This window comes from Flavobacterium aquatile LMG 4008 = ATCC 11947 (assembly GCF_000757385.1).
Taxonomy (GTDB): Bacteria; Bacteroidota; Bacteroidia; order Flavobacteriales; family Flavobacteriaceae; genus Flavobacterium; species Flavobacterium aquatile.
On sequence record NZ_JRHH01000001.1, the window covers coordinates 173,015 to 230,685 of the forward strand.

A 57,671-nucleotide genomic window follows, 5' to 3' on the forward strand; every position below is an offset into this window, starting at 1 on the left:
GCAGTCGGGTTTATTGCACTTTTCGGAATGGCCATAGAGACAGCCATGTTAATGACAATCTATTTAAATGAATCTATGAACAAAATGGTCGAAAAGCATGGCAATAGTTCACAAACAATTACAGAAGACATATTAAAAAAATACATTATTGATGGCTCAGCAAAAAGATTGAGACCAAAATTAATGACGGTTTCTGTTTCTTTATTTGGTCTTATTCCGATACTTTGGGCAACAGGCACAGGTGCGGATGTGATGTTGCCTATAACAGTTCCTCTTATCGGAGGGACAATTACTTCTACAATTTATGTATTATTAGTAACTCCTATTGTTTTTGAAATGGTGAAACTTCACGAATTAAAAACTAAAGGCAAAATAGAACTTATAGATGTTAAAGAATAAATATAATATCGTTATAAGCTTTTTGATTTTAAGCTTTACAACTGCTAATGCACAAATACTTTCGTTAGAAAATATTTTAAGTACAATCAAAACCGATAATCCACAGCTAAAAATGTACGATGCTGATATCAAAAGTATGGATGCCGCTGCAAAAGGTGCTAAAAGCTGGATGGCACCACAAGTAGAAACAGGTTTTTTTATGGCGCCATATAATACTAAAATGTGGAAAGCAGATGATATGAGCCTAGGTATGGGCAGTTATATGATTGGAGTTTCACAAATGATTCCCAATGCAAAAAAACAAAATGCCGAATACAAGTATATGAGTGCCATGTCGTCTGTTGAAAAAGAAAACAAAAATTACACTTTAAATCAGCTTTATGCCTTAGCCAAAACAAATTACTATCAATGGCTTATACTAAATAAAAAAGCCAAGGTGGCCAATGATAATTTACTACTATTAAACTACATGATAAAAAGCATGGAAATAAGGTATCAGTACAATATGGATAAACTCTCAACCTATTATAAAGCAAAATCTCAATACAATGAATTGGAAAGTATGATTATAATGCTTCAGAATGATATCTCACAAAAAAGAATTATGCTCAACACACTAATGTCAAGAGATAAAAATACCGTGTTTGAAATTGAAGAAACATTCGAACTAAAAGAATACAACACACAATTATTAGACACTACTTTAATTTCTAAAAACAGAAGCGATATAAATGCTATAACAAGAGCCATAGAAATAAATCAACTGAGAGTCGAAGCTGAAAAGTCAAAACTATTGCCCGAGTTTGGAATAAAATATGATCACATGTTTGCTTTTGGACAGCAACCACAACAATTCTCACTGATGGGTATGATAACTATTCCTATGCCTTGGTCAACCAAAATGAACAAAGCCAACATTAGTAGTTTTCAAATTAAAAACGAAAGTCTTAATTGGCAAAAACAAATGATTTTAAATGAAACAGTTGGCATGATTTCAGGTATGAATACAGAACTTTCAAACCTCAAAAAACAATACACTATCTCCGAAAAGAGCATTATTCCATCATTGCGTAAAAATTATGACACCGCAGTATTAGCTTGGCAAAATAACACGGGGGATTTATTTGTTGTCTTAGATGCTTGGGAAGCTTTGAATATGGCTCAAATGGATGCACTAGACAAATTGTTGTCCATACTAAACACTCAGGTAGAAATCGAAAAACAATTGGAAATTAAGTAATTATGAATAAGTACATCAAATATGGTTTGATTTTAAGCGCAATAGCCATAATCGGCTCTATCATCTATTTCATTATAGTAAAACCCAAAGAGCATGTAGAAGGCTCTCATCAACCTGTTGTCTATACTTGCTCAATGCATCCGCAAATCATTAGAGATAAACCGGGAAACTGCCCTATTTGCGGAATGACTTTAGTAAAAAAAGTAACCGACAATCATGCTAATGAAGACCATAATCTCGAAAATGTCATTAAGCCTACAGATAACTTTATAGTAGGTAAATTTCAAACCACAACAGCAATAGACTCAACATTGAGCAGTGAAATCAATCTTCCGGGTATTATCGCTTATGACCCAAATTCAGCCATAAATATTGCAGCCAAAATAAGTGGCCGAATAGAAAAAATGTATGTGAATTTCAAATACCAACGTATTAATAAAGGACAAAAATTATTTGATTTATACAGTCCTGAACTTTTAACTGAACAGGAAAACTTTATTTATATACTTTCAAATGATAGCGAAAACCATTCAATCATTGAGGCATCTAAACAAAAACTATTGCTTTATGGCATGACTCAAAATCAAATAAGCACTTTAGCTAATTCCAAAAAGGCTAATCCTAAAATAGCTATTTACAGCCCTTCAAATGGAATAGTGATGGGAACAGAAACAATGGTTACTCCATCAAATTCCGCGATGCAAAACATGAACAACAGTACAGAAAGACTGGAATTAAAAGAAGGAAACTATGTGAAAAAGGGAGAGGTTGTTTTTAGATTAGTAAATACAGCTAAAGTTTGGGGAATATTCAATATTACACAAGAAAGCAGTAGTCTTATTAAAGTAAATCAAGCCATTAAAATAACGTCTGAACTCAATGGTGAACAATCGATAGAAACCAAAATTAATTTTATTGAAACTCAATTTAATGTTGCCGACAGAACCAATAGAATTAGGGTTTATTTAAACAATAACACACTCAATCTGCCAATAGGATTGAGATTGCAGGGTATCATAAAAACGACATCAATAAGCGGTATTTGGGTGCAAAAAAATGCATTGGTAAGTACTGGAAATAAAAAAATCGCTTTTATCAAATTTCAGAATGGTTTTAAGGCAACACCGGTAAAAACAGGATTTGAAATGAAAGAGTATATTCAAATCATTACTGGTATTTCAGTAAAAGATACCATTGCAAAAAATGCACAATATTTAATCGATAGCGAAAGCTTTATTAAAACGGAGTAAATATGAAAAAATCAAATAAAATAGGCATCCTTTTATTATTTGTGTTGATACTTATGGCTTGCAATTCTAAAGAAAAACACGACCATTCAGTGACTGATAAAAAAGAGCATTCTCAACATGATAAAAATAAAGAAACAACTTTTTATACATGTTCTATGGATCCCCAGGTGAAAGAAGACAAACCGGGAAAGTGTCCTATTTGCCATATGGAGTTAACACCTGTAAAACGTGATGAAAATGAAGCAAACCAAATAAGCTTAAGTAAACAACAAATACAACTTGGCAATATTACAACCCAAGTTATCGAGCAAACACAAAATAATGTAGAACAAAATTATACTGGTGTTTTAACATTCAATCAAGAAAAATCCAAAACTTTTTCATCAAAAGCAATGGGTAGAATTGAAAAACTATATTTCAAATCTACCGGTGATTATATAACTTTAAACCAACCAATATATCAATTATATAGTGAAGATATTGCAATAGCAAAACAAGACTATTATACAGCATTTAAACAACTTGAAATGCCTGGTGATTTTGGTAAAAACGCAAAAAACATGTTGAATTCGGCCAAACAAAAACTCCTCTTCTATGGTCTGTCGAATAGTCAAATTGAGCATATTAAAAGTAATAAAGATGTTTCACCCTATACCACATTTTACAATACTGTTAGTGGTACAATTTCAGAAATAAGTGCTGTTGAAGGTAGTTATATCATGGAAGGTGCTCCAATTATCAAGATAACTGATTTAAGTAAACTCTGGCTTGAAACACAAGTTAATATCAACTACTTCAAAAGCCTCAAAATCGGCCAAATTGCTACAATAACATTTGCCGATTTCCCCGAGAAATCAATAAGTGCCACAGTATCATTTATAAATCCGGAAATAAATCCGGAAACCCGTTTACTTTTGATTCGATTTGAAATACCAAATCAAACTCAAATCTTAAAACCCGGTATGCAGGCTATCGCAAAGTTGAGGATTACCGGAGGTAAAGGAATCTATATTCCAACCGATGCGGTAATTAGAGAAGAAAGCGCATCATACATTTGGATAGAAAAGAAGCCTGGTGTTTATGAAAATCTAATGGTAGAAACAGGAATCGAAACCAACGGACTTATAGAAATAAAAACAAAAATTCCTAATGGTCAAAAAGTTGTGATAACAGGAGCCTATGCTATCAATAGTGAATATAAATTCCGTAAAGGCAGCGACCCGATGGAAGGCATGAAAATGTAATTTAAAATAGTAAGGATGAACAATTTAAATCAAATAATACAACAATACAAAAAAGACAACGAAAGTGTTTATAATACCTGGTTTGTTGACAATGATCAAAGACTAAAAGCATTCCGAACTATAAGGCGGGGTGTTTTACAGGTTATTGAAGATATAAAAAACAAATCATTCCCAAACGATTTCAAGAACAGTAGTTTAGAGTTTGTATTGAATTGCATTGCAGAGCAAAAGCAAGTTTTTGTTGGTGTTTCACATCCTTTTTATTGGAAACCCAAGTTGCGTATTCCTGATATTTACGAAAATCAAAACAACAAAATCGCTTTTGGTCAGTTCCTCGAAAATTGCATTAATGCTAAAACTGAAGAACAAGTTGTAAAAGAGATTGTAAAATTAGACACGCTAAAAATAAAAGGTCTTGGTCCGGCTGTTGCCAGTATTTTATACTTCATACATCCTACTTGGTTTCCACCGTTCAATACTGCTATTCTCAACGGATTTAATTTTTTATACAAAGACAAAAAGAAGCTAGGGAGTTGGACAGAATACCTAAAAATTAGAGAAACACTTCTCGAAACTAACAGCTCACATAAATCCGAATTATCTAATGATTTGGGAGCAATTTCAGGATTGTGTTTTGAAATTGGAACACAAAAAATGTTGATTGGTAATGATGAATACTTGAGTGAAGAGGAGCGCAATAAGTTTGAAAAAAACATAGTGAAACGACAAAAGGAAATTCAAGAAGAAAAGCAAGAAGAGAACTTACATAGCGAAATGCAATACCATTTATTAAAAATCGGAGCTTCGTTAGGTTTTGATGTTACGCCTGCTAGTAATGACAAAAGCAAAGCTTTCAACGGGCAAAGTTTTTCTTTTATCTCTATGAATAAATTTCCTGAATTGCCTTGCGATAAAGACACACAAAACACTATTAAACTTATTGATGTGCTATGGTTTGAAAAAGGAACAAACAACATTATTGGCGCATTTGAAGTAGAAAAAAGCACCAGCATTTATTCGGGTATTTTACGTCTTTCCGACCTTTATTTTAGTATTTCTGACGGCGATGAAGTATTCTATATTATTATCCCCGACAGTCGTGAAAAAGATGTGATTCAACAACTAAATAGACCTGTCATAAAAAATTCAAAAATGATTATCAAATATATACTGTTTTCAGAATTGAGAACCAATTGTGACGCTATTTGCAAATTTGGTTCAGATCATTCTATTATGGATAAAATAGCAAAAACAATTTAAGACTTCAAGGATGAAACTACACATTAAAAATATGGTATGCAACAGATGCAAAATAGTAGTGAAGTCTGAGCTAGAAAAACTCGGGCTTCACATTATTACTGTTAATTTAGGAAATGTAGAGATTCTTGAGGAAAGTATCGAAAATCAAAAAGAAAAATTAGAAAAAAGTTTCCAATTACTTGGTTTTGAATTACTAGATAATAAAATTAGTAAAACTGTGGAACGAATTAAAAATCTAATTATTGATTTGGTGCATAATCAAAACACAGTATTGAAAATCAATTTATCTCAATATTTATCACAAGATTTATTACAGGATTACAATACAATTAGCAATCTATTTTCAGATGTGGAAGGAACAACTATTGAGCATTATTATATTTCTCAAAAGATTGAAAAAGTAAAAGAACTGTTAATTTACGATGAACTTTCATTAAGTCAAATTGCTGATAAAATGCAGTATAGTGATGTGGCACATTTAAGCAATCAATTTAAAAAAGTAACGGGTTTTACGCCAACTGCATTCAAAAGATCTAAAAATAATAACCGTATTCAAATAGAAGATATATAAATTATACAAATCATAACTAAAGTTTTACAATGATTTAAGTAAAGTAATAATTGAACTTTGTTGTGTAGAAATTAATCTACAATTAATTAATTATTACAATGAAAAATGTTCAAGTGAGTATCGAAGCGTGTTTAGCCTGTATGGTTGAATGTGAAAAATGTATTGATGGTTGTGTTACAGCAAAACATCATTTAGAATGTGTTAAATTGTGTCAAGATTGTGCCGACATTTGTGCATTATGTGCCCGATTGTGTGCTAGAGGTTCCCAATTTGCAGATGCACTATGTGCTTTATGTGTAAAATGTTGTGAAGCGTGTGCTACAGAGTGCAGCAAACACGATATGGAGTGTTGCAAAAAATGTGCAGAAGCATGCAAAAAATGTGCAGAAGCCTGCAAAATGTAAAAAATAATCAATTCAATACAAAATGCTAATCAAATAGTATTTTGTATTGAATTAAAAAATGAAAAAATGAAAAAAATAATCTTTTCAGCCATAGTAATAGTATTTGTATTGGTTTCTTGTAACCAAAAAAACAAGGAAGCAACAACTGGTGATTCTCACAACATGGGCAACGACAATACCATGATGGATAATGATACAACAATGATAGACAACAAAACTAAAGAGATGGAAAATCACGAAAAAATGTATGCATGTCCAATGCATCCGGAAGTGCAAGGCAAACTGAATGACAAGTGTTCCAAATGCGGGATGGATTTAACAGAACCTGTTCCTGAAAAAGCGGAAGAAAGCAAATAATAATATTTAAACAAGCTGAACTAATTTTGTTAGGAATTGAGCAGGATTAGTTTACATTATTTGTTGAAATTAAAGATGATACATACTTACAACATTACCGGAATGACTTGCGATGGTTGTCGCGCTAAAGTCGAAAAAACATTGAATACTATTGAGGGTATTGAGGCAAAAGTTTCATTAAATCCACCAGTAGCAACAATAACTATGGAAAAGCACATTCCAACAGAAAAGCTACAGGAAGCATTGACAGCAGTCGGAAAATACACCATAGAAATGAGCAACGGTAAAACCAAGGAGCATAGTAAAACAAATGAAGCTTCGGGAAAATCATGTTGCTCAATGCATTCCAATAATCATAATAAAGAAACTGTTGTCCCAACCAATGCACAAGGAAAGTATTATTGCCCAATGCATTGCGAAGGCGAAAAAGTATACGACAAAGCAGGCGACTGTCCTGTGTGTGGAATGGATTTAGTCAAAGCACCAGATTTAACGGTGATTAAAACGTTATATACGTGTCCCATGCATCCCGAAGTAATTCAAGAAGGTCCGGGTTCATGTCCTATTTGCGGAATGGATTTAGTTCCAATGGAACCAAGTGAAAGCGAAGACCAAAAGACCTATAAGGATTTGGTTAAGAAAATGAAAATTGCGGTTGCATTTACAGTTCCCATTTTCGCTATTGCAATGATAGAAATGGCACACAACAATCCTTTACTACAACTAATGGATGCTTCAAAATGGAATTGGGTACAATTAATATTATCGCTTCCTGTAGTGTTTTATGCCTGTTGGATATTTTTTGTCCGAGCTTGGAAATCCATAATTACGTGGAACTTAAATATGTTTACCCTAATCGGAATTGGTACAGGAGTAGCTTTTCTTTTCAGTTTGGTCGGAATGTTTTTTCCTGATATTTTCCCAAGCGAATTCAAAACAGAACACGGAACAGTATTACTATACTTCGAAGCAACAACTGTTATTCTAACTTTGGTTTTGCTAGGGCAATTGTTAGAAGCCAGAGCGCACAGTCAAACAAGCGGAGCGATAAAAGAATTATTAAAATTGGCTCCAACAGAAGCTACTTTGGTAATTGATGGTGGCGATAAAGTAATTTCAATCCACGATATCAAGAAAGGCGATTTGTTAAGGGTAAAACCTGGAGACAAGATTCCAGTTGATGGTAAAATAACCGATGGCGAAAGCAGTATTGATGAAGCCATGATTACAGGCGAACCAATTCCGGTAGATAAAAAGAAAGACGATAATGTAATTGCCGGAACAATAAACGGTAATAAATCATTTGTTATGATAGCTGAAAAAGTAGGTTCAGAAACTTTACTTTCTCAAATCGTGCAAATGGTCAACGATGCTTCACGATCTAGAGCACCAATTCAAAAATTAGCCGATAGTATTGCCAAATATTTTGTGCCTATTGTGGTGATTATTTCGGTAATTACCTTTTTCATTTGGGCTAAGTTTGGTCCTGAACCTGCATTAGTGTACGGATTTATAAATGCCATCGCAGTATTAATTATTGCGTGTCCTTGTGCATTAGGTTTGGCAACGCCAATGTCGGTAATGGTTGGTGTTGGAAAAGGCGCACAATCCGGAGTTTTGATAAAAAATGCTGAAGCTCTTGAAAATATGAATAAGGTTAATGTTTTAATTACGGATAAAACAGGAACCATCACCGAAGGAAAACCATCTGTCGAAAAAATTTACGCTGCCAATAACAACGATACTGATTTACTAAAAAGTATAGCTTCACTAAACCAATACAGTGAGCATCCATTGGCGCAAGCTGTTGTGAATTATGCGAAAACAAAATCTATTTCTTTAATCGAAGTAAAAGATTTTGAAGCTGTTGCCGGAAAAGGAGTTACAGGAACAGTAACCAACAAAAAAGTGGCATTAGGCAATAAAAAATTAATGGAACAAGTCAAAGCAACAGTTTCTGATGATTTAGAAAACAGAATTAGTGCAGAACAAAAGTTAGGAAAAACAGTTTCATATATAGCTTTTGATGGTATTGCTGTTGGGTTTGTGTCCATTTTCGATGCCATTAAAGAATCAAGTGCGGCAGCCATTAAAGAATTAATGCGTCAAGGTGTCGAAGTAATTATGCTCACTGGAGACAATGAAAACACCGCCAAAGCAGTTGCAGATGAATTAGGGTTAGCGTCATATAAAGCAGGATGCTTACCAGAAGACAAACTAAAAGAAATTAAAAAATTACAAGCCGAAGGCAAAATTGTGGCCATGGCTGGCGATGGTATAAATGATGCTCCAGCATTAGCACAAGCCGATATTGGAATTGCTATGGGAACCGGAACGGACGTAGCCATTGAAAGTGCCAAAATCACTTTAGTAAAAGGAGATTTACAAGGCATCGTAAAAGCCAAAAATTTAAGCCATGCTGTGATGAAAAACATCAAGCAAAATTTATTTTTTGCCTTTTTCTATAACGTATTAGGTGTACCAATCGCAGCTGGAGTTTTATATCCAGTTTTTGGAATTTTATTATCTCCTATGATCGCCGCTTTAGCAATGTCATTTAGCTCTGTATCTGTAATTGTAAATGCATTGAGATTACGAAATTTAAAACTTTAAATAATAACAAAAACAACAAAATGAAATTAATTAATAATGTAGATAAATTAGGCACTCTGGGGCTTTTTTTCACAGCACTGTTTTCGCCTTGCTGTTTTCCTCTTTTTGCATTTGCAGCATCAGCTCTTGGACTTGGAAGCTTTGAATTATTTGGAGGATGGACGATGTGGATTTTTCAAGCGATGGTTTTAATTTCCATTGTTGGCTTAATCATTTCCTATCGTAAACATCGTTGCCTGTATCCTTTATTAATAGCAATCCCGAGTGGAATAACAATATTATTTGCCTATTATTTTAGCAAATCAGAAAATGCAGTTTATTTAATTTATGCTGGTATGCTTGGGCTTTTTATAGCTACGATAGTAAATTATTATCGAAACAAATTACACGGAAATTGTGATACTTGCACTATCTACAATGGAAAATCAGTAGAATTAAAATCTACATTAACATGTCCAAATTGTGGGTATAGTAAAGACGAAATAATGCCAACCGATGCTTGTCAGTTTTTTTATGAGTGTGAAAAATGCAAAACAGTTTTAAGACCTAAACAAGGCGATTGTTGCGTTTATTGTAGTTACGGAACTGTAAAGTGTCCACCAATACAAGCCGGAGATAATTGCTGTTAGAAATCACAAAATCAATATAACATAAAGTATAAAAATACAGTAACCAATAATTCAAAACAATGAAAAAAATATTCCTATTTCCCCTAATTATTTTACAATCAGTATTTATTTCTGCACAAAACAAAGTCCAGATAAGAATTACTTCTGCCAGTCCGGCAGCTTCATTTGAGCAAGAAGTAGGTAGTGCAAAAATCAAAATAACGTACAGCAGACCGTTGGTCAGAGGGCGTAAAATATTTGGTGAGTTAGTACCTTTTGATAAGCTTTGGCGAACTGGCGCAAGTGATTGTACCGTCATAACCACTTCCGAAGATATTTCTTTTGGTAACAATGTATTAAAAGCAGGAAGCTATTCAATATTCTCAATTCCTTCAATAAATGACTGGACTATAATTGTTAACTCAGATACTACCTTGCATGGAGAAACGGGCTATGATGAAAAAAAAGATATAATGCGTTTCAAAGTCCCTTTAGAAAAAAGCCACAATTTTTATGAAACTTTTACTATTGACTTAAATGACATCAATAGCAAAAGCGAAGCATTTCTAAAAATACTTTGGGAAAACACAATGGTTAAAATACCGGTAAAGAGCATAGAAGATGATACTATATTAGCATTGATAGAGCAACATATCATTAAAGGGAAAACGCAAGACGACACCCTATTATTTCAGGCAGCTAATTATTATTTTAGTACAAATAGAGATTATAAACAAGCAATAATATGGCTCTTAGAAGCGGAAAAATTAAATCCTAAAAATTTCTATTACCCAAATTTGAGGCAAAAAATAGCATCCGAATTAAAAGATTATTCTAATGCAATTGCAGCAGCAAAAATAGCAATTACATTGGCCGATAAGGAAAAAATGAAAAGTACAATCGAGATACTAAATAAAAGAATAGCCGATTGGGAAATAATATCAAAAAATTAAAGTCATGAAAATCAAATTGTCAATTATAGTTTTTCTTTTTTTTATAAATCATTTTGTTACAGCACAAAATAATGCACCTCAAACATTTTATACATGTGTGATGCATCCCGAAATTCATTCACCCAAACCCGGAAAATGCCCAAAATGTGGGATGGCATTAGTGAAAGAAAAAGCTAAACCAATTAAAAAAGCAGTTGTAAAAAAACCAGTCGCTACAAAAAAAGTAATTTCTGAAACAAAAAAAGAAGCTTCAAAACCAATAAAAGAAACTCCAAAAATTGTTGAAGTTCCAAAAGATATTCCTATTTCTGAAAGCAAACCTATAGTTAAGACAATAGCTAAAACAGTGAGATACGATTTATACGTTCGTGATACTATTGTAAATATAGGAAACAAACCTACAAGAGCAATAGCAGTAAACGGTCAAATTCCGATGCCTACGCTAACGTTTACCGAAGGCGATACTGCCGAAATTTATGTGCACAACGAACTAAAAGAAAGCACTTCATTGCATTGGCACGGCTTATTTTTACCTAATAAGGAAGATGGTGTACCTTATCTAACTCAGATGCCAATTGAACCAGGTACAACACATAAATATACCTTTCCAATTATACAACATGGAACCCATTGGTACCACAGTCATTCTGGTTTGCAAGAACAAATCGGAATGTACGGTTCAATGATTTTAAACAAAAAACCAGAAGACGAAACCTTTAGAAAAGGTATTGACGATTTGCCAACCATTCCGGTAATTTTAAGCGAATGGACCGATTTAAATCCAAATAACGTACACAGAATGCTTCACAATGCAACCGATTGGTTCGCCATACAAAAAGGAACTACCCAAAGTTATGCAGAAGCAATTAAGCAAGGTCATTTCAAAACAAAAATAACAAACGAATGGAAACGAATGAATGCCATGGATGTAAGCGATGTGTACTATGATAAGTTTTTAATCAATGGTAAAAGTAATAGTCAATTATCCCAATTCAAAGGTGGCGATAAAGTACGATTACGCATTTCAAATGGTGGTGCATCAACTTATTTTTGGATGACCTATGCAGGTGGCAAAATTACGGTTGTTGCCAATGACGGTAACGATGTTGAACCTGTAGAAGTAGATAGATTATTAATTGCAGTTTCTGAAACCTACGATGTTATCGTTACTATTCCTGCTGATAATACAGCGTTTGAATTCCTTGTAACACCAGAAGACAGAACAAAATCGGCATCACTTTACATTGGCGATGGCGTTAAGCAATTGATTTCACCATTACCAAAATTAAAATATTTTGACGGAATGAAAATGATGAACGGAATGATGAAAATGAATGGCGATTTGGATGATATGGGAATGCAGATGTCTTACAATCAAATGGACATGAACGTAGTAATGTACCCAGAAATCACTGGAAAAGCAGCGTCAAAAAAAGATGATAAAATGGGAAACATGAAGATGAATGAAAGCGACTATAACAGTAACGAACTTTCAGATATTACCACTTTAAATTATGCCATGTTAAAGTCGCCTACAAAAACTACACTGCCAAAAGATGCACCAATAAAAGAATTACGTTTTGAATTATCAGGAAATATGAACCGCTATGTGTGGAGTTTAGACAATAAAGTAGTTTCTGAAACAGATAAAATTTTGATTAAAAAAGGTGAGAATGTTAGAATTACATTATACAATGGTTCTATGATGCGCCATCCAATGCACCTGCACGGTCATGACTTTCGAATTTTAAACGGTCAAGGAGACTACGCACCATTAAAGAACATCATCGACATCATGCCAATGGAAACTGATGTTATCGAATTCAATGCGAATGTAGAAGGCGATTGGTTCTTTCATTGTCATATTTTGTACCACATGATGGCTGGTATGGGACGAGTTTTTACGTATGAAAATCAAGCACCAAACCCATTAATTCCTAATCCTAAACTAGCACAAAGAAAACTATTTGGCGAAGACCGAAAGTTTCATTTCATGGCAGAAAATGATTTTGCTACTAACGGAAACGACGGAATGGCAATGTTCAGCAACACACGTTGGAGCATCGGCACAGAATGGAGATTGGGTTACAACGATCATCACGGCTATGAAACAGAAACTCATATTGGTCGATACATTGGAAAAATGCAATGGTTAATGCCGTTCATTGGCTTTGATTGGCGTTACCGCGAAATGGAAAAAGGCGAAATGGAAAGAAACCTATTCAACCAATCCAATACCAAAGATAACCGTTCCGTATTTAGCGCAGGTCTTGAATACACTTTACCAATGCTAATAAAAGCACAAGCTGAGGTATTTACTGATGGTAATTTTAGATTTCAATTAGAACGAATGGATATTCCTGTTTCCAAAAGAGTCCGAATGGATTTAATGTGGAATACAGATAAAGAATACATGGCAGGATTACGATACATCATCAAAAGAAATTTTAGTGCCAGGACTCATTATGACAGTGATATGGGATTTGGTGTAGGTGTAAATTTGAATTATTAAAAGACCATCGCAATCGTAAAATAACACAAACTTTTAATACTCTTAATTTATTTATAAATAAAAAATCCTATTTTTACACTCGTGAAACTCTTAAACTACATATTATCAATCTATCTAGTGGTACTATCATGTTTGCCTTGTGCAGATATGGAAGTAAGTAGCGCAGCACATAAAGCTGTTGAGATTTCAGATAATCATGATGAAAAATCTCATAATCACGATAAAGAAAATGATTTATGTTCGCCTTTTTGCAACTGCAATTGTTGTGGCTCACAAATAGTAAGTTATTTTAAGATTACTACTTTTAGTTTTACACCAATTACAAAGAGTATAAAAACTCAATTACCGTCGTATACCTCTATATTTACTTCCAATTTCTTCGGAAGTATATGGCAACCGCCTCAAATAGTATAATGATGCCCGAGTAGTTTCGGGTTAGAAACTTGTGAGCCTATCACAAATAATAGCAAAACTATTTTTGCTAATTTCTAATTCATTATACAATTTCAATGTTAGACAAAATCATACAATTCAGTATCAAGAACAAGTTTATAATACTATTATTTACTTTAGTTCTAATAGCGTTTGGTAGCTATTCTATAAAACAGTTACCACTCGATGCGTTACCCGATGTAACCAACAACCAAGTACAAATAATTACTACTGCTCCAACTTTAGCCAGTCAAGAAGTCGAGCAATTAATTACTTATCCTTTAGAACAATCTTTTAAAACAATCCCAAAAGTTATCGAGTTACGAAGTATTTCTCGTTTCGGACTTTCAGTAGTCACCGTTGTTTTCAAAGACGATGTAGATATTTATTGGGCTAGAGAACAAATATTTCAACGCCTTAGTCAAGCCAAAGAAAATATTCCTGCTTATGCTGGTTCTCCAGAGTTAGCACCAATATCAACTGGATTAGGCGAGATTTATCAGTATGATGTCTATGCCAAAAAAGGATATGAAGACAAATACGATGCTGTAAAATTACGAACCATTCAAGATTGGATTATTATTCCACAATTACAAGGTATTGAAGGCGTTGCCGAAGTTAGTACTTGGGGTGGAAAACTAAAACAATATGAAATCGCAGTTAATCCAAATACATTAAATAGTTTGGGCGTAACCATTACAGAAATTTTTGAAGCGTTAGAGAAAAACAATCAAAATACAGGTGGAGCTTATATCGAAAAAGACCAATACGCTTACTTTATTCGCGGTGTTGGGATGGCAACTGGCATTAAAGATTTAGAAAATGTAGTAGTCAAAAACAGAAATGGTGCACCAGTTTTAGTTCGCGATGTAGCTAATGTACGTGAGGGAATTGCATTAAGATATGGTGCTTCGACCAAAGACGGTAAAGGCGAAATTGTTTGCGGTTTGGCTTTAATGTTAAAAGGCGAAAACTCAAGTGCCGTTGTAGAAAGAGTGAAAGAAAAAATGGCGCAAATCAATAAAACCTTACCCGAAGGAGTGGTTGCCGAAGCATTCATTGACAGAGGTAAATTAGTGGATAACGCAATAGGAACTGTTACTAAAAACCTTTTGGAAGGTGCATTAATAGTAATATTTGTACTGATATTATTTCTAGGTAATCTTCGAGCTGGATTAATTGTTGCATCAGTAATTCCGCTTTCAATGCTTTTTGCAGTAATCTTAATGAACCATTTTGGCGTAAGCGGAAACTTAATGAGTTTAGGAGCAATCGACTTCGGAATTATAGTCGATGGAGCAGTAATTATTGTAGAAGCAACGATGCACCATTTACAAAAACTCAAACGACAAAAGAATTTAACCCAAGCAGAAATGGATACTGAAGTATATAAATCGGCTTCAAAAATTCGTAATAGTGCAGCATTCGGGGAAATCATAATCTTAATTGTTTACTTGCCAATCCTTGCATTAGTAGGAACAGAAGGAAAAATGTTCAAACCAATGGCAATGACAGTAGGTTTTGCAGTTATTGGAGCGTTTATACTTTCATTAACTTATGTACCAATGATGAGTGCAATGTTCTTATCAAAAAACACCGAACACAAAACTAATTTTAGTGATAAAATGATGGCGTGGTTTGAAAAAATCTACACACCATTTTTAGACCGAGCATTACGATTTAAAAAAGCGGTTCTAGCCATTTCGTTAGCAATGTTTGTCTTTGCCATTATCGTTTTTCAGAATATGGGTGGCGAATTTATTCCAACTATCGAAGAAGGAGATTTAGCCATTAATGCTACTATTATGACAGGAAGTTCGCTATCCCAAATGGTAGAAACCACAACCAAATACGAAAAAATCTTAAAAGCAAAATTCCCGGAAATCAAAACAATTGTTACAAAAATTGGAAGTGGAGAAATCCCAACCGATCCAATGCCAATAGAGAGTGGCGATTTGATTATTGTTTTAAAAGATAAAGACGAATGGACATCTGCTGACAATTGGGAGGATTTAGCCAACTTAATGAAAGAAGAAATGGAAGCCATTCCTGGTGCAAACATCGAAATTTCGCAACCCATTCAAATGCGTTTCAACGAATTAATGACAGGAAGCCGAAGCGATATTGCCATTAAAATTTTTGGCGATGATTTAGAAGTTTTAGATACAAAAGCCAAAGAATTAATTTCTAAAGTAAATACTATTGAAGGTATTGGTGATTTAAAAGCCGATAAAGTAACAGGACTTCCTCAAATCACAGTCAAATACGATTATAATAAAATTGCTTTGTATGGTTTAAATATTGCCGACATCAATCAAATTATACGTTCTTCATTTGCAGGCGAAAGCGCAGGTAAAATTTACGAAGAAAGCAAACGTTTTGATGTAGTCGTGCGTTTAAATAAAGACAATCGTACTGACATTACTGATGTTAGTAATTTGTTTATTCCATTACCAAATGGGCAACAAGTACCACTTGCGCAAGTAGCATCAATCAATTATGAACAAGGTCCGGTTCAAGTTTCTCGTGAAAATGGTAAACGTAGAATTACAATAGGTTTAAATGTTCGTGGTCGTGATGTAAAAAGCGTTGTAGAAGAAATCCAACAAAAATTAGAAACCAGTTTTAAACTTCCTGCTGGGTATTATGTTACGTATGGCGGACAATTTGAAAATTTAGTCGAAGCCAATAAGCGTCTTTCGGTAGCTCTACCAATCGCTTTAGGATTAATTATGGTGTTGTTATTTTTTACTTTCAATAGTATGAAACAAGCCGCATTAATTTTCACAGCCATTCCATTATCGGCAATCGGTGGTGTTTTTGCACTTTGGTTACGAGGAATGCCTTTTAGCATTTCGGCAGGTATTGGATTTATTGCTTTGTTTGGAATAGCTGTATTAAACGGAATTGTATTAATATCCTATTTCAATCAACTCAAATCCGAAGGAATAACTGACCCATTACAACGGGTTTTAATAGGTACAAAAACCAGACTTAGACCAGTATTAATGACTGCTGCGGTTGCTTCATTAGGATTTTTGCCAATGGCATTATCAACTAGTGGTGGTGCCGAAGTACAAAAACCATTAGCAACAGTAGTTATTGGCGGATTAGTTTCGGCAACATTACTAACCTTAATCGTTTTACCAATACTTTATTTATTATTTGAAAAGGGAATTAAAAGAAGAAAAAAAATGTCAAATCCAATTGTAACAATACTCGTTTTGTTAATTAGTAGCTTTTCGTTTGCTCAAAACAGCCAAACAATTACTTTAGAAAAAGCCATTGAAAAAGCAAAAGCAAATAGCATCGACTTAAAAATCGCGGATAAGGAAATTGAAAAACAAACTGTTCTCAAGAAAACGGCGTTTCAAGTAGATCCTTTACAAGTGCAGTACCAAGGCGGACAATTCAATAGTGTTGATTACGACCACAATGTTTCCATTCAACAGTATTTTCCAATTGGTAAAATCACAAAAGCCAACCGTCAGTTGCAAGAAGAATTGGCAAAATTAGCTGAAAAACGAAAAGCATTAACGGAGTATGAAATTGAAAAAGCAGTGTCATTAGCCTATTATCAATATTTATATGGAGTTTCTATTCAAAAACTAAATAATGAGTTATTTGAAATTTATTCCAAATTCCTAAAAAATGCAGAGCTTCGTTTTCAAACTGGAGAAAGTGGGAATATCGAAGTAATAAGTGCCAAAGCCAAATCAAAAGAAATAGAAACCCAAAAAGCACAGTTAGAATATGATTTGGTAATCTATCAAAAGCAATTGCAATACTTCATTCAAACAGATGAAAACATAGTTCCTGATACCAATACACCATTGCAATATGCTAAACCAACAACGAGTAAAGATGACAAAATACAAGGATTAGTAAGCGATTATTACACACAGCAAATTTCAGTGTATCAAAAGGAAGCCAATACGTTCAAAGCAATGCGAACTCCTAAATTAGGTTTGGGTTATTTTGGTCAAACCATCGATACCAAATCCTATTTTCAGGGTTTTACTGCCGGATTGCAAATTCCTTTATTTGGTGGTGCAAATACAGCAAAAGCCAAAGCATCAGAAATTAGTATTTCGCAATCGCAATTAGAATTAGATAAAAGCAAATTGACTTTGAAATTACAGAAAGAAGAACTACAAAATGAGTTCGAAAAACAGAAAAAAGCACTTTTATATTACCAAAACGAAGGATTGCAATATGCCGAACAAATTATTACAACGGCTCAAAAAAGCTATGCCAATGGTGATATGAGTTACTGGTCATACATTAGTTTTTTAAACCAAGCCATTGACATCAAAAAGCAAAATGCCGAAGCCGTTAATACTTACAATCAAAGTGCTATTCAATTGCAATTTCCATCTTTCAACAACAATTAATATTCCATTATATGAAAAATATATTTTTAAAACCAAATTGTAATCGAAGTTCATACTTCAACCTCTTTATTCTATTTTCTATTCTCTTTACTCTAAATTCTTGTGGAGAAAAGAAAACCGAAGAAACCCACGAAGAAGAAAAATCAGAAACCGAAGTTGCCTTGACAGAAGCGCAATTTAAAACTATTGGTATCGAAACAGGCAGTATCGAAATGAAAAACCTAAATACGGTAATCAAAGCCAATGGTTATACAGCAGTTCCACCACAAAACATGGCTAATATTTCAACCTTAATTGGTGGTGTAGTAAAAGATATTTATGTGTTAGAAGGAACTTACGTTGCAAAAGGTAAAACATTGGCAACTATTCAAAACCTTGAAGTTACCGAAATGCAGGAAGATTACAATTCAGCTATTGCCAACATTGAATACTTGCAATTGGAATATAATCGTCAAAAAACATTGAGCGATGAAAATGTAAATCCTCGCAAAACATTTCAAGAAGTAAAATCAAAATTAGCAGTAGAAAAAGCTAAAGCACAAGCCGCAAAAAACAAGCTACAAGCGTTAAATGTTAGTTTAAGCGGAAACACTTCGTTAATTCCAATTGTTTCGCCAATAAGCGGTTATGTGGGTAAAATCAGTATAACAAAAGGAGCATTTGCAGAAACAGGCGTAACACTTTTTGAAGTAGTTGATAACAGCCAAATGCACTTGGATTTAAATGTGTTTGAAAAAGATTTGGGAAAAATTTCCGTAGGTCAAGAAGTCGATTTTGTATTAACCAATCAGTCCAATAAATCCATTAAAGGAAAAATATTTGGCATCAATAAATCATTTTCAAACGAAAGCAAAACAGTTGCGGTTCATGCCAAAATCAATCCAAGCGATGCCAAAGATTTAATTTCCGGAATGTATGTCGCTGCCAATATCAATATCACCAATCAAACAGTTCAAGCACTACCAAAAGATGCAATTGTTAGAAATGGCGATAAATATTACATTTACATTCAAGAAGAACACCAAGAACAAGCTCCAAAAGTAAAAGAAGAAGAGCATCAACATAAAAAAGGAGAAGAACATTCAGACCACGCTGAAGGCGAAGAAGAAGGACACAATGAAGTGCACTTCAAAGCAATCGAAGTGGTTCCTGGAACTACTGATTTAGGTTACACCGAAATAAAATTAGTCGAAGAAATTCCTGCCGATGCGAAAATTGTTATAAAAGGTGCTTTTTACTTACTAGCAACTTCAAAAGGTGGCGGAGAACACGAACATTAAAAATAAATTATTAATCATTAAATAAATTCAAATGAAAAATTCAATTTTAAAATCAATCTTTTTTTTAACACTATTATTTTTTACAAGCAATACTGCTTCTGCTCAAAAAACCAATCAAAAAGCTGTAATCAAAACTTTTTTACATTGTGATCATTGTAAAGAATGTGAAACTTGTGGCTTGAAATTCAAAACCGAAATGCTCAAAATAAAAGGTGTAAAAATGTATGAGTTAGATGATAAAGCGATGACGTTTACAATTTATTACAACCCAAAGAAAACTACACTGCAAGCTATTAAGGAAGGCATAGCCAAGTTGGGTTATGATGCTGACGAAGTAAAGGCTACTGCCGAAGGAATTGCTTCTTTGGATGGGTGTTGTAAAGCATAGCAATTATGAATTTAAAAATCAATTAGATACACGCTAATTCCTTATCGTATGAAAATTAAAACAAAAATTGAAAAAGTAAAAATTGATTATAAAGGAAAAAAAGTTACAGCTGATAAACTAACCATTACGTCAGAGATTCCAATAGATATCGATACAGCTTGGAGCAAAGTTCAGACGAGTGCATTATTGAATTTTGTCACGAAAGGAAAGGTCAGATTCAAACCTACAGGAGGAGAATTTCCTAAAATATGGAAAGAAGGAAATACGGTTACAACAAAAATGCTTGTCTATGGTTGTATTCCATTTGGTGGACTCCATTCACTCTATTTTGAAAAAATAGATGATAAGAATAAAATTTTAAAGACACAAGAATGGGACGATGCTGCGAAAGTATGGAACCATAAAATAACATTAAAAAAAATCACCGACTTTACAATAATGTATGAGGATGAAATAGTTATTTATGGTGGTATACTCACCGGTTTAATTACATGGTGGGCAAAATCATTTTATAGACACAGACAAAATAGATGGCAATTAGTAGCCAAAGAGCTTGTAATAGGTTAGATGGGTGAGAATGATTAATGATTTTATTTACACAACAAAAATAAAAAACAAAATACTATGGAACATCAACATAAATACGATGCTAAAGGCAATCAGCTTTGTTGCACTCTCGAAGAAAAAATAAATAAAAAAACCGAAAATCATTCTAATGATGACGGACACGATCACGAGCATTCCAGCGAAGAAAAATCTACGTTTCAAATGTTTTTGCCAGCAATCATAAGTTTTATTTTATTATTGGTTGCCATTGGTTTTGATAATTATTTTAAACAATTGTGGTTTACAGGTTATGTTAGAATAGGATGGTATATTTTAGCATACATTCCAGTAGGATTGCCAGTAGTCAAAGAAGCATTTGAAAGCATTCGCAAAGGCGATATATTTTCAGAATTTCTTTTAATGAGTATTGCAACTATTGGCGCGTTTGCCATTGGCGAGTTTCCAGAAGGAGTTGCTGTAATGTTGTTTTATGCCATTGGCGAAATATTCCAAACATTGGCGGTTCAAAGAGCAAAAGCAAACATAAAAACCTTACTCGACCAGCGACCTGACGAAGTAACTATTCTCGAAAACAATGTTGCCAAAACAATCAAAGCATCAACTGCTAAAATTGGAGATATTATTCAACTAAAAGCAGGAGAAAAATTAGGATTAGATGGCGAATTACTTTCAGATACTGCTTCTTTTAATACAGCAGCATTAACAGGAGAAAGTAAGCCAGACACCAAAGCAAAAGGAGAAACTGTTTTAGCAGGAATGATAAACTTAAATTCGGTTTGTCAAGTAAAAGTAACGGTTGCTTATACAGATAGTAAACTGTCAAAAATTCTCGAAATGGTGCAAGATGCTACAGCCAAAAAAGCACCAACAGAATTATTTATCAGAAAGTTTGCCAAAATATATACACCAATTGTAGTTGTTTTAGCCATTGCAATATGTGTTGTACCGATGTTATTTGTAGAAAATTACCAGTTTAGAGATTGGTTGTATCGAGCTTTAGTTTTCTTGGTTATTTCGTGTCCTTGTGCATTAGTTATAAGTATTCCTTTAGGTTATTTTGGAGGAATTGGAGCAGCTTCTAAAAACGGAATCCTTTTCAAAGGAAGTAATTTTCTTGATGTAATGTCCTCTATTCAAAACGTGGTAATGGACAAAACAGGAACAATGACCGAAGGCGTCTTCAAAGTGCAGGAAGTTGTTTTTAATACTGATTTTAACAAAGAGGATTTGTTACAATTGGTAAATGCTTTAGAAAGTCAAAGCACACATCCAGTGGCAACAGCTATTCATCAGTTTGTTGGAAAAATTGATAGTACAATTGAACTAAAAAATGTAGAAGAAATTTCAGGACATGGTTTAAAAGCTGAAGTTGACGGAAAAGAATTGTTAGTTGGTAATTTCAAACTAATGGATAAATTCTCGATTGCTTATGATATTGATCCAAAAAGTATTGTTTACACGTTAATTGCAGTTGCTTATGATAAAAAATTCGCTGGTTATCTTACAATTGCAGATAGTATAAAAGAAGACGCACAAACCACAATCGACAGACTAAAAGCATTAGGTATAAAAACCATAATGTTAAGTGGAGATAAAGACAATGTAGTTCAATTTGTAGCACAAAAACTCGGAATTACTAATGCTTATGGTGATTTATTACCCGAGGATAAAGTAAATAAAGTAAAAGAAATAATTGCAAAAAATGAAACAGTTGCTTTTGTTGGTGATGGTGTAAACGATGCGCCTGTAGTTGCTTTAAGTAACGTTGGAATAGCAATGGGTGGTTTAGGAAGCGATGCCACCATAGAAACTGCCGATGTAGTAATTCAAGACGATATGCCTTCAAAAATCCCAATGGCAATAAATATTGGTAAACAAACAAAGAAAATTGTTTGGCAAAATATCATTCTAGCATTTACTGTTAAAGCAATTGTCCTAATTTTAGGTGCAGGTGGTTTGGCCACAATGTGGGAAGCAGTTTTTGCTGATGTTGGAGTTGCTTTATTGGCTATTTTGAACGCGGTTCGAATCCAGAAAATGAAATTTTGAATTTGTTTTATACATGTAAGAAATATAAAATATATAGTTTCCAATTGACTTTGCAAAATTAGAAAAGTCGTAAAAATGAATCAGCTGTTGGTTTGATATTTTGACTGACATGTATCGCATTTATATTTTAGTTAAAGCAAACTGCTTAAATTTGTTAGAAATTGAATGTTTTGGTTCGAAAATAGGTCAATAGCGTTCACTAAAAAAATATAAGTGATTATATTATACTTACTATTTACATTAGGCGCAGCATTTTTTCTTTTTGTTATTTACTCAATAATCGAAGAAAAATATGGTGTGCTTTTTCATAAACCATTTTTTGTTCATTTCTATCCAACTGTAAAAACATTGGACGCTAATCAGTCATACATTTTAAACAAAAAGTTCCACTACTATAATTCGCTTTCCGATAAAAAGAAAAAATATTTCGAACATCGAGTAGCCACTTTCATTGAGAAATATGAATTTATAGGGAAAGAAGATTTTATAATAACCGACGAAGTTAAAGTTCTAATTGCATCTACATCTATAATGTTAAGCTTCGGATTAAGAAATTATTTGTTCACTAATTTTGATAAAATAGTTATTTATCCATCACAATATTACTCCAACATTAACGAGGCCTTTCATAAAGGAGAATTCAATCCAAGAATGAAAGCCGTAGTTTTTTCATGGGAAGATTTCATCGCTGGATATGAAACTACCAGTGACAACCTAAATCTCGGAATTCATGAATTTGCTCACGTTTTGCATATTCACGGATTAAAAAGTCAAGATACAAGCGCCATTATTTTTTCTAGAATGTACAATCAAATTCAAAAAGAAATAAATTTCCCAGCTAATAGAGATAAATTAATCAATTCCAATTATTTCAGAATTTATGCCTATACCAATCAATTCGAATTTTTAGCTGTTATTTTGGAACATTATTTTGAATCACCCAACTCATTTAAGCAAGAGTTTCCTAAACTTTATAGTAATGTGAGTAAAATGCTCAATCATAAACATTAGATTTTTTTTCAATATTTCCCTGAAGACAAAGACTATAATATGAGTTTCTCAATTCTTGAAGTCACTAAAATCTCTAAAATTGTCGCAAGCAAATTTAATTATTAGAAAATGCTTTATGTAAAAACTTAAAGACAAAAGCTATTTTATAAGCCCCAAGCTCAGTAATTGAGTAAAACGGTTGTTAGCGATTGTGGTTTGTTTACAATTATTACTATCATTATGATTGGAAAAGTAGGTAATAATCATTTTATGTTAGCAAGTAATTTACAAGACAGAAATTATTTTACTTAGATTTTATGTGAAATAATATTATTTTTCAATGCAAATATTATATTTTTATAACATGAAAGAAAACAAAAAAAAATAAAAAATGAAAAATATTTTGAAGCTAATATTTTTACTACTTACAAATTACGCAATTGGACAGACAAGTGTGAGTGGTGGAATTTTTAGTAATACCACATGGGGTTTAAGTGGAAGTCCATATATTGTAACTGACGATATAGCAGTGTTTCCAGGATATTCACTAAATATTGAACCTGGTGTAATTGTAAAATTCAATCCTTCTACAAAATTAATTTTAAGAGGTTCATTAATTTGTAACGGTACCTTAACAAATAAAATAATTTTCACATCCGCCGCAACTAATCCAAATGCTGGTAGTTGGAACGGAATCGAAATAGAAAACCTGCAAGGTGGTAAAATTATCGGTTCCCATATGATAGGTGAATATGCAGATAATTTTATAAAAATCTTGGATAGTTCTAATGGAGAAGTATTGAATTTAAATCATGTAGAAATAAAAAATTGTAATTATGCTTTCTTTGGTAGAGATGGGCATTCAAATCATACAGTAGTTTTAAATAATTTAAATGTTCATCATAATGATTACGGCTATATCTATGCACAAAATGTTACTTTAACAAACAGTATTTTTTCTGATGGAGAAAAAGGAATACATTGTTGGGAAATTGTTCCTAATATGCTCATATCTAATTGTGAATTTTTTAATTTTAGTGTATGGCCATTTAATACAGAAGGGCAAATTGATAATTGTTACATTCATGATAATGCGGTCGGGATTAGAATGTTGCCAGCATTAGAAGTAACAAACTCTATTATCCAATCCAATATTATTGGAGTTGAGTTAAATTATCCATTTCCAATTTCTGGTAGCACTATTCACGACAATACAATTTGCAACAACACCCAATATAATTTTAAACATTTCTATAGTTACCCTATTAATGTCTCTAATAATTGCTGGTGTTCAAGTAATACAAATGATATATCTCAAACTATTTACGACGGCTACGATAACGTTTCATTAGGGATTGTAACATTTACGCCTATTACTAGTAATTGTTCATTAAATATTCCTGAATATATATATGAACAAAATTTCTACCCTAATCCAGCTCATGATCAGATTGTTTTTAATGATGAATCTGAAAAAAACTATACTCTTTATGCTATGAATGGCATTATTGTAACGCAAGGAATTGCCAAAAAAGTATTAGATGTTTCTCATATTCAAAGTGGAGTGTATATTTTAAAAATTTCTAAATTAAATCAATCACAATATAGTTTTAATAAGTTAATAAAAAATTGAGATAGTAACTAACTTGAAACTGAGTAATTTTATTATTAAACTTTTTTTATGCTTGACGGTTAACATTTTGTAGCTGGCAGAAGTGGCGAATTAAGGAAGCCTAAACTTTTGCTTAATGACTATTATCCAAGTACAAAACCAATTGTAAATAAAGCCCAAGCCCGCCATTTTTGCAAACTGCTGTTGCCAGCAGGTTTAATTTATTTTTGTTATTTTCAATGTTGATGGAATATAAGTTTTCAAATCTTTAGTTTCATAACTAATTTCAATAGTTCCACCTGTAGCTTCTCCATCTTCATCAGTTAAACCTCTGATTCCAATCAAATAATTTCCATTTTTAGTTATGCTAATTTCATTTTCATTTCTACCAGAAATATATGAGTAATTTTTAATTTTAGATTTTATTTCAGAATCTAATTTTTTAGATTCACTTTCTGTTAATTTTTCATAACCGTTTCCTAAATCAATTAAGTCATTATTTTTTATTTGTAATTTTTGATGTTGAACACAACCACCTGTTCCGCAAGTTTCCCAATAAAGTGAAATTATATTGTCTTTAAAACTTGTTATTTCTTTCAAATATTCTTCGTCATTTGCTCTCGCCGTTTCTTCTTTTGTTAAAACATATGTCATATTTTCAGAAATTTTATTTATTATTTCGTCAGAATACTTGGCAAATTCTTTTGAATAATCACTTTTTTTCAAAGTGTCAGATATTTGCGTAATTGTCATTTTTTCCTCAACAATTGAATCTTTTTTAGTTTCTGTTGCAATTTCAGCTTTTTTCTCGTTTTCAGTATTTTTACAAGACAAAATTGACATTGCTAGTAAGCTACAAATAATAATTTTTTTCATTTTAAATTAAGTTTTCTGGTTTATGTTTCGTTTTCTATTTCTACGGTTTTTTCAAAACTTGCTTATAACGTTCTGGCGCTTGGCGAGGTTGCGAATTTCGGAACTGATTATTTTCAGTTAAAGATAAAAATTCTTGCGAAATGTAAACGTGAATTTACTACAAAATTCGCAATTGAGAGAAACGCCTGTTAGTAGATGTTTTTATTTAGTAACAATAACTTTGACCATTTTATTACCATATGTAGTTTGAATTCTTACTATGTAAATGCCTGAATGTTCTATTGATGTAGAGAATTCTAATTGTAATGGCATTATTTCATTTATTTTTTGTCCTAATAGTGTAAATATTTCTACTTTTTCAACTAAGGAATTAGACTTAATTGTGAAATTTCCATTGCTAGGATTTGGATATAGATAAGTGTCATTGCTATTAAAGTCGGAAATAGCTAATGGTAAGCACTCTGTAGTTGAAGTTAGGTTCGCTAACGTAATAAGGTAAGTTGTTGTATCAGGTATTGATTGCGGCGTAAGTAATGGCGTTTGGGTAATAGCTATTGTAGGAACTGATAAGGTTATGTTTTCGTTAGTCATAGTTATGTTTGCATCGAATCCGTTGCATGCTGAGTTTCCCGAACTGTCAGTACTAAAAATTGTGGGTTGATCATTATCTATATTAATCCAATTTTGATCGAATCCATTAACTGCAAAATACCATTCGTTTGCATTTTTTTCGTAAAGCTCACTGGCTGATGTACTATTTCTGTATCCCTTTGCCCAGATAAGATTCCCATTGGCTGTAATTTTGAGAACATAGTTTAAACGTACATTGTCAGTGTAATAAGTCTGGTCAATTATGGATACAACTATTTCACCCGAAGCCAATTCTTTAATGCCTCCAATGTAATCGCATGCTATTTTTTTGGCCCAAACTAAATTTCCGTTAGTATCAATTCTAAGAAGTAATCTTCCAAAGTTATTAGCATATTCTAAAATACAGCTAACTAATAAGTCGCCATTGCTAAGGATTTTGGTATTTGGAGCATTAACACTATCAGCTAAAAAAGTTGATGTACTTTGAAATTGTATTTCTCTTGCCCATAATAATATATCATTCTGATTGAATTTACATATTTGATTCCAAATTAAAGCAAAATAGTTTCCGGTACTTTCTTCTTTACTCATTGAGTAAACCGTCCCTCCTAATCCTTGCAGGATAGTGCCGTTCAATAAATTTCCATCCAAATCGAAATTCATTATGACCGGGACCGGGAATTGAGTTGGTGGTCCTTTCCGACCGCCAATTTTTATAGTGTTAGCATTTTTGAGAAAGGCATCGAACGGAGTAATAAAATCGTTGTTAGCAACTGACCCAATTTCTTTTGACCAAATTGTCTGTCCCTGATCATTTAATTTATGGAGTACAAATCTAGGGCAATACCATTTTACTGAAGATGGCGAAGGTGATAGCTGAGCATAGAAGCAACCAGCTCTTGCAAAAAGAACTGAGCTTCCATCAGGGAAAGTAAGTACCCTTTTATTATTTAAATATCCTCCAAAACTTTTTTTCCAAATAGGAGCAAAATTAGCATCAGTCTTAATAAGTACAGTACTATCGTCGCGTCCATTAGAAGAGTCGTAACTGTATTGTAATAAGTGTCCACCATCATATGTATCTATGATTGGAGCAAAATCGGCATTACTAACAAAGTCATTGAAAACATTGTATTTTCTGGTGACTTGAGCAGATGAAATCAAACTCAAAAAAAGTACTGTTAAATGGAAAAAAATACTAGTGTTTTTCATAAGTTCTATTTGTTATATATACTTCCTTATTGCTATGAATATCTGCTAACGTTCCGGTGCTTGGCGCAGTAGCGGCTGCGTGAACGATTATTTTCTGTTAAAGATAAAAATTCTTGCGAAATGTAAACGAGAATTTACTACAAAATTCGCAATTGCGAGAAACGGCTGTTATGTGAAGTTATTATTCTAATCTTATCAAGTCAAAATACATAAATCTATGCTTTTCTTCTTCGTCAGAATTTAAAATAAATATGAAGTCGTTTTTTTGATACATTGCTATTTGTTTAGGTTGATTATAAGCATCTAATATCAATAATCTACAAGCAGGTTTGTGTTCAATAAATGTCCAGCCCTTTATGAAATCTAATAATTGATGGGACAACTTATTTCCTTGGTAATTTTTATCGATACCTAACCTTGCAATTTTAACAGCTGGATATTGTCGAATCCTCTTTTCATTTGGCAGTTTAATTTTTCTATGCAACTTATTCCAAATGGAATTCTCGTAACCTAAATCATTTAAGCAATCGTTCGATATAGAAAAAAAGGCAACTATTACATTGCCTTCTTTGAATAAATATGTGTTAGTGATTTTTTCGTTTTGAAAATTTTTAGAATCTTCAAGAAAGAATTCATTTATTTCCTTGTCTTCACAATCAAAGTTATCTAAAACTTCATCATGAGTTAATGATAAAAATGCAAAATCTGATAAATCCATTTACTATGCTTTTTTCGCAAGCACTTTACCTACTAGAGTAAAAATTTTGTCTTTTTTAGCTTCAGAAATTTTATTTGTTTTACTAGTAGATATGACAGCATTGAATTTTTTAGATTCTTTACCTTTTACAACCGGAGTAATTTTAATTGTTGTTGCCATAATTAATAATTTTAGTAAAAATATAATTTTCTTTGCAAATATACAAATTTTGGACCATTTTCATTTTTATGCGTTCTAAATAATAATTTCACATAACGTTTGGCGGCTTGCAGAAGTTGCGAACTTCGTGACCGTTTTTTTTCTACTAAGATAGAATTTCCTGCGAAAGAAATTTGTCAATTTTGCAAAATTCTCGCAATTTCTGCAAACCGCTGTTGTGAGCAGTACTTATATTAAATTGTTATAATCAATTTTTGCGAACCTTTCTGTTTCTGTTTTTAGTTTTGACCAATCAAAATTATATAATTCTTCGTCTTTCCAATCGTCCGGAAAATCTACAATTAAGTAATTTCCAATTCCAAAACCGCCACCAAAGTAGGAATCTGTATTTACTCCTAAACTTTGACCGCCAGGCATAAAATCTTCAGTTCTAAATTGTGAAGAAAGAATAACGCATAATCCTGAGTATGCATCAATTAAATTACCAAAATTTGCCTTATCAAAACTATGAACTCTATCATGTTTAGATTGGTTATATGCTTGATACCATGATAATGGAAGATTATTTTTCCACGCTTCAAATGGCTTTCTTATATTTAATTGTCCTTTCCAAAACGGTAATTCAATCCCGTAATCATCTAAATGGTGTGTTTTATTCACAATTTTAAAATCGTCAATTTTCCAATTTTTTTCAGAACGAAGTTTCCCAAATTTATCTTTTGGATCAAAAATATTTTCTCTTAGAATAGCTTTGAAGTTGGCTTCAACTTCAATACAAATTCTAATTAATAATTCGTGAATTCTAAACGAATAAGTCGCATTATTAATATCGGAAGGTTCAACATATTCAAATAGTTTAATGACATCTTCTTGAATTATTGAAAAAGCTCTCGTGTAATATTCAGGATTTTCGGAATAACTGCGGTCAACAATATACGCCCAACTACTATATCCTGAATTGGGGCCAGCTTTTACTGGTCGATAATTTCTGTGAAAAGGTTTGTCAAAACTCATAATTTATTTTATCACTTTCGTCCGATAGTATTGCTCACAACGGTCTCGGCTATGAGTAGTTGCGTGGGTTAGCGATTAACTGTGCAAGTACACACCAAACTGAAAATCCGCGAGGATTTTCAGAGGTAGGTGAGAACAAGCAATTACTTATAGCCATTGTTGGCAGTTCGTTGTTTATTCTTTCGGTTTGTTCAAAAACTTTTCAATCATTGGCACAACAAATTCACTTTCTTTCGTGTCAGATTTTAATGTTGTGATTTCTCCAATATATTCTCCGTGTCCACCTGGGATTATTGCCAGTTCAGAGTTTTCAATTTGTCTGTGCAATTCAATGGCGTGTTCTAGTGTAATAATGTCTTTGTCGCCAATGATGATTAATGTCGATGCCTTAATGGACTTTATCTGCTCATCTGGAATATCTTTGAAATTCACCATTCGCTTTGCATCTCGGTCGTGCATTACCTGTAAACCACTTGTATCTGTTGCAACTTGTTTGTATGCCGTTTTCAGTTGTTCGGGCATATTTTCCAATTTCGCTTGTTCCATAAAACCCCAAAACCATTCGGGAACTCCGCTTCGTTTAGCAAGGGCAGAACCCAAGACAATTTTATTTACAATTTCAGGGTGTCTAATGGCGATTTGCAAAGTGGTTGTCCCGCCATTGCTAAACCCGAAAAAATCCGCTTTGTCAATGTTTAAGTTTTTCAGAAGTGTTGCAATATCGTCCGCATCTTGTTCAAACGTTAAGTCTGCGTTTCGGTCGCTTGTCCGTCCGTGTGCTTGAAGTTCAACCGCAACTACCTTTCTGTTTTTTGCGAATAATGGAATAATTTTTTCAAAGTTGGACTGAATTGTCGAACCACCACCGTGAATGAGGACAAGCGGTTGGCCTTGTCCGTAAATCTCATAATACATTTTCAGTCCGTTCACTTCGGAATATCCGCTGTCAAAAGTCAGTTCATTTGTCGTTGCTACTTCCATTCTTTTAGTTTCTGTTTTGTCTTCGTTACACGCTGTTAAAGTGAAAAGCGTCAAACCGAAAATTGTAATTATACCTCTCATTTATGTTGTCCTTTTTTTGTTTGTCTTGTCGTTCTTCACAATGACTGCCAACGTTCCGGCGCTTGGCGAGGTTGCGAAGTTCGGAACCGATTATTTTCTGTTAAAGATAAAATTTCATGCGAAATGTAAACGTGAATTTACTACAAAATTCGCAATCTTGCCAAACGACTGTTAGCTGACGTTTTAACTAAGCGCAATAAACTGATATTTTGACTTTAACTCTGCATAAAAATTACCTTCTTGATAAAGAAGATTCGTAGATTGGAAGTCGTCTTCATTTTCATTTATGAAAAGGTTTAATATCTTTTTACTTTCAAACTTCACAATTATCCCAACGTCGGCCATTATTACTTTTTCTATTTTAATATTAATCTCTGTAGGTAAATCTTCAGTTGGATTTATTTGGGAGCTCTCTGATTCAAAGAGATTTTTTTTGATTTCTCTTACTTCAGTAAAATATAATTTTGTCTTAACCATTTCTATTTCTGATATTTCCTCATTTTCAACCAATAATTCGCTTCCCGATTGAGCAACAAACTTTTCATCTTTAAAGATAATTTGTGTCTTCATAGCATATTGAGTCTGAATAGTATCTTCTTCTTTGCTTTTTGAAGATTGAGAAAGATTTATTTTTTCGGCAAGTTTAATTTCTAGTAAAAAGTGAAAGCTTCCATATTCAAAGACATAGCAAATATTTTCGAACCAAATGCGGATTGGTGAATTGTCCTTGATATATTTTAAATGGAATAATTCTTCGTCGGAGAAAAGATAAGTTTTCATGGTTACGGTTAAAAATGTCAGCTAACTTGTATATATAAGCCATAAATCACACATATCTACCTTTTAGTAGGTGGCTTTGTGCCATAAATTGGCTATTCTATTTCTTTCCAAATATATTAAATATTATCTTCCTTGCGCAGTTCCTTTACAAATTCTTTCATGCGCTGGAGTTCGTTGGGTGTCATTTCTATTAACTCTTTTATCAAGTTTATGTCGGTTTGCTTTACCCATTCTTTTAGCGGTGTGTTGTCTAGACTGGTGCTGTCTTTGGGCAGTTCTATGGCTAGTAATTCCTTAGGTGTGCAGTTTAAGTAGGTGCAAAACTTGTAGAGGTCGGCAAGGTCAATTGTCTTTTGGGTGCCGTTAAGTATTTTTTGGGCACGCGTTCTCGGGATTCCCATCTTTAATAACTGAAAATAAGGTCTCAAAATTCCTTTTTGAAGGAACATTTCTTTCACTTGTAGTACAAACATAATGGCCTAATTTAATGATACAATAGTCAAATATACGAAAATTGTCGTTTGACAACCCAAAATTGTTATTTAACAACCTATAATTGTTATTTGGCAGTACAAAATTGTTATTTAGCAACCTATAATTGCTATATGACAACCCATACTTGCTATCTGACAATCCATACTTGCTATCTGACAACCAATTATTGCTATATGATAACCCAAACTTGTTATCTGACGACCTAAACTTGTTATTTGAAAACTAAAACAGCCAAAAAGCACAATTAGAATACCTTTTTTATTGATTTAGGGTGTATATAGTATAGCTAAATAGGAATTAATTATCAAGTTGCTCATTTGTAGAATTGTATTATATTTGACTTTAATTAAAAAAATCTAGCTTGACAATTGATTTTCGGCAGATTAGACTTGGGTTTGTCAATCTTTACTAAATATAAATTGAATTATGAGAGTAAAATTATCACTTTTATTTATTGTTTTTACACTGTGTTGTACAGCGCAAACGGTTACAATTCCTGATATTAATTTTAAAAATGCATTAATTAGTTCCTTGTGCGTTGATGCCGATTTAAATGGTACTTATGAAAGTGATGCCGATTTAAACAATGATGGGCAGATTCAATTTACAGAAGCGCAAGCCGTTAAAAGATTAAAGGTTTCCAATAAATCTATTTCTAGTCTTACTGGTATTTCTAGTTTTTCAACTTTAAAAATTTTGTTGTGTGATAATAATTTGCTTACAACGCTTAGTTTGGCAACTAGTTTTAGCGCAATAACAAGTCTTGAATATTTAGACTGTTCTCATAATTCGTTAACAAGTTTAAATTTATATCCAAATTTTACGCAATTAGTAAATTTAGATGTGGTTAATTGTTCTTTCAATCAGCTCACGGCGATCAATCTTTTATATACAACGCTTACAAGTTTAGATATTTCAAATAATAATTTTTCATCAATAACTCAGAACAGTGGTTATTATAATGATTTAACCGATTTAAACATTAGTAATAATCAGTTTACAAGTTTTACAGTTGATTTTCCTGCTTTAGTAAATTTTCAATACGCCAATAATCCTTTAACCACTTTAGTTTTCTCGACCTATTCGAACAATGTGATCAATGTTACCAATTTGCCAACACTTCAATCATTAACTTTTCAATATCAAGTACTAGTTCCAGAAATTAATTTGTCGCAATTACCTTCGCTAAATTATCTACGTGTACATGCCACCATTCAAAATGATTTACTTTTAGCTAATTTGCCATCGTTAAACGCTGTAATTTTTCAAAATTCAGCAAGTGATTTAGTCTTGTCAAATAATCTGGGTTTTACCGCTATAAATACAGGTTTTGGAGATCCAAATTCAATAAATATCCATGCAAATAGTTTTCATATTACCAATGCACCTGAAATTAGTACCATTAACATTCAAAGTTTTAATGTGGTTCATTTTGCTGTAGACACAATGCCAAATTTAACCTCGTTAAAATTCCCTGATGGTGATCTTCTTCAATCGATAACGGTAAATTCAATGCCAGCATTACAAACGCTAGAAATAGGAAGTGTGTATTCTTCAGCAAATTCAAATTGTATTGATTTATCGATTCAAAATTTTAGCAACTTAACTTCATTGGTAATTAAAAGAATTAAACTCGGAACTTTGGTGATAGATTCACTACCATTATTACAAAGTTTCAGCAATAGTGGCACAAGCTGCAATGCTACAACATCTAGTTTGACATTAAATAATTTGCCAGCACTTTACACTGTAAAATTATTTGATTGGGATTTAGCCAATTTAAGTGTTACTAACTTAAATAGTTTACACGATTTAGAGATTGAGAATAGAAAATTTACATCATTAAACCTAAGTTCATTACCACAATTGTACAGCCTAATTTACAACGTACAAACAGGTTCGCCAGCAGCATTACTACCAATGTTGAACATAGAAAATTTTCCTAGCTTGTATTCAATAAAAGTAAGTAGACCAAATATAGGAGGAATAAACCTAGCTAATCTTCCTAGTTTATATAGTCTGATTGTAACCGTTGATGAATCTAGTGCTTTTTATCAATCCAATTCTATGAACTATTTAATAAATAATTTCCCAAGCCTTTATTATGTTCAATTGGATAATATTGTAACATCAAATCTTGTGTTCTCTAATGTTCCAAACTTAAACACTTTAAAATTAAAAAAATCAATTATTGGTCCATCGTATTCTTTTGAAAACTTATCATTAGAAACTGTTTTTTTTGAAGAGATGTCAACAATCAATGGACTTGCGTTCAATAATTTGCCTAATTTTAAACACCTTAAAATTCAAAATTGCACTAATATTAATTCGTTTAGTCTAGGCAATACAAATGCAACTTTGCAAACATTTTTTATTGATGCTACTGCATTCATAGCGAGCACTTCTATATCAAGTTTAAATTTTACAAATTTTCCACAATTAACCTCATTAACTGCGAAATTTAATTTGCTTAATTTAACACTTAGTAATTTACCAAATTTAACTTATTTAGATTGTTCTAGTAATAGGCTTAACACGTTAACTTTAACCAATTTTCCGTCTTTAAATGAATTGGTTTGTAATTATTTACAACCAACCATTACATCAAGTGCTTATAAAATTCCTATTGTGTTAGATCTTCCGCAACTCACAAAATTGGATGTTAATTACAACAATAATAAATTAGCCGATTTAGACTTGTCTAATTGTCCATTGCTGAATGAATTACATTATATATTATTTAATTACACATCAAACGGAACTATTCCTTACATAAGTTTAAAGAATGGAAATCCGAACTTTGCAATTTTTGAGTCCAATCCTATAGCCAAAATTTGTGTAGATACTACTGCAGAAAAAACACTATTACAATCGTTAAATTCGAATTTAGCAACAACAATTTTTACAACCTATTGCACTTTTACTCCAGGCGGAACGTATTATGTTGTTCAAGGAAATAGTATTTTAGACACCAATAATAACGGCTGCGATTCATCGGATATTCAATTTCCTATGATCAATTTAAATATACTGTCTCAAGGAGTTACTTCTACATATTTTGCCAATACTACAGGAACCTATTCATTACCTTTGATAGAAGGGCAATATACAATTACACCATCATTCGAAAATCCAACGTATTACACCTTTTCACCAGCTTCAATAAATGTTGATTTCCCAACAACGGCAAGTCCGTTAAACCAAGCATTTTGTATTTCTCCAAACGGAAATCACAATGACTTAGAAATTACTTTTTTACCATTTGTTCCTGCAAGGCCAGGTTTTAATGCAGTTTATAAACTAACTTATAAAAACAAAGGAAATCAAGTGCAATCTGGAACAATAGATTTGAACTTTAACGATGCTCTTTTAGATTTTGTTTCAAGTAGTCCTGTTGTAGTAAGTCAAACTACAAATTTATTAAACTGGACATTTACCAATTTACAGCCATTTGAAACTAGAACTATCACGGTAACTTTAAATGTAAATACACCAACAGAAACTCCGCCAGTTGTATCGGGTACAATTCTAAATTATAATGCGCAAATCAACGGATTGACCGATGAAAACATTAGTGATAACACTTCTATTTTAGATCAAGCTGCAGTGAATGCATACGATCCAAACGATAAAAATTGTTTAGAAGGTCCAGTTGTAACGACTAGTACAATAGGGAAATATGTACATTATATGGTTCGTTTTCAAAATACAGGAACTGCTAATGCGGAAAATGTTGTGGTTAAAGATTTAATCGATATCACAAAATTTGATGTTTCAACTTTAGTTCCAATTAGTGGAAGTCATAATTTTTATACTAGAATTACAAATACAAATGAGGTAGAATTTATCTTTGAAGATATAAATCTGCCTTTTGCCAATGGATCCAACAATGGGTATGTTTCTTTTAAAATAAAGACAAAACCAACGTTAATTGAAGGCGATACTTTTAGTAATCAAGTAAATATTTATTTCGATTATAATTTTCCAATTGTAACTAATAATTATGTGACACTAATTCAAAACCCTTTGAGTAATGACCAATTTGAAAGCGAATATGTATCGGTTTATCCAAATCCGGTAAGTGATGTATTGTATTTTAAAACATTAGAGGAAATTTCCAAAGTTGAGGTTTATGATATTTCTGGAAGAATTTTAAGTTCAAATTCAATTTTAGACAATAAACTAGATGTAAATAGATTACAATCAGGGAATTATATTCTTAAAATTTATACTCAAAACAGAATCCTAACTAGTAAAATAATAAAACAATAATTAGGTTCAATTATTTATTGGTTGATTAATGTAAGCTTGCAACTATGAAATTAGTAAAATATATCGTGTTATTGGGTTTGGTTTCGTGTTCATCAACTACTAAAAAAGACACGTTGCTCTTTTCGTTTCCTAAAAGAGTTAAAGAAGTTTCGGGTATTAAAACTACTGCTAATTCTAATTTAATTTGGACTATTCAAGACAGTGGTAATCCTAACGAAATTTATGGTATTGATCAAAAAGGTTCGGTTTCTAAAACCATTTCTGTGTCAAATGCAGAAAATATCGATTGGGAAGACATCACTTCAGACAACGAAGGAAATTTATACATTGGCGATTTTGGTAACAATAACAACGAACGAAAAGATTTAGCTATTTATAAAATAAGCAGTAAAAATTTGGAACAATCCGAAGTAGAGTCGGAGTATAAAATCATGTTTTCTTATCCAGAGCAAACCGATTTTCCGCCCAAAAAGAAAGAGCTATTTTACGACTGTGAAGGTTTTTTTGAAATGAACAATCACTTTTATTTATTTACAAAAAATAGAAGTAAAGGTTTTGACGGGACAACTTTTGTGTATAAAATTCCGAATACTCCCGGAAATCACCAGGCGGTTTTACTTGGAAAATTTAAAACCTGTAGCGAATACAACACGTGCGTAATTACTAGTGCAGCTATAAGTCAAGACCTGAAAAAAGTAGTGATTTTAAGTCATGATGCAATTTGGCTTTTCGAAAATTTCACCGATGATAATTTCCTTAACGGAAAGGCAACAGCTTTGCAATTAGATAATTTTTCTCAAAAGGAAGCTATTTGTTTTAAAGACAACAACACGCTTTATATTGCAGACGAAAAGACCAAAAAAATTGGTGGAAATTTATATGAATATACTATTTCAAGTTTAAAACCCAAACCCTAGTCCAAAGGCGACTCTCGCTTTGTCGGTATCAGTTAAGTTTTTAAAATAGGTAATTCTTGCTGTTAAAACGTTCAGTCCGTTCAGCCATATTCCGCCGCCAACCGATTGATGCCATTTGTTGGATTTTTCACCATCTAGCCAAACTCTACCATAATCATAACCGCCAATAAATCCGTAACTCATTGGTACTAAACTTCCTTTAATTTTGCCAACACTAATACGTAAATCACTACTTTGAAAAAACGATTGGTTTCCTAGAAAGCGTTCGTTTCTAAATCCTCTCAAGTCAGTATCTCCGCCCAAAGTAGCACCTTGGTAGAACTCGAAATTATTGTTTAAAATTGATTTTCCTTTTAATAATGTGGCTAAAACAAAACGACCGTTGGCGTCAATTTTGTGATTGAAATTAAGTTTTGCTTCCAATGTTGGAAAGTTTCTTTTAATTTGAGTCAAATTGGTTTTCCAGCTTCCAGCAATAGCAAAACCCATTCCCATAGTTGGATTGGATTTATTGTCATAGTTTTCATAACCATATTGCAATTTTATTTCAGCAAATTGTTGGTATTCAAATACTTTAGGATTAATGCTGTTGGGGATGTTTATAAATCGATCATTTGTTTCTTCAACTTCAATGTTTTCCAATATAGGTTGAATAATGATTTCACTTCCAAATCGACCTAGTTTTCTCAAAATTGGTGAAACTTTGAACATTTGAATTCGAACTCTATTGTAATCCATTCCAAATTCACGATCATCGTTTACGGTTTCGTTTCCGTAACCAAAATAATTCTGAGCAAAATTTGGACTTGTAAATCGTGATTCCAATTCGAAATCCCATTTGCCAAATAATTTAGGGAATTTAGCATCGTATGTAATTTCGAAACCGTTGGTAGCAAAGTAATAATTGGCTCTAAAACTGTGCTTTTGCGTGTATGGATTTTGTTTAAAACCGTTTACGGTGTAATTTATAACAGCACCAATTTTAATTTCATCATCTGGATTAAATCCAATTCCTGGTAAACCTGTCCAAGCGTTGAACTTTGGTTTTTTATAGTTGTATAAATTTACATCATAATCATCGGTAATGACTTTTCTAGATGCACCATCGATTTCAAAGGTGTTTTCCTTCGATTTAAAATCATAAATAATTACGTTTCTACCATTTTCAACTTTGTAATTATCGTGATTTTGTCCGCCAATTAATCGTATTTTTATCTTAGATTTTTCACTACCAACTACTTCATAAACATCATCATCATCCAATCCATAAATCCAAACTTCATTGGTTTCATTTTCAAAAATAGTTTTCTTTAAAATAATTTCTTCACCAGATTTTTTAAGTCTAATAGTTTGAATTTCAATTTGTTTCGGAGTAAATTTTGAAATTATAAATTTCTCTTTTTTATTGGTTCCTACTATTACAATGGTTTTTTGAAGCACTTTGTAATAAGCCGAAGCATATTTTTCTAAATTTGATTTTCTAGTTTTTAGTTTATACTTGATGCTTTCAATGGTTTTGTCTTGAACTTCAATTGGCAGTTGTTTAAAAGCATCAGCAATGGCATCATTTGATAAATTTTCTTGTATAAATTTGGCTTGAGCAATCCAATCTTGCTTCGTTGACGATTTCAAAAAGGCTAAGTCTAAAGCATAAGGTTCGCGATTAAACCATTTTACGTTTGCTATTTTATGATTGAATGTTTGCATGTGACGCAAATCGGGAATATTCATTGCTATTGCCAAAAAAGCACCGTCATATTTTGTAAAAGCTTGATCTCTATCACGCGGAATTGGTTTGTAAATAATTTTATCATTTACTTTATATTCACCCCAACGCCATTGGTCGGAATGTCTGTCCCAATCACCAATAAGCATATCAAAAAGACGTGCTTTTATGTATTCTTTTTCGTCTATAGCATATTTTTCGTCACTATTTAGATTTTTTAAAACATCATCGGTCCCAACAATTGCATCAGGTTTTCCGAAAGATTCTAAATCTTTTTGACTGTCTGAAGGTCGTTCTTCTACCAAATATAATTCGTCGCCAAAATCATTATTGAAAAGTTTTAGATCTTTATGTTTTGGTATGTAATATAGTTTTGGATTGGAGTGACTTACGCCAATTTTATCTGCTAATAATCCTACAGCAAAAGGCGTGTAAGGATGCGATGTTGTGTAAAAGTCCAATAAAAAATCTTCGGCGTAGGTGTTTTTAAATTCTTTTTCTACATATTGATCTTTAAAAGCAACCGATTGTAAAAATCGTGAAGCACTTTTCTTTATGGCACGCATTACATATTCTTTACCATTCTTATCTTTCAATCGAAGTGAGTTTGATTGGTGTCCGCCACCGGCTTGAACAGGTTGTAATCCGCCAAAGAGCATGTCTAAAGTTACCGTTTTGGCTTCTATTGGCAAACTGTAATAATCTTTGTAATGTTTTCCTAAAAACCAATTGTGAAACCATGTTTTGGTTGTCATTTCTTTGGTGTAAACCGATGTCGTTGTTTTAGACGGAAATGAACTTTTGTAAGTAACTTCAAGTTTTTCTATCGTTTTATTAATAGATTTTTGCCATATAAGTTCTTTTTTGCCTTTGTCAGTTCCGTAAAAAGATAAAATTTGCTCACCATTTTTTAGAACATCAATGGTGACATATCCGTTTCTTCCATACGAAAAATCGTTTCTATTGACTGCTTTTGCGGCTTCAGTTTTTGAGCCAGAACCACTAATTACCTGTGTAATGTTTTCTTTGTCAATATATTGTAGATTATGGTCGTGGCCAGAAACTACAATGACATTATCTTGGCCTTGTAGTAGCGCTTTAATTCTTTTACTATAAATGGTATAATGTTTATTTTGAATGTCTTGCGGATTTGCACCAGAAGTTTTGCGGAGTAAATTGATAAACGAACCAATTACAGGTAAAGGAAAATTGATTTCTAGAGGAAACAATTGTTTTATTAAAGAAGTTTGTCCGCCATGGGTTCCATTGCTTAGTATCGGATGATGAGTTGCAATGATTTTAATTTTGTCTTGATTTTTGTTTAAAATATCTTCTAATTCAACAAAAAAATCTTCTTTAGTTTTTATGTCACAATCATCATTTATTCTTGGATGTTTGTTCCAATCTTCAAGAAACCACTCGCTATCTATGGTAATTAAAACTATATTTTTACTGATTTTAACATCTTCAATGGCGCAATTCTTTCTAGGTAAAAATGCTTTTTTATCGTTTAGATAGGTTGTTACAAATTTAGATTGTGCTTCTAATCCATCCAAACCATTATACCAATCGTGATTTCCAGGAATAAAAATTGTTTTCCCTTTAAAATTAGTGGTTGCTTTTAATTGGTTGGAGATTTTAATTTCGGCATCAGCATAGTTTGAATCCGATTTTTTAGCTGGCATTCCTTTAGGGTAAATGTTATCGCCTAAAAAAAGTAGGGTAGTATTAGTATTAGCCGATTGTAAGTCGTTATTTAAAATTGAAAGTGTAGATTGTGTATTTTGTTCATCTGCATTTCCGGCGTCACCAATTAAGTAAAAAGAATGTTCTATTGAAGAAGTGTCTATCTCATTTTTGGTGAATTGTGAGGAGTTGTTTTTTCCAAATTGTTGATTGTGCGTGGCACAAGATTGGGATAAAACAACTACAACAAGTAATTGAACATAAATTATATTTTTTAATTTTATTGAATTTACCCAAAACATTTTCATAATTTAGTGTTTTAAAAATTAACTTATGAATATCATAGAACAAGCCGAAGATTTCGTCTATAAACTTCTCAAAGATAAACTTTCTAATTCGTTTTTGTACCATAATTTTAGTCATACTTTATCTGTTGTAAATGCAGTAAAAGAAGCACTAGATTCACAGATGAGTGATGCAAAAGAAAAAGAAGTACTTCTTTTAGCTGCTTGGTTTCACGATACAGGTTATTGTGAAGGTGCTAATGATCATGAAGAAAGAAGCGCAAAAATTGCTGGCAAATTTCTTTCTGAACAAGGATATGATTCTAATTATATCTTGGAAGTTTCCAATTTGATTTTGGTTACTAAAATGGATTTTATTCCAAAAACTAGCAACGAGATGATAATTAAAGATGCTGATTATTATCATTTTACCTCAAAAGAATATATTTCAAATAGCGAATTACTTCGCAAAGAATGGGAAATAACACAAAAGAAAGTTTTTACCGATTTAGAATGGTTGAATTCCAACTTAGATATGCTGAAAAATAAGCATAATTATTATTCGTCTTATGCTTTGTCACATTGGCAACCAAAGAAAGAAAAAAATATTTCAAAAATCGTAAAACAAATAAACAAACTCACTTTGGGAAATAACGAAATAATAGATAGTGAAAGCAAGAAAAAAGCAAAGGAAGAACGAGCTGAAAAGAGTGTTGACACCATGTTTAAAATCACGCTTACAAATCACATTCGATTGAGTGAAATTGCTGATAGTAAAGCCAATATTTTACTTTCGGTTAATGCAATTATCATCTCGATTGCCTTGTCTACATTGATTCCCAAACTCGATAGTCCAAGTAACGTGCATCTTATTGGCCCAACTTTTGTGATGATATTATTTAGTGTAATTTCTATAATTTTTGCTATTTTATCTACAAAACCAAAAGTTACATCTGGAAAATTTACTAGAAAAGATATTGAAGATAGAAAAGTAAACTTGTTGTTTTTTGGTAATTTTTTTAAAATGCCGTACGAAGAGTTTGAATGGGCAATGAAAGAAATGATAAACGATAAACAGTATTTACATAATTCTATGATTAAAGATTTGTATTATCTAGGATTAGTTCTAGAGCGAAAATACCGATTATTACGAATTACTTACAATATTTTTATGATAGGAATTATTGTGTCAGTAATATCATTTGTAATTGCTTTCAAATCATTTAATCCGTAATAAATTGTATTAATTTTCAGAATTTATTACTTTTACTCTTATACCTTTTAGTCCAGAAACACCTTGTAAATCTTCAATTTCAAATTGCTCGATTTCGTTTTCTATGATGTTTTTAAATTGTAAATATTTGATATAATTTAAATATTCGGCTTCTTCGTGTTTGTGAGAATAGACAATAGTTATTTTTTCTTTTTCGGTGATCCTAGTGTCCGTATTTTTAATATGTGCTTTGTCAATTCGTTTTTTGACTACCTCATATCTTGCGTTGTAAGCTCCATCAACATCAAATCGTTTTTCGTCCATTCTAAATCTAATAGTTATAGGAGAACTAAAAACCAGAATTAAAGAAGATACATCAAGACTATAAGGCAATTCTTTTTTTAGTTTATGATGTTCCAATTCCATCTCACAAAGCGTTTGTAACTGCCATAATCTTAAGTTGTTAAGATACATTTTTTCAAACTTTTTTGTTGGATCAATCGATGCACCAATATATAAATTGTGTTCGACCCCATCAGTTTTAAATCGTTCGTAGTAATGCGGAAAAATTTGTTGCGCATCAATTTGTTTTTCGTCTAAAATAGAAGCTAATTTTTTATTAATTATAGATAAGGAATTGTCGAATTTTTTTCGTGAATGATAAAACATTCCGGTTATTTCGTCAATTTTTTTAAAGTATTTGTTGGTTAAAAGTTGCGTGTCTTCATCAAGATTGGCATTCCTAATTATAGGATGAATTTCTTGTTCAACATAATTTTGAATTTGTTGCTCGGTATCGGCTCGTAAAGGTTGTTCAATTTCATCAATATAGTTTTGTAATTCAAACTTTTTTTGTTCGAGAAGCACTAAATTAGAATGAGAATTTAATTTTTCAATTATGGTTAAAAGTGTCGTTAACTGATTTTTTAAATCTTCTTTTACCGTTAAATTTCGATGTTCAGACGAACCTTTTATATCTATTCCGCCAAATAGCGGATAGACTTCTTTAAAAACAATTTCTTTAAAACTATAGTCTTTAGAATTACCAAAGGTTTCTAAGTATTTTTTAGCTTCTTTAGTAAATTTCCAATAGACACTTGGGTGAATTGCAGTATATTCTTTTTGTACCACAGCTTCGACTTGATTTTCTAATTCAATATTATAGCGATCAATTGTATCAATTAAAAATGGCAATATTAAACTTAACTTATTGGCATTTAAGCTGTTTAAAACTTTAGGTTTTTCTGATGCTAATTCTATGATTCCCATTAGTTTATCGTTTTTAACAATTGGGTAAAGAATACAACTCTGAATGTTTTGCTTTAATAAATGATTTCCTAAAAGTTTGTTTTCTTTTTGTTGTATAAAATGAGCAACATTTGAAATAGTAAACGGCTCTTTGTTCTCTATTATTGTTTGATAAAAGCACTGAATCATTGCATCGTCAGAGGAAACTTCATTGTTACAGTCTAAAATAAAACTGGGAATGTCGTTCGACTCGTAAGGAGTGTGAATTAACTTTTTTTCAAGTTCATTATAAACGGTAAATCCAACTTTTAAATCGGGAATTTTATAAATAGAACGAAATATATCTTCAAAATTTTTACTAGATTTATCCTTTTTAGTATCCGATTTTAATAAGTCGCCTTTCAATATAGAAACGGCACTTTCGATCGTTGCATCAAATAATTGTACAATACTAAAACCTTTCATTAGCCAACTTTGCTCTGGAAAATAAGTTTTCCAAAGTTCTATATTCTCATAACTATCAATTAAAATATCAATGTCATTTTGTGAAATTGGCAATGCTTTTTCTGTTGGAATTATTTCAACAAAATCGGCATTGTAAAGAATTCGATAGTGTTTTATAATGCCGTTTGCATCGGGAATATCATAAAATAGAGGACTGTTAAAATCAATATTTTGCTTGTAATAAAAGTTTAAAATTAAACAACAACTCATGATATAAAATTGATCGTTGTTAAAGTCTCTAAAATTGGCGTCAAATGTTACTCCAGCATCATTTAGTATTTTCTTAAAGCGTTCAGAATAATTGAAAGTAAAATTTTGAAACGGAATAGAAACTGCTTTTATCTCATTGTTTGTTAATGCTGTTGGAAATAAATCGGCTAATAAATACTTTATTAAAGTTTCATTTTTTTCTATTACTGATAAATCGTTTATACCTGTTCTAAACTCAGGAATTGGTTCAATTTGCTTCAATAAACCTTTGGCATAGTTGGATCTGTAGTCAACGTCTGACAGAGCAATTTCTTCTAAACTCTCGATAAGTTTATGAAATGAAATTTGAATTTGAAATGGACTTTCTCCAGATAATGTTGCCGCCATTTTGCTAATAATTAAATATTAGTACAAACTTAAAATGTGGTTTGCTTTTTTAAATCAATAATTGTTTGCGTCGGATTTTCTGCCTTGAAAACATAATTTCCTGCAACCAATACATCAGCCCCAGCTTCAACCAATTGCGTTGCATTTTTATTAGTAACGCCACCATCAATTTCGATAATTGTCGAAGCGTTATTTCTAATAATGATTTCTTTTAAATCTTTGATTTTTTTGTACGTGTTCTCAATAAATGATTGACCTCCAAAACCAGGATTGACACTCATGATACAAACCATATCAATATCGTTAATGATGTCTTCTAATAAACTCACATTAGTATGCGGATTTAATGCCACTCCAGCTTTCATACCTTCGGCTTTAATAGCTTGTAGCGTTCTGTGCAAATGCGTGCATGCTTCGTAGTGAACGGTTAAAATATTTGAACCTAATTGAGCAAATGTTTTAATATATCTATCAGGATCAACAATCATTAAGTGCACGTCAATTGTTTTTGTAGCATGTTTAGTAATTGCTTCAAGAACTGGCATTCCAAAGGAAATATTCGGAACAAAAACGCCATCCATAATGTCAATATGAAACCAATCGGCTTCAGAATTGTTGATCATTTCGATGTCGCGTTGTAAGTTGGCAAAATCAGCAGCAAGAACTGAAGGTGCAATAAGTGTATTTTTCATTTTGTAGTTTGTGTATTGTTTTTTTGCAAAGATAATTATAAAAAAATAAAACTCCGGTAATCAGCCGGAGTTTCAATCATCAATCAAAAAACGAACAGTTTTGAAACTGTTGTTGTGTTTATAGGATTAACCTAAATATGTTTTCAAGATTTTACTTCTTGAGGTATGTTTTAATCTGCGGATTGCTTTTTCTTTAATTTGACGAACTCTTTCACGAGTTAAGTCAAACGTTTCTCCAATTTCCTCTAATGTCATTGGATGTTGATCTCCTAAACCAAAATACAAGCGAACAACATCTGCTTCTCTTGGTGTAAGAGTTTCTAACGAGCGCTCAATTTCTGTACGTAACGATTCGTGAATTAATTCTCTATCAGGATTTGGCGATTCACCAGAACGTAAAACGTCGTATAGATTAGAATCTTCTCCTTCAACTAAAGGTGCATCCATTGATAAGTGACGACCAGAATTTTTCATAGATTCTTTTACGTCATTTACTGTCATGTCTAGTTCTTTTGCAATTTCTTCAGCAGAAGGTGGTCTTTCATTAGATTGCTCTAATAAAGCGTACATTTTGTTGATTTTATTGATAGAACCAATTTTATTTAATGGCAAACGAACGATACGAGATTGTTCTGCCAAAGCTTGAAGTATCGATTGACGAATCCACCAAACTGCATAAGAAATGAATTTGAAACCACGAGTTTCATCAAATCGTTGTGCTGCTTTAATTAAACCTAAGTTTCCTTCGTTAATTAAATCGGGTAATGTAAGTCCTTGATTTTGGTATTGTTTTGCAACAGAAACCACGAAACGTAAATTAGCTTTTGTTAATTTTTCTAACGCACGTTGGTCACCGGCTTTAATTTTTTGAGCTAATTCTACTTCCTCATCGGCAGTAATCAAATCAACTTTTCCAATTTCTTGTAGGTATTTGTCTAAAGAAGCAGTTTCACGATTAGTTACCTGCTTGGTGATTTTGAGTTGTCTCATGTATTCTTTTCTCCTTTAATTTAAAGCGTTCAAGTAGTTATACGTTATGAAACCCAAAAAAGTTACAAAAAAATATTTTTTTTTTAGTTTACTTCAAAAGTATCCGATATAGAAACAGGTTCTCCGTCTTTCGTAAATCCTTCAATAATTATTTCAAATGTACCTTTTACATCAGATGTATAAAATGAAATTGTTTTATTTATATCATATTCTGGAAGCCATAAAAGTTGGTGTCTGTAATCGGGAATTCTGGTATTACTTTGTTTAGAATAATCTGGCGAATAATATTCTTTTTTAGAATTTGTTAGAATTTGATTACTTTTTACTATAAAACTCCCACTTAGTTTTGAATCATAATCATGATTTTTAGAAATTATACTTACCATACCGTTGTAAATATTTGGACCATAATAATATCCGCCTTTAATAGTGCTTATTTTGTAAATAGAGTCCATTTTTAAATCTATAAGTTCATTTGCATCTTGAATTAGTAATCCGTCAATTAGCAATAAAGTTGGTGCTTCAATTTCTGTCTTTTTGTCAAAATCTCTAACTCCAATTTTGTATTGATTTTCGTTTTCTGTATAATATACTTCTTTTAAAACTTCTGTTATAGTTTCTTTAAATGTTGGAAATCTATTGTAATCGTCTAGAATATAGTCTTTTTCTATTGGGTTGTAAAATAATTTTGAATTTGATATTTTTACAATGCTATCTTTCTTATTGTTAAAATAGGCGTTTTCTATTTGAGTTGCAATTGCTCTTTCCTTAATAGATTGAATCATGCTTTTATCTAAAGATAGGCTAGTAGTTGTGGCTGAATTTATTTCTATATTTTTATTGGTGTTAATCGAAATTTCGTACTCTTTTCTATTAGGATTGATTACTTGAATGGTGAAATTTGGATTAGTATATTCTTTATCAATTGTAAAAAAGAATTTGCCTAATGAATTTGTTTTCACTATTTTAAATAAAAAATCTTCTCCAGGAATAGAAAGTCCGACTGATATTTCATTAACAGTATTTTGATTGTTTTTTGTTGTTACGGTTCCAGAAATTATTTCTCCTCTAAATTCGGGTAAAAAAGAGGTGTAAATAATTTCAGAATTTGTATTTAAATTTGAAAAAGTAATTGAATTATCTTGCTTTTGTGTAGTAAAGGCATCAATTTTATTTACAGAAACCGAGTAGTTTCCATCTGTTATTTGTGATAATGAGTTTAATTTATAGCTTACTAATTCTCTTTGAGAGTAATTTTTCTTTGAAGTAATAATTGTGCTTGTGGTTGTTTTATTGTTTTTAGATTGATTAACAATTGTAGTTGTTGTTTCTAAAGGTTTACTAATTATGTTTTTAGATTCTTCTTGAAATGGATTTACAATGGTTATATTTTTTGTAAAATACTTGTCTTTTCTTTTGTTAAGCGTCCAGTTTGTATAACCTATAAGTTTATAATTTCCTGAATTTAAAGAACTCGGAATAAAAATATCTCCATAACCTGTGCCATTTTTTAGAGCCATTTTTTGTTCGGCAACAACTTTATCGTCAGATGTTAAGAGTTTAATATGTGCAATTTTACTAATTTCACTTGGCTTAAAGTTTTCTGAATTTAAGCAATATAATTGATAATATAAAGTTTCGCCAGTTACAAATGCGTCATTATTAGAATGAACATAAATGGTTTCTGATGTAGAAATTTTTATATTTTTTTCAATAGTGGAGGTGTTGCTTTTTTGAGCATAAAGCAAGGTTGAATTAATTAATATAATTAATAACAATGAAAGTTGTTTTAGTCTATCCAAAATGTAGGTCTTATGTTAGATGAAAAAGTTGTACAATCGCCACAAGGTGACAATACATATTTGTAAATTATAGATGGTGATGGTGGAATAGGATGTTCTACAAAAGTAAATTGGTTGTTTATTACATAACCATTTAGTCTTTCGCCATCGCATCCAGCATTAGGATCAAAACAATAATCAAACTCCTGGATAGTGCAATCTACAAAATACGGAGGTTGTAATTCTCCTGGAAATAATTCTTCGTAATTAAAAAATATTCTTTTTGACGATACAGATGCCACTTCAAAAAAGCCAATAACCTTTTCATTTTGATTGGTATCAGATTTAATATTACCTAATAAAAAACCAGGTTGATTTGGCGATAATATGTCGCCACCAGAAGCAGATAATTCTTTTAATGTAGTGAAATAAGTGAAGGCTTCAAGATTTTGAATGTATTGTTTTACATTAATAGAATAGCGTTCTCCAATAGTGTAATCGCTATCTGCAATAAATCGTAAAGGAAAATTAATTACTCTATCTTCTATCAAATTGTTGGTCGAAGTTAAATAAAGATTTTTACTTTTTTCTGTTGAATAACATATTCTTGCTTCTGTAACTCTAGGGAAAAGTTCGATATATGGATGGCCAACCGCATTGTCAAGATCAGGATTTACAACTGCATATTCAGATTTCCATTCTGGCGCAGTTACTTTTGAAGTTTCTTCATATTCATAGCGATAATATTTAGAGGTATTTGTTGGGTCAAAACTATTAATAGCTATCTCCACACCTCTAATTCCGTCATTATTAGTTACTACAGAAGCTATAACACTTTCTATGTCGGTTTGAGTGGTTAGCTTTTGTTTAGTTGAACTGTATGATTTTCCATCGCTTGTTGTTACATGTAATTCATATTCTTTATTAGCAACAGCCTGAAATTCTGCGGTTGAAACATATTTATCAGTTTCATATTCAAAGTTGTATTGGTTTCCATCAGAATCTTGTACAAATACATCTGCATCGCTAATTAAAGCATCTTCATTGTCTTCTCCAGATCTATAAGTTTTAGAAATTTTTACTTCTTGTTTTTTTAATTCATTACTTACAGTTGCTTCAATTACAATTATTTCTTCAAAATTTGAATTTTGTAATTGATACGGATCAACACAACTAACAAGACTAAAGAAGAGTCCAATTAATATTAATAATTTATTATTTACTACCTTTTTCATAGATGCTAAAATTTAAAATTGTAAGTAATTGTTGGAACTGGCATAGCAAAAATTGAAGTTTTATAAGCTTTAATTTGTCCGTCAGTAGTTACAAAAAATACAGAATATGGGTTGTTTCTTCCTAATATATTGTAGATAGAAAAGTTCCAAAAACTATGTGCGAGTTTTTTCAATTTGTGATTACCTTCTACATTAATACCAATATCTAATCTAAAATAATCGGGTATTCTAAATTTATTTCTATCGCTATATAATGTGTATTCTGCGCCGCCATATTCGTAAGTTCCAATAGGATAAGTTATTGGTCGTCCAGTTTGGTATACAAAATTAGACGATAAACTATAGCGTTGTGTGAATTTATAGTTTAAAACAACGCTTATATCATGAGGCTTATCAAAGTTAGCAGGAAAATATTCTCCGTTATTTACTTTTTCCTCGTTAAATTGACTGTCAAGTTTAATAAACGTTCTTGAATAGGTATAACCAATCCAACCGTTTAATTTACCTGCAGATTTTTTTATTAAAAATTCAACTCCATACGCTTTTCCGTCGCCTTGCAATAACTCAGTTTCTATATTCTCGTTAAGTAAAATTTGAGCTGCTACTTTATAGTCTAAAAAGTTTTTAGATTTTTTATAATATCCTTCAATGCTAAATTCTAAATCGGGATTAGAAATGTTTTTAAATATTCCGAATGAAAATTGTTGTGCAGCTTGAGGTTTTACATTTAAATCAGATAATTTCCAGGTGTCTGTTGGAGACTGCGTTGTGTTGCTTGATAATAAATGAATGTATTGATAAGTTTTATCATAACTTGCCTTTATGGTTAAGTCATCCATTAAAAAGTAGCGTGCCGATATTCTTGGTTCTAATCCTCCGTATGATTTTATAACTTCATTTTTACCATAATTTTTTACTTCAATAACGGTTGCATCGTTTATTGGAACTCCAGCTTGATAAATTCTTTGTGATGATGCTCCAAGTGCAGAAAATCTAGAATATCTCAATCCAACATCAATAAGTAATTTGTCTGAAAACTTATAATTATCAGATGCGTAAACTGCCGATTCTATACCACGCTCTTTTTCTATATTGATAGGATTTAATATTGTTTCTCCGTTTTTTGGATCCAAATTTCCTGGATTAATTCCGTACAATTTGCTTGAAATTCCGTAACTAATTTTATGCTTTTCATTATATAAATAGCCCAATTTAAGTTGAAGTTGTGTGTCAGAAATTTTATATCCAAAATCAAACGATCTCGGATTATTAGCATCATATTCAATATTAAATTTGTATTCTGAATTTGTAAAAATCAATTCACCTTTACTTTTTTCATTAAAAGTATGATCCCATTTGGCGGTAAATAATCGGTTTGTATATTTAAATACTGAATCAGATGAAATGCTAAAGGCATCTTTGCTGTTGTAAAAAGTTGTTTCAACTTGATTTTTAGCATTAAATTTATGACTGTATTTAGCTATAATATCATAAAATGAAGCTTGACTATTTTTAAGTTGTTCGTCTTTTAGTGATTTTAAAATCCAATCTGAATAGGTTAGTCGTCCGCCAACAATTAAACTTGATTTTTCTTTTAAAATTGGAATTTCCAACGATAAATTACTTGTAACTGGTCCAATTCCAGCTTCGCCAGATAGTTTTTTGAGATTACCACTTTTTGTTGTAATGTCAAAAACAGATGAAAGTCTTCCTCCAAATTCTGCAGGAATACTTCCTTTGTAAACCATAGCTCGCTTTGTAGTAAATGGATTTACAGCAGAAAATAAACCAAAAAAATGTGATGGATTATAGATTAATCCGTTGTCTAAAAGAACTAAATTTTGATCTTCTTTTCCGCCTCTAACGCTATATCCAGACGCGCCTTCTCCAACATTTTTAATTCCTGGTAAAGCAGCTGCTACTCTAAAAATGTCTCGTTCGCCCAGAATTAGAGGTATTGTTTTTATTTTTTCTATCTCAATAACTGTAACACCTGTAACTGTCGATTTTATTTTTTCTGAAGCTTTAGAATTAATTATAACTTCATCCAATTCATTGATGTTTTCTTTAAGGTTTACATTGAGTTTTCCGTCATTATATAAAACTATTTTTTTTGTTGACTTTGTAAAAATTACTGATTCAAACTCCAAAACGCTTATTCCTGGTTCCAAATCAATGGTGTAAAATCCAGAATTGTCTGTAACTGTGTTTCTTTTGCTGTTTTTTACTTTTATGAAAAGATTTGAAATTCCTTCTCCAGTTTTTAAATTTTTTACAAAACCAGATAAAGTATATAGCTTTTTTGAATTCGATTTTGACTCTTTTCCAATAGAAAATTGGTCAATTTTTCTTTCACTAGATGTTGGCTTTATAGAGTCGTATTGTTTTAAATAGATTGGTTTTCGGGTGAAAATCTCTTCTTTTTTAACATTGGTTTCAGATGGAAGGTCAATTAAATTTTTTTCTAAATCACTTATTATACTAGTGTTTTTAGTTAAAATAACTTTCTCATCATATATAAAATAATTTAAATCGGTTTCGTCAAGAAGATCTGTTAAAATTGCATCAATAGACTTTTCTTGATAATTTTTAGTGATTTTTAATGTATCGTTAATCAGCCATTTCTCATCAAAATAGAATTTATAACCCGATTCTGTTTCTAATGTTTCTATACTATTTTTTAAAGTTGCATTATTGAGTTGCAGTGATGTCTTTTCTTTTGCTTGTTGTGCGAAAATACTAATGTTAAAAAGAAAAAGTAACAAGGTGAAAATAATTTTCCTCATGAATTAAATTTTATTGTAAACCGTTTATATAATTAAATAAATTTTTCATAAATGATGCTCTATCAGCTTCAAACGATTTATTGTTTTGTAGGAAAAAATTATTTATTTGTGTTTTTAACTCTGGAAATAGTTTTGTTATTGAATTTTTAGAATCTACTTTGTGAAAATTACTTTTGTAAAAGAGATAATATTCTTTTCTTAATTCATACTCATATATAACTTTGTTTTCTGCAAATATTTCTCTTTTGCTTTTTTTGTGCTTTACATAAAATTGAAATGAATTATTGGTTAAAACTTCTTCATAATAACCATTGACATTATCATTTTTTATTGCGTCATTATAATTTAAGTTTACAAATTTTTTCCCTTTAAAAATAAATGATTCGTTCCTTTTCTTAATCAGAATTAATGCATTTCTGTCCTTTTCGCTGTAAGGTTTAATTAATAAGGCGTCTTCAAATAAATCATAATTTATACAAATAGAATTGTAGTACTGATTGTCAAATAAAACTTCGCCAATTAGAAATTTTTCATCTTCAAAATAGCGATTAGTCTTTTTATTAGTTGGGTAAACATCGTTGAAAAGGCGTCCGTTATTAACGGCTAAATTGTGGTTTCCTATTTCTGAGTCATACCAATTTGATAATGAATTTTTTGTTTTTTCTTGACAAAATATTGTTTTAAAACATAAAAGAAGTAGGAGTGAAAATAAAGTTTTTTTTTGCATTTGGTATTTTTGGAAATGATTGATTTGGTGCTTTCAAAAATAGTATTAATTTACTTACAAATTTAAAATGTTTAAACTTTAACATTTAGGGATTTTTTAGGCAAAGAAAAACCCTAACTCAAAAATAAGTTAGGGTTTAATTATCTAGTAATTTTAATTACTATAATTTTTTAAATAAAAAGAAAACGTTTACTATTAAATTAGATAGCGATAAAAATGTTTTTAGAATTGAGGCAATAAGTGAAGGAGAGAAAAAGATGAATACGGCAATGCTTCATTTAATTGATAATGAAAGGGTTTTTGAAATGTCGACTAATTTAAAGAAAGGCGATAAAACTTCAATAACTATTATCAAAAATTAGATTAAAAATAAACCCCAATTCGATCACTTGAATTGGGGTTTTCGTCTTTTTATTCCGATTTTAAAATTTCTCCTTCAAATTCCATTTCCAAAAATGATTCTCTGTCAATCCAATATTCGGATGTAATTAATTCAAAATTGGAATTATCTGAAGTGTTTAATTCCCATATTATACTTTCAGCATCTGGAAATTCGGCTTCGGTTGTCATTGGTTCGTCAAATAATCTTCTGATAAGATTGCTGTCGTTCAAGCTGTTGTTAAACGCTTTTAAAATATCCGATTTTGATAAGGATTCCAATTCGTTATCTGAAATAGAAAATTTTATCAAACTCGCTTTTGCATTCGGAAAAGTTCCATTATAGGCTTTGTAAAGCAGTTGGTTTATCGAAAATAAATGTTTGTGCATATGAATTTCAGGATATTCCTCACACACTTTATCAATCAGCATATCATTTGAAATCTGATCAATCTGACCTTCATTTAAATCGTTACTTAATTTATATGTCAGCACTATTTTAGCTGCTTCTTTAGGTTCAAAATCACTAATAGCCATCTGCAACATTTCAAACAAATTTTCTGGATTCAACGATTTTCCATCTTCAAAACTAAATGCATCAAGCAATGCTACATAATCTTCGTTTGTCCAATAATTAGGAATTTCTTCAATGGAATAAATCGATTTAATTTGGATGTTCACTTTCATAAAAATTTATTTAATAATTATAAAGGTATTGATTATAAAAGCAAAACCCCAATTCATTCATTTGAATTGGGGTTTTTTTATGATTTGAAATAAATTATTCCGCTTTTGGAGTAATTTTATTTTCTTCTCTTGGAGGTCTTGGTAAAAGTGCTTTTCTAGAAACTTTTTCTTTTCTAGTTTTAGGATCAACTCCTAAATATTTCACCATAAACACGTCACCCATGTTTACAACATCGCCTACATTTTCTGTTCTTTCCCAAGCCAATTCAGATACGTGCAATAAAACTTCGTTTCCTGGAGCTGAAGTATATTCTACAACCGCACCAAAATCTAACATTTTAATTACTTTAACTTCATAAGCTTCTCCCATCGCTGGTTTGAAAATGATAGAGTCAATTTTAGCTAAAACTGCTGCAATTCCGTCTGGATCAGTACCAAGAATTTCAACAACTCCTTGTTCGTCAACTTCGTTAATAACAATTGTAGTTCCAGTTGCTTTTTGTAATTCTTGAATCACTTTTCCTCCAGGTCCGATTAACGCACCAATGAAAGCACCAGGAATAGTTCTCATGATAATTTTTGGAGCATGAACTTTCACATCTGCATTTGGTTTAGCCAATGTTTCAGTTAATTTCCCTAAGATATGTAAACGTCCGTCACGAGCTTGAGCTAACGCTTGCTCCATGATTTCATATTTCAATCCGTCAATTTTGATGTCCATTTGACACGCTGTAATTCCTTCTGAAGTTCCAGTTACTTTGAAATCCATATCACCTAAATGATCTTCATCACCTAAGATATCAGATAAAACAGCGAAACGTTCTCCATCAGTAATTAATCCCATTGCAATTCCAGAAACGGGACGAATCATTTGAACTCCAGCATCCATTAAAGCTAATGTTCCAGCACAAACTGTTGCCATAGAAGACGAGCCGTTAGATTCTAATACTTCAGAAACAATTCTGATGGTATACGGATTTTCAGCAGGAATCATGTTTTTTAAGGCACGTTGAGCCAAGTTTCCGTGACCAACTTCTCTTCTTGAAGTTCCTCTTAATGGACGAGCTTCTCCTGTTGAAAATGGTGGGAAATTATAGTGTAAATAGAATTTTTCTTCTCCTTGTTCAGATGGTGAATCAATTTGGTTTGCTTCTCTAGAAGTTCCTAAAGTTGCAGTAGCCAATGCTTGAGTTTCTCCACGTGTAAACAATGCCGAACCGTGAACTGATGGTAAATAATCTACTTCACACCAAATTGGTCTGATTTCAGTAGTTTTTCTTCCGTCAAGACGAGTACCTAAATCTAAAGTTACATTACGAACTGCTTCTTTATTGGTTTTGTAGAAATATTTAGAAACTAAATCTCCATTTTCTGCCAATTCTTCTTCAGTAAATAATGCTTTTACTTCTTCTTTTACAGCGTCAAATGCAGCCGAACGTTCGTGCTTAGCCGAACCTTTGCTCGCAATAGCATAGATTTTATCATAAGCCGCAGCTTTTACTTTAGCGTAAATAGCTTCGTCAGATTTTTCTGTTTCATATGTGCGAACTTCTTTTTTTCCAAATGCTTGCGCCAATCTTTCTTGAGCAGCAATCTGTACTTTAATATGTTCGTGAGCAAATTTAATTGCTTCTACCATTTCTTTTTCTGAAATTTCTTTCATTTCACCTTCTACCATTGCGATAGAATCTGTTGAAGCTCCAATCATCATGTCGATATCCGACAATTCTAATTGTGCACGAGACGGATTGATGATAAATTTACCATCAATTCTTCCAACTCTAGCTTCTGAAATTAATGTTTCAAATGGAATGTCAGACAATGCAAGTGCTGCCGAAGCTGCTAATCCTGCAAGTGCATCTGGCATAACTTCATCATCATGAGACATTAACTGAATCATAACTTGAACTTCTGCATGATAATCACTTGGGAAAAGCGGACGCAATACGCGGTCAACCAATCTCATTGTTAACACTTCGCTATCGCTTGGACGTGCTTCTCTTTTAAAGAAACCACCAGGAAAACGACCTGCTGCAGCAAATTTTTCTCTGTAATCTACCGTTAACGGTAAAAAGTCGATACCTGGACTTGCTTTTCTAGCGGAAACAACTGTACCTAATATTACAGTTTTTCCAATTCTTACTACTACAGAACCATCAGCTTGTTTTGCCAAACGTCCTGTCTCGATTGTGATGCTTCTGCCATCACCTAAATCGATGCTTTCTACAAATAATTGTGGAATCATAAATTAATTCTCTAAGTTAAACATGGGTTCTAGTTGTGTTGTTGTTTGTGTAGTTGTTGCCTAAAACCCAATGAAAAACTAAACTTTTTTCTATAAACGATGCAAAAAAAAAGAGGCGCGTGAGCACCTCTTTTTATGTATTACTTTCTAATACCTAATTCTTTAATTAACTCACGATATTTTACAACATCTTTCTTTTTTAAGTAGTCAAGAAGAGATCTTCTTTTACCTACTAAAAGAACTAATGAACGCTCAGTGTTATAATCGTGACGATTTTTTTTCAAGTGCTCTGTTAAGTGAGAGATTCTAAAAGTGAAAAGTGCTACTTGACCTTCTGTAGAACCTGTGTTTTCAGCTTTTCCTCCGTGTTTAGCGAAGATTTCAGCTTTTGTTTCTTTACTTAAATACATTCCAATATTATGTTAAATGATTATTATGTATGAAAAAGGATTTTCCTAATTCGTGTGCAAAGATAATTTTATTTTTCGAAAGAACAAGTGATATTTTGGAATTTGTGAAATTGCTTTTTACTATTCACTTGATAAGGTAAACGGAAGTAAATAAGAACATCGAACTTTTCTTCCTCTTTGAAGTGCAGGAATCCATTTGTCATAACTGAGTAAGACTCTGATTGCTTCCTCGTCAAGTCCATAACCTAGTCCTTTGATAATTTTTGGTTCAACTATTTTACCATCTTTGTCCACTATAAATTGAACAATAATTTTGCCGTTAATTTTTTGTCGTTTGGCGGCTATCGGATAGGAGAATTTTTTTGCAATAAAATCGTAAAAATGCTGCACACCTTTTTTAGGTTTCGGCCTTACTTCTAAAACGGTATATTCATTTTTAGTTCCGTCTTCCTCAGTACTTATTCCAGAAATTAATTTTCCGTCTGAGTAAATCTCTTCATATTGAAAAGCTTTTTTTAATGATTTACCATTCCATTTTCCATCACGGTAACCATTTTTATAATTTCCATTTTCATCGTAGTATTCATTTTTTGAATTGACAAAGCCATTTCCATTAATTACCGTTTTCTCACCGTTTTCATTCCAAAAATTTATCATTTTAAAATGTTTTTCTGTCGCGGATTTCTCGCTATTGAATTCGCCCTCCTCTTTTAGTTTTCCATCTTCATACCAAGTATAAGTTTTACCGTGTCTTGTTTTATTTTCGTATGAAACAGAACAGCTTTTATTACCATTTTCATAGTATTGTATTTCTTCACCAATTAAGTAACCACCATCTTTTTCTGATACTGTTTTCTCTTCTTTAAGTTTATTGCTTTTATAAAACAGTAAGTTTTTATATTCCGATTTCTCAAGGTAGTAATCCTTTATAACTTTAGTGTAGAACTTGTTTTCTTCATTAACTTCTTTATACAAGGAATCCAAATAAGTAATTTTGTCATTGGATTCTTGTGCAAATGCAACTTTAGAGATAATTAAAAATAGAAAGATGATTTTTTTCATGGTCAATAAATTATACCGCAACAACTCCTTTAATATGCGGATGCGGATCATAATCTTCTAAAGTAAAATCTTCAAAAGTGAAATCGAATATGTTTTTCACATTTGGATTTAATATCATTTTTGGAAGTGGTCTTGGTTCGCGTGATAATTGTAGTTCTACTTGCTCAAAATGATTGTTGTAAATATGGGCATCACCAAAGG

At 31.9% G+C, this 57,671-nt stretch carries 43 protein-coding genes and 2 pseudogenes (2 of these 45 running past the window's edge); 24 read left to right on the plus strand and 21 right to left on the minus strand.

Annotation, left to right across the window (positions count from 1 at the left end; genetic code table 11):
- The 21 genes and pseudogenes from LG45_RS16610 to LG45_RS00885 form a co-directional block, all read left to right on the plus strand.
- A pseudogene (locus LG45_RS16610) lies at positions 1–399 on the plus strand (efflux RND transporter permease subunit) (it extends 2,829 nt beyond the left edge of the window).
- A complete protein-coding gene (locus LG45_RS00795; RefSeq protein WP_035123468.1) occupies positions 386–1,639 on the plus strand; it encodes a TolC family protein in 1,254 nt (417 codons plus the stop codon). Before LG45_RS16610 ends, LG45_RS00795 begins: the two are co-directional and overlap by 14 nt.
- 2 nt (positions 1,640–1,641) lie before the next feature.
- Entirely contained in the window at positions 1,642–2,889 is a 1,248-nt protein-coding gene (locus tag LG45_RS00800; RefSeq protein WP_035123470.1) for a heavy metal-binding domain-containing protein, read from the plus strand.
- A 2-nt stretch (positions 2,890–2,891) separates the two neighbouring features.
- Complete coding sequence (locus LG45_RS00805; protein WP_035123472.1) at positions 2,892–4,133, plus strand: efflux RND transporter periplasmic adaptor subunit; 1,242 nt, start codon at positions 2,892–2,894, stop codon at positions 4,131–4,133.
- Positions 4,134–4,148: 15 nt separating this feature from the next.
- A complete protein-coding gene (locus tag LG45_RS00810; protein ID WP_035123473.1) occupies positions 4,149–5,393 on the plus strand; it encodes a hypothetical protein in 1,245 nt (414 codons plus the stop codon).
- Positions 5,394–5,403: 10 nt separating this feature from the next.
- The gene (locus LG45_RS00815) at positions 5,404–5,964 is read left to right on the plus strand and encodes a helix-turn-helix domain-containing protein (RefSeq protein WP_035123475.1); all 561 of its coding nucleotides are present in this window, start codon (positions 5,404–5,406) and stop codon (positions 5,962–5,964) included.
- Between the two features lie 98 nt (positions 5,965–6,062).
- Positions 6,063–6,368, plus strand: a complete 306-nt coding sequence (locus LG45_RS16740; RefSeq protein ID WP_035123476.1) for a four-helix bundle copper-binding protein — start codon at positions 6,063–6,065, stop codon at positions 6,366–6,368.
- 66 nt (positions 6,369–6,434) lie between these two features.
- Complete coding sequence (locus LG45_RS00825; protein WP_035123478.1) at positions 6,435–6,725, plus strand: heavy metal-binding domain-containing protein; 291 nt, start codon at positions 6,435–6,437, stop codon at positions 6,723–6,725.
- 75 nt (positions 6,726–6,800) lie between these two features.
- Complete coding sequence (locus LG45_RS00830; protein WP_035123481.1) at positions 6,801–9,338, plus strand: heavy metal translocating P-type ATPase; 2,538 nt, start codon at positions 6,801–6,803, stop codon at positions 9,336–9,338.
- A 20-nt stretch (positions 9,339–9,358) separates the two neighbouring features.
- A pseudogene (locus tag LG45_RS16615) lies at positions 9,359–9,697 on the plus strand (MerC domain-containing protein); the annotation flags it as partial.
- Between the two features lie 51 nt (positions 9,698–9,748).
- Complete coding sequence (locus LG45_RS16620; protein WP_035124236.1) at positions 9,749–9,967, plus strand: GDCCVxC domain-containing (seleno)protein; 219 nt, start codon at positions 9,749–9,751, stop codon at positions 9,965–9,967.
- 59 nt (positions 9,968–10,026) lie between these two features.
- The gene (locus LG45_RS00840) at positions 10,027–10,899 is read left to right on the plus strand and encodes a DUF2911 domain-containing protein (RefSeq protein WP_035123483.1); all 873 of its coding nucleotides are present in this window, start codon (positions 10,027–10,029) and stop codon (positions 10,897–10,899) included.
- 4 nt (positions 10,900–10,903) lie between these two features.
- Complete coding sequence (locus LG45_RS00845) at positions 10,904–13,411, plus strand: multicopper oxidase domain-containing protein (protein WP_240471791.1); 2,508 nt, start codon at positions 10,904–10,906, stop codon at positions 13,409–13,411.
- A gap of 81 nt (positions 13,412–13,492) precedes the next feature.
- A complete protein-coding gene (locus tag LG45_RS00850) occupies positions 13,493–13,825 on the plus strand; it encodes a DUF6660 family protein (protein ID WP_035123484.1) in 333 nt (110 codons plus the stop codon).
- A 95-nt stretch (positions 13,826–13,920) separates the two neighbouring features.
- A complete protein-coding gene (locus tag LG45_RS00855; RefSeq protein WP_035123486.1) occupies positions 13,921–18,237 on the plus strand; it encodes a CusA/CzcA family heavy metal efflux RND transporter in 4,317 nt (1,438 codons plus the stop codon).
- A gap of 11 nt (positions 18,238–18,248) precedes the next feature.
- Entirely contained in the window at positions 18,249–19,517 is a 1,269-nt protein-coding gene (locus LG45_RS00860; RefSeq protein WP_035123488.1) for an efflux RND transporter periplasmic adaptor subunit, read from the plus strand.
- Positions 19,518–19,548: 31 nt separating this feature from the next.
- Entirely contained in the window at positions 19,549–19,905 is a 357-nt protein-coding gene (locus LG45_RS00865; protein WP_035123490.1) for a heavy-metal-associated domain-containing protein, read from the plus strand.
- Between the two features lie 48 nt (positions 19,906–19,953).
- A complete protein-coding gene (locus tag LG45_RS00870) occupies positions 19,954–20,472 on the plus strand; it encodes a hypothetical protein (RefSeq protein ID WP_035123491.1) in 519 nt (172 codons plus the stop codon).
- Positions 20,473–20,529: 57 nt separating this feature from the next.
- A complete protein-coding gene (locus LG45_RS00875; protein ID WP_035123493.1) occupies positions 20,530–22,521 on the plus strand; it encodes a heavy metal translocating P-type ATPase in 1,992 nt (663 codons plus the stop codon).
- Between the two features lie 213 nt (positions 22,522–22,734).
- Positions 22,735–23,532, plus strand: a complete 798-nt coding sequence (locus LG45_RS00880) for a zinc-dependent peptidase (protein ID WP_035123495.1) — start codon at positions 22,735–22,737, stop codon at positions 23,530–23,532.
- A gap of 370 nt (positions 23,533–23,902) precedes the next feature.
- On the plus strand, positions 23,903–25,144 hold the full coding sequence (locus LG45_RS00885) for a T9SS type A sorting domain-containing protein (RefSeq protein ID WP_035123497.1): 1,242 nt from the start codon (positions 23,903–23,905) through the stop codon (positions 25,142–25,144).
- 195 nt (positions 25,145–25,339) lie between these two features.
- On the opposite strand, the gene LG45_RS00890 is transcribed toward LG45_RS00885, so the two are convergent.
- The 8 genes from LG45_RS00890 to LG45_RS00920 all read right to left on the minus strand — a co-directional run bounded on the left by LG45_RS00890 (position 25,340) and on the right by LG45_RS00920 (position 32,008).
- Positions 25,340–25,999, minus strand: a complete 660-nt coding sequence (locus LG45_RS00890) for a hypothetical protein (protein WP_131494626.1) — start codon at positions 25,997–25,999, stop codon at positions 25,340–25,342.
- Between the two features lie 201 nt (positions 26,000–26,200).
- Positions 26,201–27,802 carry a T9SS type A sorting domain-containing protein gene (locus LG45_RS00895; RefSeq protein WP_035123501.1) on the minus strand — a complete coding sequence of 534 codons (1,602 nt, stop codon included), beginning with the start codon at positions 27,800–27,802 and terminating at the stop codon, positions 26,201–26,203.
- 181 nt (positions 27,803–27,983) lie between these two features.
- A complete protein-coding gene (locus LG45_RS00900; protein ID WP_035123503.1) occupies positions 27,984–28,520 on the minus strand; it encodes a GNAT family protein in 537 nt (178 codons plus the stop codon).
- A 3-nt stretch (positions 28,521–28,523) separates the two neighbouring features.
- On the minus strand, positions 28,524–28,679 hold the full coding sequence (locus LG45_RS16410; RefSeq protein ID WP_165570782.1) for a hypothetical protein: 156 nt from the start codon (positions 28,677–28,679) through the stop codon (positions 28,524–28,526).
- 228 nt (positions 28,680–28,907) lie between these two features.
- Positions 28,908–29,693, minus strand: a complete 786-nt coding sequence (locus LG45_RS00905; protein ID WP_052087431.1) for a hypothetical protein — start codon at positions 29,691–29,693, stop codon at positions 28,908–28,910.
- Between the two features lie 174 nt (positions 29,694–29,867).
- Positions 29,868–30,755 carry an alpha/beta fold hydrolase gene (locus tag LG45_RS00910; RefSeq protein ID WP_035123504.1) on the minus strand — a complete coding sequence of 296 codons (888 nt, stop codon included), beginning with the start codon at positions 30,753–30,755 and terminating at the stop codon, positions 29,868–29,870.
- A 183-nt stretch (positions 30,756–30,938) separates the two neighbouring features.
- Positions 30,939–31,535 carry a hypothetical protein gene (locus LG45_RS00915; protein WP_035123506.1) on the minus strand — a complete coding sequence of 199 codons (597 nt, stop codon included), beginning with the start codon at positions 31,533–31,535 and terminating at the stop codon, positions 30,939–30,941.
- A gap of 116 nt (positions 31,536–31,651) precedes the next feature.
- Positions 31,652–32,008, minus strand: coding sequence for a helix-turn-helix domain-containing protein (locus LG45_RS00920; protein WP_035123508.1), 357 nt, complete (start codon positions 32,006–32,008; stop codon positions 31,652–31,654).
- Positions 32,009–32,456: 448 nt separating this feature from the next.
- Here LG45_RS00920 and LG45_RS15945 point away from each other — a divergent pair, with 448 nt between their 5' ends.
- Complete coding sequence (locus tag LG45_RS15945) at positions 32,457–36,302, plus strand: DUF7619 domain-containing protein (RefSeq protein WP_052087432.1); 3,846 nt, start codon at positions 32,457–32,459, stop codon at positions 36,300–36,302.
- A 44-nt stretch (positions 36,303–36,346) separates the two neighbouring features.
- On the plus strand, positions 36,347–37,219 hold the full coding sequence (locus LG45_RS00930; protein ID WP_035123510.1) for a hypothetical protein: 873 nt from the start codon (positions 36,347–36,349) through the stop codon (positions 37,217–37,219).
- On the opposite strand, the gene LG45_RS00935 is transcribed toward LG45_RS00930, so the two are convergent.
- Positions 37,202–40,939, minus strand: coding sequence for a metallophosphoesterase (locus LG45_RS00935; protein ID WP_035123512.1), 3,738 nt, complete (start codon positions 40,937–40,939; stop codon positions 37,202–37,204). The two genes, LG45_RS00930 and LG45_RS00935, sit on opposite strands and share 18 nt — an antisense overlap.
- Positions 40,940–40,964: 25 nt before the next feature.
- Between LG45_RS00935 and LG45_RS00940 the strand changes: the two genes are divergently transcribed.
- Positions 40,965–42,149, plus strand: a complete 1,185-nt coding sequence (locus tag LG45_RS00940; RefSeq protein WP_035123514.1) for a Pycsar system effector family protein — start codon at positions 40,965–40,967, stop codon at positions 42,147–42,149.
- Positions 42,150–42,158: 9 nt separating this feature from the next.
- On the opposite strand, the gene LG45_RS00945 is transcribed toward LG45_RS00940, so the two are convergent.
- The 12 genes from LG45_RS00945 to LG45_RS01000 form a co-directional block, all read right to left on the minus strand.
- Positions 42,159–44,477 (minus strand): GAF domain-containing protein, encoded by a 2,319-nt coding sequence (locus LG45_RS00945; protein WP_035123516.1) that lies wholly within the window; start codon positions 44,475–44,477, stop codon positions 42,159–42,161.
- 29 nt (positions 44,478–44,506) lie between these two features.
- A complete protein-coding gene (gene rpe / locus LG45_RS00950; RefSeq protein ID WP_035123518.1) occupies positions 44,507–45,169 on the minus strand; it encodes a ribulose-phosphate 3-epimerase in 663 nt (220 codons plus the stop codon).
- Between the two features lie 126 nt (positions 45,170–45,295).
- A complete protein-coding gene (locus LG45_RS00955; protein WP_026707723.1) occupies positions 45,296–46,159 on the minus strand; it encodes a sigma-70 family RNA polymerase sigma factor in 864 nt (287 codons plus the stop codon).
- Positions 46,160–46,242: 83 nt separating this feature from the next.
- Positions 46,243–47,937 (minus strand): hypothetical protein, encoded by a 1,695-nt coding sequence (locus LG45_RS00960; RefSeq protein ID WP_131494627.1) that lies wholly within the window; start codon positions 47,935–47,937, stop codon positions 46,243–46,245.
- Between the two features lie 11 nt (positions 47,938–47,948).
- Positions 47,949–49,175: a DUF4249 domain-containing protein gene (locus tag LG45_RS00965; RefSeq protein WP_035123523.1), complete on the minus strand. Its 1,227-nt coding sequence runs from the start codon at positions 49,173–49,175 to the stop codon at positions 47,949–47,951.
- 5 nt (positions 49,176–49,180) lie between these two features.
- A complete protein-coding gene (locus tag LG45_RS00970) occupies positions 49,181–51,961 on the minus strand; it encodes a TonB-dependent receptor (protein WP_035123525.1) in 2,781 nt (926 codons plus the stop codon).
- Between the two features lie 10 nt (positions 51,962–51,971).
- Positions 51,972–52,688, minus strand: a complete 717-nt coding sequence (locus LG45_RS00975) for a hypothetical protein (protein WP_035123526.1) — start codon at positions 52,686–52,688, stop codon at positions 51,972–51,974.
- Positions 52,689–53,099: 411 nt separating this feature from the next.
- Entirely contained in the window at positions 53,100–53,753 is a 654-nt protein-coding gene (locus tag LG45_RS00980) for a hypothetical protein (RefSeq protein WP_035123527.1), read from the minus strand.
- A gap of 94 nt (positions 53,754–53,847) precedes the next feature.
- Entirely contained in the window at positions 53,848–55,998 is a 2,151-nt protein-coding gene (locus LG45_RS00985) for a polyribonucleotide nucleotidyltransferase (RefSeq protein ID WP_035123528.1), read from the minus strand.
- A 140-nt stretch (positions 55,999–56,138) separates the two neighbouring features.
- On the minus strand, positions 56,139–56,408 hold the full coding sequence (rpsO, locus tag LG45_RS00990) for a 30S ribosomal protein S15 (RefSeq protein ID WP_035123529.1): 270 nt from the start codon (positions 56,406–56,408) through the stop codon (positions 56,139–56,141).
- 120 nt (positions 56,409–56,528) lie between these two features.
- A complete protein-coding gene (locus tag LG45_RS00995) occupies positions 56,529–57,470 on the minus strand; it encodes an energy transducer TonB (protein WP_035123530.1) in 942 nt (313 codons plus the stop codon).
- 10 nt (positions 57,471–57,480) lie between these two features.
- Positions 57,481–57,671, minus strand: the 3' end of a protein-coding gene (locus tag LG45_RS01000) for a thymidylate synthase (protein WP_035123533.1). It continues 634 nt past the right edge of the window; only the last 191 of its 825 coding nucleotides appear in the window; the start codon falls outside the window, past its right edge; its stop codon occupies positions 57,481–57,483.

Coding starts and splice junctions, on each gene's coding strand:
- LG45_RS00830 (WP_035123481.1), top strand. CDS start 6,801: ATGATACATACTTACAACATTACCGGAATGACTTGCGATGGTTGTCGC.
- LG45_RS00870 (WP_035123491.1), top strand. CDS start 19,954: ATGAAAATTAAAACAAAAATTGAAAAAGTAAAAATTGATTATAAAGGA.
- LG45_RS00800 (WP_035123470.1), top strand. CDS start 1,642: ATGAATAAGTACATCAAATATGGTTTGATTTTAAGCGCAATAGCCATA.
- LG45_RS00825 (WP_035123478.1), top strand. CDS start 6,435: ATGAAAAAAATAATCTTTTCAGCCATAGTAATAGTATTTGTATTGGTT.
- rpsO (WP_035123529.1), bottom strand. CDS start 56,408: ATGTATTTAAGTAAAGAAACAAAAGCTGAAATCTTCGCTAAACACGGA.
- LG45_RS16410 (WP_165570782.1), bottom strand. CDS start 28,679: ATGGCAACAACAATTAAAATTACTCCGGTTGTAAAAGGTAAAGAATCT.
- LG45_RS00815 (WP_035123475.1), top strand. CDS start 5,404: ATGAAACTACACATTAAAAATATGGTATGCAACAGATGCAAAATAGTA.
- LG45_RS00840 (WP_035123483.1), top strand. CDS start 10,027: ATGAAAAAAATATTCCTATTTCCCCTAATTATTTTACAATCAGTATTT.
- LG45_RS00795 (WP_035123468.1), top strand. CDS start 386: ATGTTAAAGAATAAATATAATATCGTTATAAGCTTTTTGATTTTAAGC.
- LG45_RS00985 (WP_035123528.1), bottom strand. CDS start 55,998: ATGATTCCACAATTATTTGTAGAAAGCATCGATTTAGGTGATGGCAGA.
- LG45_RS00915 (WP_035123506.1), bottom strand. CDS start 31,535: ATGAAAACTTATCTTTTCTCCGACGAAGAATTATTCCATTTAAAATAT.
- LG45_RS00900 (WP_035123503.1), bottom strand. CDS start 28,520: ATGGATTTATCAGATTTTGCATTTTTATCATTAACTCATGATGAAGTT.
- LG45_RS00905 (WP_052087431.1), bottom strand. CDS start 29,693: ATGAGTTTTGACAAACCTTTTCACAGAAATTATCGACCAGTAAAAGCT.
- LG45_RS16740 (WP_035123476.1), top strand. CDS start 6,063: ATGAAAAATGTTCAAGTGAGTATCGAAGCGTGTTTAGCCTGTATGGTT.
- LG45_RS00980 (WP_035123527.1), bottom strand. CDS start 53,753: ATGAAAGTGAACATCCAAATTAAATCGATTTATTCCATTGAAGAAATT.
- LG45_RS00935 (WP_035123512.1), bottom strand. CDS start 40,939: ATGAAAATGTTTTGGGTAAATTCAATAAAATTAAAAAATATAATTTAT.
- LG45_RS00860 (WP_035123488.1), top strand. CDS start 18,249: ATGAAAAATATATTTTTAAAACCAAATTGTAATCGAAGTTCATACTTC.
- LG45_RS00895 (WP_035123501.1), bottom strand. CDS start 27,802: ATGAAAAACACTAGTATTTTTTTCCATTTAACAGTACTTTTTTTGAGT.
- LG45_RS00975 (WP_035123526.1), bottom strand. CDS start 52,688: ATGCAAAAAAAAACTTTATTTTCACTCCTACTTCTTTTATGTTTTAAA.
- LG45_RS00810 (WP_035123473.1), top strand. CDS start 4,149: ATGAACAATTTAAATCAAATAATACAACAATACAAAAAAGACAACGAA.
- rpe (WP_035123518.1), bottom strand. CDS start 45,169: ATGAAAAATACACTTATTGCACCTTCAGTTCTTGCTGCTGATTTTGCC.
- LG45_RS00965 (WP_035123523.1), bottom strand. CDS start 49,175: ATGAAAAAGGTAGTAAATAATAAATTATTAATATTAATTGGACTCTTC.
- LG45_RS00945 (WP_035123516.1), bottom strand. CDS start 44,477: ATGGCGGCAACATTATCTGGAGAAAGTCCATTTCAAATTCAAATTTCA.
- LG45_RS00995 (WP_035123530.1), bottom strand. CDS start 57,470: ATGAAAAAAATCATCTTTCTATTTTTAATTATCTCTAAAGTTGCATTT.
- LG45_RS00855 (WP_035123486.1), top strand. CDS start 13,921: ATGTTAGACAAAATCATACAATTCAGTATCAAGAACAAGTTTATAATA.
- LG45_RS00955 (WP_026707723.1), bottom strand. CDS start 46,159: ATGAGACAACTCAAAATCACCAAGCAGGTAACTAATCGTGAAACTGCT.
- LG45_RS00920 (WP_035123508.1), bottom strand. CDS start 32,008: ATGTTTGTACTACAAGTGAAAGAAATGTTCCTTCAAAAAGGAATTTTG.
- LG45_RS00875 (WP_035123493.1), top strand. CDS start 20,530: ATGGAACATCAACATAAATACGATGCTAAAGGCAATCAGCTTTGTTGC.
- LG45_RS00805 (WP_035123472.1), top strand. CDS start 2,892: ATGAAAAAATCAAATAAAATAGGCATCCTTTTATTATTTGTGTTGATA.
- LG45_RS00885 (WP_035123497.1), top strand. CDS start 23,903: ATGAAAAATATTTTGAAGCTAATATTTTTACTACTTACAAATTACGCA.
- LG45_RS00845 (WP_240471791.1), top strand. CDS start 10,904: ATGAAAATCAAATTGTCAATTATAGTTTTTCTTTTTTTTATAAATCAT.
- LG45_RS00940 (WP_035123514.1), top strand. CDS start 40,965: ATGAATATCATAGAACAAGCCGAAGATTTCGTCTATAAACTTCTCAAA.
- LG45_RS15945 (WP_052087432.1), top strand. CDS start 32,457: ATGAGAGTAAAATTATCACTTTTATTTATTGTTTTTACACTGTGTTGT.
- LG45_RS00890 (WP_131494626.1), bottom strand. CDS start 25,999: ATGAAAAAAATTATTATTTGTAGCTTACTAGCAATGTCAATTTTGTCT.
- LG45_RS00930 (WP_035123510.1), top strand. CDS start 36,347: ATGAAATTAGTAAAATATATCGTGTTATTGGGTTTGGTTTCGTGTTCA.
- LG45_RS00910 (WP_035123504.1), bottom strand. CDS start 30,755: ATGAGAGGTATAATTACAATTTTCGGTTTGACGCTTTTCACTTTAACA.
- LG45_RS00865 (WP_035123490.1), top strand. CDS start 19,549: ATGAAAAATTCAATTTTAAAATCAATCTTTTTTTTAACACTATTATTT.
- LG45_RS00970 (WP_035123525.1), bottom strand. CDS start 51,961: ATGAGGAAAATTATTTTCACCTTGTTACTTTTTCTTTTTAACATTAGT.